At 71.7% G+C, this 56,334-nt stretch carries 51 protein-coding genes and 1 tRNA gene (1 of these 52 cut by a window edge); 27 read left to right on the top strand and 25 right to left on the bottom strand.

What is annotated here, in order from left to right; all coding sequences use genetic code 11:
• On the top strand, window positions 1-1,125 hold the 3' portion of the coding sequence (locus IEY93_RS05300) for a CYTH and CHAD domain-containing protein (RefSeq protein WP_189161793.1). It extends 372 nt beyond the left edge of the window; 1,125 of the gene's 1,497 nt are visible here — the last part of the coding sequence; the start codon falls outside the window, past its left edge; its stop codon occupies window positions 1,123-1,125.
• Between the two features lie 75 nt (window positions 1,126-1,200).
• Here IEY93_RS05300 and IEY93_RS05295 read toward each other — a convergent pair whose 3' ends face one another.
• The 4 genes from IEY93_RS05295 to IEY93_RS05280 form a co-directional block, all read right to left on the bottom strand.
• Window positions 1,201-2,094 carry an NUDIX hydrolase gene (locus IEY93_RS05295; protein ID WP_189161792.1) on the bottom strand — a complete coding sequence of 298 codons (894 nt, stop codon included), beginning with the start codon at window positions 2,092-2,094 and terminating at the stop codon, window positions 1,201-1,203.
• On the bottom strand, window positions 2,087-4,180 hold the full coding sequence (locus tag IEY93_RS05290; RefSeq protein WP_189161791.1) for an RNA degradosome polyphosphate kinase: 2,094 nt from the start codon (window positions 4,178-4,180) through the stop codon (window positions 2,087-2,089). Before IEY93_RS05290 ends, IEY93_RS05295 begins: the two co-directional genes overlap by 8 nt.
• 73 nt (window positions 4,181-4,253) lie before the next feature.
• Entirely contained in the window at window positions 4,254-5,369 is a 1,116-nt protein-coding gene (locus tag IEY93_RS05285; protein ID WP_229690880.1) for a TetR/AcrR family transcriptional regulator, read from the bottom strand.
• Between the two features lie 157 nt (window positions 5,370-5,526).
• Entirely contained in the window at window positions 5,527-6,468 is a 942-nt protein-coding gene (locus tag IEY93_RS05280; protein ID WP_189161790.1) for an acyl-CoA desaturase, read from the bottom strand.
• A 433-nt stretch (window positions 6,469-6,901) separates the two neighbouring features.
• Between IEY93_RS05280 and IEY93_RS05275 the strand changes: the two genes are divergently transcribed.
• The 10 genes from IEY93_RS05275 to cysN all read left to right on the top strand — a co-directional run bounded on the left by IEY93_RS05275 (window position 6,902) and on the right by cysN (window position 17,926).
• Window positions 6,902-6,974, top strand: a tRNA-Gln gene (locus IEY93_RS05275).
• Between the two features lie 215 nt (window positions 6,975-7,189).
• Window positions 7,190-8,716: a bifunctional UDP-N-acetylglucosamine diphosphorylase/glucosamine-1-phosphate N-acetyltransferase GlmU gene (gene glmU, locus IEY93_RS05270; RefSeq protein ID WP_189161789.1), complete on the top strand. Its 1,527-nt coding sequence runs from the start codon at window positions 7,190-7,192 to the stop codon at window positions 8,714-8,716.
• An 80-nt stretch (window positions 8,717-8,796) separates the two neighbouring features.
• Window positions 8,797-9,774 (top strand): ribose-phosphate diphosphokinase, encoded by a 978-nt coding sequence (locus tag IEY93_RS05265; RefSeq protein ID WP_189161835.1) that lies wholly within the window; start codon window positions 8,797-8,799, stop codon window positions 9,772-9,774.
• A 335-nt stretch (window positions 9,775-10,109) separates the two neighbouring features.
• A complete protein-coding gene (locus IEY93_RS05260; RefSeq protein ID WP_189161788.1) occupies window positions 10,110-11,369 on the top strand; it encodes a glycosyltransferase in 1,260 nt (419 codons plus the stop codon).
• A 93-nt stretch (window positions 11,370-11,462) separates the two neighbouring features.
• Complete coding sequence (locus IEY93_RS05255; protein WP_189161787.1) at window positions 11,463-12,062, top strand: 50S ribosomal protein L25/general stress protein Ctc; 600 nt, start codon at window positions 11,463-11,465, stop codon at window positions 12,060-12,062.
• Window positions 12,063-12,267: 205 nt separating this feature from the next.
• Window positions 12,268-12,864: an aminoacyl-tRNA hydrolase gene (gene pth, locus IEY93_RS05250; RefSeq protein WP_189161786.1), complete on the top strand. Its 597-nt coding sequence runs from the start codon at window positions 12,268-12,270 to the stop codon at window positions 12,862-12,864.
• A 481-nt stretch (window positions 12,865-13,345) separates the two neighbouring features.
• On the top strand, window positions 13,346-14,698 hold the full coding sequence (locus IEY93_RS05245) for a sugar transferase (protein WP_372444423.1): 1,353 nt from the start codon (window positions 13,346-13,348) through the stop codon (window positions 14,696-14,698).
• 39 nt (window positions 14,699-14,737) lie between these two features.
• The gene (locus tag IEY93_RS05240) at window positions 14,738-15,613 is read left to right on the top strand and encodes an inositol monophosphatase family protein (protein WP_189161834.1); all 876 of its coding nucleotides are present in this window, start codon (window positions 14,738-14,740) and stop codon (window positions 15,611-15,613) included.
• 23 nt (window positions 15,614-15,636) lie between these two features.
• Window positions 15,637-16,551, top strand: coding sequence for a sulfate adenylyltransferase subunit CysD (gene cysD, locus IEY93_RS05235; RefSeq protein WP_189161784.1), 915 nt, complete (start codon window positions 15,637-15,639; stop codon window positions 16,549-16,551).
• Between the two features lie 112 nt (window positions 16,552-16,663).
• The gene (gene cysN, locus IEY93_RS05230; protein ID WP_189161783.1) at window positions 16,664-17,926 is read left to right on the top strand and encodes a sulfate adenylyltransferase subunit CysN; all 1,263 of its coding nucleotides are present in this window, start codon (window positions 16,664-16,666) and stop codon (window positions 17,924-17,926) included.
• Between the two features lie 60 nt (window positions 17,927-17,986).
• On the opposite strand, the gene IEY93_RS05225 is transcribed toward cysN, so the two are convergent.
• A complete protein-coding gene (locus IEY93_RS05225) occupies window positions 17,987-18,229 on the bottom strand; it encodes a ribbon-helix-helix protein, CopG family (RefSeq protein WP_203968011.1) in 243 nt (80 codons plus the stop codon).
• A gap of 176 nt (window positions 18,230-18,405) precedes the next feature.
• On the opposite strand from IEY93_RS05225, the gene IEY93_RS05220 reads away from it, so the two are divergent.
• Window positions 18,406-18,828 carry an SRPBCC family protein gene (locus IEY93_RS05220; protein WP_189161781.1) on the top strand — a complete coding sequence of 141 codons (423 nt, stop codon included), beginning with the start codon at window positions 18,406-18,408 and terminating at the stop codon, window positions 18,826-18,828.
• Between the two features lie 316 nt (window positions 18,829-19,144).
• Here IEY93_RS05220 and IEY93_RS05215 read toward each other — a convergent pair whose 3' ends face one another.
• From IEY93_RS05215 to IEY93_RS05200, 4 genes are all read right to left on the bottom strand, one after another.
• On the bottom strand, window positions 19,145-20,053 hold the full coding sequence (locus IEY93_RS05215; protein WP_189161780.1) for a hypothetical protein: 909 nt from the start codon (window positions 20,051-20,053) through the stop codon (window positions 19,145-19,147).
• Between the two features lie 231 nt (window positions 20,054-20,284).
• A complete protein-coding gene (locus tag IEY93_RS05210; protein WP_189161833.1) occupies window positions 20,285-21,430 on the bottom strand; it encodes an RNA polymerase sigma factor in 1,146 nt (381 codons plus the stop codon).
• Between the two features lie 8 nt (window positions 21,431-21,438).
• A complete protein-coding gene (locus IEY93_RS05205; protein ID WP_189161779.1) occupies window positions 21,439-21,846 on the bottom strand; it encodes a YciI family protein in 408 nt (135 codons plus the stop codon).
• A 193-nt stretch (window positions 21,847-22,039) separates the two neighbouring features.
• Complete coding sequence (locus IEY93_RS05200) at window positions 22,040-22,537, bottom strand: ATP-binding protein (protein WP_189161778.1); 498 nt, start codon at window positions 22,535-22,537, stop codon at window positions 22,040-22,042.
• A 236-nt stretch (window positions 22,538-22,773) separates the two neighbouring features.
• On the opposite strand from IEY93_RS05200, the gene IEY93_RS05195 reads away from it, so the two are divergent.
• Genes IEY93_RS05195 through IEY93_RS05185 form a run of 3 tightly spaced genes read left to right on the top strand, consistent with a single transcriptional unit; the run spans window position 22,774 to window position 24,014 of the window.
• Complete coding sequence (locus IEY93_RS05195) at window positions 22,774-23,610, top strand: helix-turn-helix domain-containing protein (RefSeq protein WP_189161777.1); 837 nt, start codon at window positions 22,774-22,776, stop codon at window positions 23,608-23,610.
• Window positions 23,598-23,801, top strand: a complete 204-nt coding sequence (locus tag IEY93_RS05190) for a DUF397 domain-containing protein (protein WP_189161776.1) — start codon at window positions 23,598-23,600, stop codon at window positions 23,799-23,801. Before IEY93_RS05195 ends, IEY93_RS05190 begins: the two co-directional genes overlap by 13 nt.
• A gap of 9 nt (window positions 23,802-23,810) precedes the next feature.
• Complete coding sequence (locus tag IEY93_RS05185) at window positions 23,811-24,014, top strand: DUF397 domain-containing protein (protein WP_189161775.1); 204 nt, start codon at window positions 23,811-23,813, stop codon at window positions 24,012-24,014.
• A 34-nt stretch (window positions 24,015-24,048) separates the two neighbouring features.
• Here IEY93_RS05185 and cynS read toward each other — a convergent pair whose 3' ends face one another.
• The gene (gene cynS / locus IEY93_RS05180) at window positions 24,049-24,519 is read right to left on the bottom strand and encodes a cyanase (protein WP_189161774.1); all 471 of its coding nucleotides are present in this window, start codon (window positions 24,517-24,519) and stop codon (window positions 24,049-24,051) included.
• 119 nt (window positions 24,520-24,638) lie between these two features.
• Entirely contained in the window at window positions 24,639-25,238 is a 600-nt protein-coding gene (locus IEY93_RS05175; RefSeq protein WP_189161773.1) for a carbonic anhydrase, read from the bottom strand.
• Between the two features lie 186 nt (window positions 25,239-25,424).
• Between IEY93_RS05175 and cynR the strand changes: the two genes are divergently transcribed.
• Window positions 25,425-26,363, top strand: coding sequence for a transcriptional regulator CynR (cynR, locus tag IEY93_RS05170; protein ID WP_189161772.1), 939 nt, complete (start codon window positions 25,425-25,427; stop codon window positions 26,361-26,363).
• Window positions 26,364-26,378: 15 nt separating this feature from the next.
• On the opposite strand, the gene IEY93_RS05165 is transcribed toward cynR, so the two are convergent.
• Entirely contained in the window at window positions 26,379-27,062 is a 684-nt protein-coding gene (locus IEY93_RS05165; protein ID WP_189161771.1) for an alpha/beta hydrolase, read from the bottom strand.
• A gap of 36 nt (window positions 27,063-27,098) precedes the next feature.
• On the bottom strand, window positions 27,099-28,223 hold the full coding sequence (locus tag IEY93_RS05160; protein ID WP_189161770.1) for a DNA alkylation repair protein: 1,125 nt from the start codon (window positions 28,221-28,223) through the stop codon (window positions 27,099-27,101).
• 56 nt (window positions 28,224-28,279) lie between these two features.
• On the opposite strand from IEY93_RS05160, the gene IEY93_RS05155 reads away from it, so the two are divergent.
• The 4 genes from IEY93_RS05155 to IEY93_RS05140 all read left to right on the top strand — a co-directional run bounded on the left by IEY93_RS05155 (window position 28,280) and on the right by IEY93_RS05140 (window position 31,939).
• Entirely contained in the window at window positions 28,280-29,143 is an 864-nt protein-coding gene (locus tag IEY93_RS05155) for a helix-turn-helix transcriptional regulator (protein WP_189161769.1), read from the top strand.
• 349 nt (window positions 29,144-29,492) lie between these two features.
• Window positions 29,493-30,242 (top strand): SDR family oxidoreductase, encoded by a 750-nt coding sequence (locus tag IEY93_RS05150; protein WP_189161768.1) that lies wholly within the window; start codon window positions 29,493-29,495, stop codon window positions 30,240-30,242.
• A 16-nt stretch (window positions 30,243-30,258) separates the two neighbouring features.
• Window positions 30,259-30,561 (top strand): hypothetical protein, encoded by a 303-nt coding sequence (locus tag IEY93_RS05145; RefSeq protein ID WP_189161767.1) that lies wholly within the window; start codon window positions 30,259-30,261, stop codon window positions 30,559-30,561.
• Between the two features lie 526 nt (window positions 30,562-31,087).
• Window positions 31,088-31,939 (top strand): GNAT family N-acetyltransferase, encoded by an 852-nt coding sequence (locus IEY93_RS05140; RefSeq protein ID WP_189161766.1) that lies wholly within the window; start codon window positions 31,088-31,090, stop codon window positions 31,937-31,939.
• A 145-nt stretch (window positions 31,940-32,084) separates the two neighbouring features.
• Here the strand turns inward: IEY93_RS05140 and IEY93_RS05135 are convergent, their stop codons facing one another.
• On the bottom strand, window positions 32,085-32,513 hold the full coding sequence (locus tag IEY93_RS05135) for a nucleoside deaminase (RefSeq protein ID WP_189161765.1): 429 nt from the start codon (window positions 32,511-32,513) through the stop codon (window positions 32,085-32,087).
• Window positions 32,514-32,515: 2 nt separating this feature from the next.
• Entirely contained in the window at window positions 32,516-33,376 is an 861-nt protein-coding gene (locus tag IEY93_RS05130) for an LLM class flavin-dependent oxidoreductase (RefSeq protein ID WP_189161764.1), read from the bottom strand.
• 93 nt (window positions 33,377-33,469) lie between these two features.
• Between IEY93_RS05130 and IEY93_RS05125 the strand changes: the two genes are divergently transcribed.
• Window positions 33,470-33,922, top strand: coding sequence for an Lrp/AsnC family transcriptional regulator (locus IEY93_RS05125; protein WP_189161763.1), 453 nt, complete (start codon window positions 33,470-33,472; stop codon window positions 33,920-33,922).
• A 283-nt stretch (window positions 33,923-34,205) separates the two neighbouring features.
• On the opposite strand, the gene IEY93_RS05120 is transcribed toward IEY93_RS05125, so the two are convergent.
• Window positions 34,206-35,117 carry a nitroreductase/quinone reductase family protein gene (locus tag IEY93_RS05120; protein ID WP_189161762.1) on the bottom strand — a complete coding sequence of 304 codons (912 nt, stop codon included), beginning with the start codon at window positions 35,115-35,117 and terminating at the stop codon, window positions 34,206-34,208.
• A gap of 820 nt (window positions 35,118-35,937) precedes the next feature.
• A complete protein-coding gene (locus tag IEY93_RS05115; protein ID WP_189161761.1) occupies window positions 35,938-37,194 on the bottom strand; it encodes an MFS transporter in 1,257 nt (418 codons plus the stop codon).
• 129 nt (window positions 37,195-37,323) lie between these two features.
• Here IEY93_RS05115 and IEY93_RS05110 point away from each other — a divergent pair, with 129 nt between their 5' ends.
• From IEY93_RS05110 to IEY93_RS05095, 4 genes are all read left to right on the top strand, one after another.
• On the top strand, window positions 37,324-38,259 hold the full coding sequence (locus tag IEY93_RS05110; RefSeq protein WP_189161760.1) for a LysR family transcriptional regulator: 936 nt from the start codon (window positions 37,324-37,326) through the stop codon (window positions 38,257-38,259).
• Between the two features lie 505 nt (window positions 38,260-38,764).
• The gene (locus IEY93_RS05105; RefSeq protein WP_189161759.1) at window positions 38,765-39,748 is read left to right on the top strand and encodes a sulfotransferase; all 984 of its coding nucleotides are present in this window, start codon (window positions 38,765-38,767) and stop codon (window positions 39,746-39,748) included.
• Window positions 39,745-40,728 carry a glycosyltransferase family 2 protein gene (locus tag IEY93_RS05100; RefSeq protein WP_189161758.1) on the top strand — a complete coding sequence of 328 codons (984 nt, stop codon included), beginning with the start codon at window positions 39,745-39,747 and terminating at the stop codon, window positions 40,726-40,728. The genes IEY93_RS05105 and IEY93_RS05100 overlap by 4 nt, the downstream gene beginning before the upstream one ends.
• Window positions 40,729-40,742: 14 nt before the next feature.
• On the top strand, window positions 40,743-41,987 hold the full coding sequence (locus IEY93_RS05095) for a WecB/TagA/CpsF family glycosyltransferase (RefSeq protein ID WP_229690879.1): 1,245 nt from the start codon (window positions 40,743-40,745) through the stop codon (window positions 41,985-41,987).
• Between the two features lie 88 nt (window positions 41,988-42,075).
• Here IEY93_RS05095 and IEY93_RS05090 read toward each other — a convergent pair whose 3' ends face one another.
• The 6 genes from IEY93_RS05090 to IEY93_RS05065 all read right to left on the bottom strand — a co-directional run bounded on the left by IEY93_RS05090 (window position 42,076) and on the right by IEY93_RS05065 (window position 50,043).
• Window positions 42,076-43,182 carry a sulfotransferase gene (locus IEY93_RS05090; RefSeq protein ID WP_229690878.1) on the bottom strand — a complete coding sequence of 369 codons (1,107 nt, stop codon included), beginning with the start codon at window positions 43,180-43,182 and terminating at the stop codon, window positions 42,076-42,078.
• Window positions 43,179-44,645: a lipopolysaccharide biosynthesis protein gene (locus tag IEY93_RS37855; RefSeq protein ID WP_229690877.1), complete on the bottom strand. Its 1,467-nt coding sequence runs from the start codon at window positions 44,643-44,645 to the stop codon at window positions 43,179-43,181. The genes IEY93_RS05090 and IEY93_RS37855 overlap by 4 nt, the downstream gene beginning before the upstream one ends.
• Window positions 44,646-45,058: 413 nt before the next feature.
• Complete coding sequence (locus tag IEY93_RS05080) at window positions 45,059-45,904, bottom strand: sulfotransferase (protein ID WP_307837550.1); 846 nt, start codon at window positions 45,902-45,904, stop codon at window positions 45,059-45,061.
• A gap of 52 nt (window positions 45,905-45,956) precedes the next feature.
• Window positions 45,957-47,249: a hypothetical protein gene (locus IEY93_RS05075; protein ID WP_189161756.1), complete on the bottom strand. Its 1,293-nt coding sequence runs from the start codon at window positions 47,247-47,249 to the stop codon at window positions 45,957-45,959.
• A complete protein-coding gene (locus tag IEY93_RS05070; protein ID WP_189161755.1) occupies window positions 47,246-48,784 on the bottom strand; it encodes an O-antigen ligase family protein in 1,539 nt (512 codons plus the stop codon). Before IEY93_RS05070 ends, IEY93_RS05075 begins: the two co-directional genes overlap by 4 nt.
• The gene (locus IEY93_RS05065) at window positions 48,781-50,043 is read right to left on the bottom strand and encodes a Wzz/FepE/Etk N-terminal domain-containing protein (RefSeq protein WP_189161754.1); all 1,263 of its coding nucleotides are present in this window, start codon (window positions 50,041-50,043) and stop codon (window positions 48,781-48,783) included. Before IEY93_RS05065 ends, IEY93_RS05070 begins: the two co-directional genes overlap by 4 nt.
• Before the next feature lie 330 nt (window positions 50,044-50,373).
• On the opposite strand from IEY93_RS05065, the gene IEY93_RS05060 reads away from it, so the two are divergent.
• Complete coding sequence (locus IEY93_RS05060) at window positions 50,374-51,444, top strand: glycoside hydrolase family 26 protein (RefSeq protein WP_229690876.1); 1,071 nt, start codon at window positions 50,374-50,376, stop codon at window positions 51,442-51,444.
• Window positions 51,445-51,463: 19 nt separating this feature from the next.
• Here IEY93_RS05060 and cysC read toward each other — a convergent pair whose 3' ends face one another.
• Window positions 51,464-52,723, bottom strand: coding sequence for an adenylyl-sulfate kinase (cysC, locus tag IEY93_RS05055; protein WP_372444421.1), 1,260 nt, complete (start codon window positions 52,721-52,723; stop codon window positions 51,464-51,466).
• Window positions 52,724-52,755: 32 nt separating this feature from the next.
• The gene (locus IEY93_RS05050; RefSeq protein ID WP_189161753.1) at window positions 52,756-53,487 is read right to left on the bottom strand and encodes a class I SAM-dependent methyltransferase; all 732 of its coding nucleotides are present in this window, start codon (window positions 53,485-53,487) and stop codon (window positions 52,756-52,758) included.
• Window positions 53,488-53,840: 353 nt separating this feature from the next.
• Here IEY93_RS05050 and IEY93_RS05045 point away from each other — a divergent pair.
• The coding region (locus IEY93_RS05045; protein WP_229690885.1) for a transcription-repair coupling factor at window positions 53,841-56,334 on the top strand (2,494 nt) is incomplete at its 3' end.

The following is a 56,334-nucleotide window of genomic DNA, read 5'->3' as shown; positions in this document are numbered from 1 at the left end:
CGGGACGCCGACGGCCGGCAGTTGCTGGAGGTCGTCGACGACAACGTGAAGGGGACGGTGTTCACCACGGCCTTCGGCGAGGACCGTCACGTCGAACGCTGGCGCGAGGTCGAGGCCGAGCTGACCGGCGGCGACGAGAGCCTGCTCAAGCGGGCGGGCAAGGTGCTGCGCAAGGCCGGCGCCGCCCCGGCCGGCACGCAGAGCAAACTCGCCCGCCTCCTCGGCGACCGCATCCCCGTCCCGGTGCTCACCGAGCTCGAGGAGGGCACCGCCGGCGCGGTCGTGGTCGGCTATCTGCGATCGCAGCTCACCGCCCTGCTCGCCCAGGACCCGCGGGTGCGGCAGGTGGAGGAGGACGCCGTCCACCAGATGCGGGTCGCGAGCCGCCGCATGCGCAGCGCGCTCCAGTCGTTCTCCGACGTGGTGACCGAGACCGAGGGCGTGCAGGAGGAGCTGAAATGGATCGCCGGCGTGCTCGGCGAGGTCCGCGACCTGGAGGTGATCCGCGACCGGTTCGCCCGGCTGCTGGACGGACTGGACCCCGAGCTGGTCGTCGGCCCGGTGCGGGCCCGGCTCGGCGAGGATCTGGAGCGCCGTGAGGGCGAGGCGCTGGCCCGTGCCTTCGAGGCGATGAAGGGCGAGCGGTACTTCGCCCTGCTCGACCGGCTGGACACCATGGTCGCCAAACCGCCGCTCACTCCGCTCGCCGGGAAGAAGGCCGACACGACGCTCGCCAAGGTGGCCGGCAAGTCCTGGCGGCGGGTGCTGAAGAAGTACGACGAGGCCCAGGCCATCGAGGACGCCGAGCAGCGCGAGGTGGCCATGCACGACATCCGCAAGGCGGCCAAGCGGGCGAGGTACACCGCGGACGCGCTCAAGCCGCTCCTCGGCGATACGGCGTCCGACCTGGCCAAGCGAGCCAAGAGCGTCCAGGAGACGCTCGGGATCTACCTGGACGGCGTCGTGGCCCAGCACATCCTGCTGGAGGAGACCCGGCAGGCGCGCGAGGCCGGCGAGGACACCTTCACCTACGGAGTGCTGCTCGGCGTCGAGCGTGCCGCGGCCGAACGCTCCCGCGACGCCTTCCCGCAGGTCTGGGCGCAGGCCACGGGTGGCAGCACATAGCCCGCCCGGCGTTCCCCGGCTCGCCGCGGGCGGCCCCCGGCTTCCCGAGGGGCCTAATACGTCAGGGGGAGCGCGTCAGGTGGTGTAGCGGTCGACGGCCACCACGCGGCCGGCGGTGTGGTGCAGCACCGCCAGGGCGCCCTTGCGCAGGCGAGGATCCTGCGGCCCGGTGTCCGAGCGGCGCTCGAACAGCGCGCCGAGCAGATCGGGCAGCACCTTGCCGTGGCTGCACAGTGCCGTGGGCGTGCCCTCGTCCAGCAGTGACATGGTGACCTTCAGGGACAGTGACCGGTCGAAGCCGCTCTCGCTGAGCACGTTCTCGGTACGGATGGGCACCGCCTGCCGGGCGGCGTACGGCAGGAGCGTCTGCACGCACCGCCTGCTCGGCGAGCTGATCAGCGCGGCCGGCCGGTAGCCGTACAGGATCTCGCAGATGGCCCTGGCCTGGGCCTCGCCCTCGCCGTCCAGCGGCCGCAGGTCGTCGTCACCCTCCCAGGCCTGGCGCGAGCCCGCGTAGGCGTGCCTGACCATGACCAGCGGAGTGGTGTCCGGTGGCGTCGCGGTGAGGGCGGTGAGCAGCCCGGCGTCCCACTCGTAGGTGAGCAGGCCGCGGGCGCGGTCCACCGGCAGCCACTCCAGCCGGTCCACCTCGTCGGTGGGGTCGCGGGCGATCTCGGCGACCACCTTGGCCGCCCAGTAGTCGACGCGCTTGAGCCGCCCGTCCTTCAGGTAGTGGACGGAGGGGAGCCGGCGGCCCAGCCGGACGCTCGTGCCGACCTCCTCGGCGACCTCGCGCAGCGCCGCGGTGACCGCGTGCTCCCCCTGCTTGAGCTTGCCCTTGGGCAGCGACCAGTCGTCGTACTTGGGCCGGTGGATCACCGCGATCTCGGGCGCGTCGGGGTCGCCGCGCCACACGACGGCCCCGGCCGCCCTGATGAGGTCCCCGGCGTGGGCACGGGCCTCAGTCATCGATGGTCCTCCACCTCCGGGTGCCCACCAGGTGCGACTGCAGGTCCAGGAGCGTTTCGCCGGTCTCGCCGCGGTGGTGACGCTCCCACGTGCCGTCCTTGGTCAGCCACCAGCTGCTGGTGGTGTCGGCCATGGAGATGTCCAGCAGCTCCGACAGGTACGCCCGGTGCTGGGCGCTGCTGACCTTCACCAGCGCCTCGACGCGGCGTTCGATGTTGCGGCGCATCAGGTCGGCGCTGCCGATCCAGATCTCCGGCCGCCGCCCCTGGCCGAACTCGTAGATCCGCGAGTGCTCCAGGAAGCGGCCGAGGATGCTCCTGACCCTGATGTTGTCCGACAGGCCGGGAACGCCGGGCCGCAGCGTGCAGATGCCGCGTACGACCAGGTCGACCGGGACGCCCGCCCGGGACGCGCGGTACAGCGCGTCGATCACCGGCTCGTCCACCAGGGAGTTGCACTTGATGCGGACGCGCGCCGGACGGCCGGCCTGGTGGTGGGCGATCTCGCGCTCGATACGGGCCAGCAGCCCCGCCCGCAGCGAGTGCGGCGCGACCAGCAGCCGCCGGTAGGCCGAGTGGTAGGAGTAGCCGGTCAGGTGGATGAACAGGTCGGTGAGGTCCTCGCCGACCATCGGGTCCGCGGTGAGCAGGCCGAAGTCCTCGTACGTCCGGGCGGTCTTGGGGTTGTAGTTGCCGGTCCCGATGTGGCAGTACTGGCGCAGCTCGCCGGAGGGCTCCTGGCGGACGACGAGGGCCAGCTTGGCGTGCGTCTTCAGCCCGAGCACCCCGTACACGACGTGGCAGCCGGCCTTCTCCAGCTTGCGCGCCCAGGTGATGTTGGCGTGCTCGTCGAACCTCGCCTTGATCTCCACCACGACGACGACCTGTTTGCCCGCCTCGGCCGCGTCGATCAGCGCGTCCACGATCGGGGAGTCGCCGCTGGTGCGGTAGAGCGTCTGCTTGATGGCGAGCACATTCGGGTCGGCCGCCGCCTGCTCGATGAACCGCTGCACGCTCGTGGAGAACGAGTCGTAGGGGTGGTGGACCAGGATGTCCCGCTCACGCAGCAGCGAGAAGATGTCGTCCTCGGCGTGAACGGCCTCGGCGGGCACGAACGGCGGGTAGCTCAGCTCGCCGCGGTCCAGGTCGGCGATCGCGTGCAGGCCGGTCAGGTCGAGCGGGCCGGGCAGCCGGTAGATCTCGTGGTCGGCCACGTCAAGCTCGTCCACCAGCAGGTCCAGCACCGCCGGGCTGATGGTGTCCTCCACCTCCAGCCGCACCGGCGGGCCGAAGCGCCGCATCAGCAGTTCCTTCTCCAGGGCCTGCATGAGGTTCTCGGTGACGTCCTCGTCCACATCGAGGTCCTCGTTGCGGGTCACCCGGAACACGTGGTGCTCCAGGATCTCCATGCCCTTGAAGAGCTGGCCGAGGTGGGCGGCGATGACGTCTTCGAGCGGGACGAAGCGGCTGGGCGAGGCGGCGACGAAGCGCGGGAGCTGGGAGGGGACCTTGACCCGGGCGAACACCGTCTGCCCGGTGCCCGGGTTGCGCACCGTGACGGCGAGGTTGAGCGACAGGCCCGAGATGTAGGGGAACGGGTGGGCCGGGTCGACGGCGAGCGGGGTGAGCACCGGGCGCACCCGCTCGCGGAACAGCTTGCGCATCGCCGTGCGCTCGTCCCGGTCGAGGTCGTCCCAGCGCACGATCTCGATGCCCACTTCGGCGAGCTGCGGGCAGACCTGCTTGTGGTACGCGGCGGCGTGCCGCTGGGCGAGGTCGTCCGCGATCGCCCCGATGCGCGCGAGCTCCTCACGCGGCTTGAGGCCGCTCTTGGTGCGCAGCAGCAGGCCGGTCGCCATCCGCCGTTTCAGGCCGGCCACGCGCACCCGGAAGAACTCGTCCAGATTGCTGGCGAAGATGGCGAGGAAGCGCACCCGTTCGAGCAACGGGACCGCCGGGTCCTCGGCCATCTCCAGCACGCGCTGGTTGAAGTGGAGCCAGCTCTCCTCCCGGTTCAGGAAACGATCGTGAGGGAGCTGGGGCTCGTCGTGTCCTTCAGGGGTCGGCTGCACGATCTCGGCGGACATATGTCCAAAATGCCCTACTCGCTTGAACGGAACGTTAACTTTTCCGCAACGACGGTTTTTACTTGGCCCGCCGCTAGGAGTCGTCACCAGGCGAATGCTCGGTGACGTGGACATCTTGCCCCTGCAGCAGCTCGATATGCGCGGCGGGCTCGGACAATGGCACCCGTTCGACCGACTCGATGCGCTCGACCCGCTCGACCCGGCCGGCGGCACGCTGTGCGCGCTCGGCCCGTTCGGCGGCGAGCTTGGCCCGGCGCGCGGCCTCCCGCTGAGCCTGCCTGGCCCGTTCCTCGGCCAGTTTGGCCTCCTGGGCGCGCAGCTTCTCCCGCTCCCGCTGCTCGCGGGCCAGGAGCTTCTCCTCCTCGCGGCGCAGCTTCTCCTGCTCGCGCTGGTCACGGGCGCGGGCCTTCTCCTGCTCGCGCGCCTCGCGGATCCTGATCTTCTCCTGCTCCTTGAGCTCCTTCTCCCGGAGCTTCTCCAGGTCGCGCAGCTCCTTCTCGGTCGGCCGGGCGGGGCCGCGCAGCTCGGCCACCGCGGGGAGGCCGGGACCTGCGGCGATGCCGCGGACGGAGGCGGCGGTGAGCGTGGGACGCGACTCCAGGCCGGTGAGGCCGTTCCAGGCGAGGTTGACCAGGTGGGCGGCCACCTCCTCGCGGTCGGGCTTGCGCGCGTCCAGCCACCACTGGCCGGTGAGGGCGACCATGCCGACCAGCATCTGGGCGTACATCGGGGCGAGAGTGGGCGCGTACCCCCGATCGGCGAACTGGTCGGCCAGGACGTCCTCGACCTGGCTGGCGATGTCGCTGATCAGGCTGGCGAACGTTCCCGTACCGGAGGCCGCGTGCGAGTCGCGCACCAGGATGCGGAAGCCCTCGCTGGACTCCTCGACGTACTGCAGCAGAGCGAGCGCGGCGCGTTCGAGGCGCACCCGCGGGTGGCCGGCGTTGAGCGCCACGGCCACCAGGCTGAGCAGCCGCTGCATCTCGCGGTCGACGACGACGGCGTAGATGCCCTCCTTACCGCCGAAGTGCTCGTAGACGACCGGCTTGGAGACCCTGGCGCTGGCCGCGATCTCTTCGATGGACGTGCCGTCGAACCCCTTCTCCGCGAACAGGGTGCGGCTGACCCGGATCAGCTGCTCCCTGCGCTCCTTGCCGGACATGCGCACGCGCGAGCGGGGTTCGGTCATGGGTTCCATGATGGCCGGTCGAGCCGGGGCGACCGCAACCGATGCCCGCCTCCTGGAGGGGGCGGAAGGGGTGGCGGTCACGGACGCGGGGGGTGCCGGGGCCGGGGCCGGGATGAGGGATCGGGCCGCCGCCGGGCGGCCCGACACGGGGGCTGGGTCAGCCAAGCCGCTTCGCCGCCAGGCGCTCGGGGGTCGGCCACCGGACGTCGGTCGCCCAGCCGGCCTGCTCGAACCAGCGGATGACGCGGGCGCTCGGGTCGACCTGCCCCTTGAGCGCGCCGTGACGGGCCGCCGTCGGGTCGGAGTGGTGCAGGTTGTGCCAGGACTCACCGAAGGACGGGATGGCGAGCCACCACACGTTGCGGGACTTGTCGCGCACCTCGAAGGTCTCATCGCCGAAGACGTGGCAGACCGAGTTGATCGACCAGGTGACGTGGTGGAGCAGGGCGATGCGCACCAGGCTCCCCCAGAAGAACGCGGTCAGCGCGCCGGTGATCGACCAGGTCACCAGGCCGCCGATGACCGCCGGCAGCGCCAGCGAGGCGAAGACCAGCCACGGGAACAGCTGGTGGATGCGGTAGACGTCCTTGTCGTTCATCAGGTCCTTGGCGAAGCGCTCCCGGTTGGTGCGCTCGCTGGAGAACATCCAGCCGATGTGGGCGAACAGCAGGCCCTTGGTCAGCGCCTTCCAGTCGTTGCCGAAGCGCCACGGCGAGTGCGGGTCGCCCTCCTTGTCGGAGTACTTGTGGTGCCGGCGGTGGGTGGCCACCCAGTCGATGACGCCCATCTCCAGCGACATGCTGCCGGCGATGGCCAGCACGATCTTGAGGGGCCGGTTCGCCTTGAAGGAGCCGTGCGTGAAGTACCGGTGCAGGCCGACCGTCACGCCGAGCCCGGTGAACACGTAGAAGACGGCGGTGATCGCGACGTCGCTCCAGTTCAGGAAGCTGCCCCAGGCCATCGGGACGGCGGCGACCAGCGCGAGGAACGGAAGGGTCACGAAGACGACGAGCAGGACGCGCTCGAAGTTGCTCTTGGGCTCTGGTTCGAGGTCCGGCCGCGGGGACGGCGGAGTCGTACGGTCGGAGACGACTGTCATGGGCTACCTCACGGTGTTCGAGCGAGTGTGGCTGTAGCTACGTAACCGTAACCTACGCCATCGTAAGTTAGGAATCCCTAAGCCGGAATGTGGGGATCGTGACGCTTCGGCCGTGATCCGGTGGCAGGTCCACGCCTTGCGCGTACATGCCCCCGTCTGCTAGGTGGATGCGTCCGCCGGGCAAAAGAGATGGTCAGCGACCGTTCGGGCCCTGCTGTGACGGGGCAACCGGCGCCCGGCCCCTGCCCGAGGCGGCGGAGAAGGCGTCCTGGCCGGCAGATCGGGCGGCGATGCGGGAAACCGAGGTGGGCCGGGAAGTGGAGCGGGCCGGGAGGTGTTGGCAAACCAGAGAGAGACGAGGCCGAATTGCGTTGAGCGGGACGGGGGCCTCGTGGGTATCCTTGTCCCGCAGTCGGGGAACGTGGTTCAACGGTCCGGCGTAGGGTAATTGGCAGCCCACCTGCCTTTGGAGCAGGGTTGTCCTGGTTCGAGTCCAGGCGCCGGAACTTTCCCCAGCCATCGCCCCCGCGGGGGTCGCTCCCGGTTCTCCGCACAGCCCTCTGCCAGGCGATGTGCGACTTCTCCGAGGGGGCTGGATCGCTCCCGGGGGACGGCGGGTATTCTCACGATGTCGGGTGGGTGGCCGGGTGGTGCCTGAACGGTGCCGCCGAGCGGCCCGCCCGCCGAAGTCTCAGCCGCGACGCCGAGGGAGCCTCAGTCCGTGAGTGTGCCGCGCCCGGCAGCCGTCATCGTCCTCGCCGCCGGCGAGGGCACCCGGATGAAGTCCACCACCCCCAAAGTCCTCCATGAGCTGTGCGGCCGCGCGCTGGTCGACCACATGCTCACGGCCGCCCGCGGCCTGTTCCCCGAACGCCTGATCGTCGTGGTGGGCCACGCCCGCGAGCAGGTCCAGGCCCATCTCGCCGCGACCGGCCCGGACGCCCGCGCGGTCGTCCAGGCCGAGCAGAACGGCACCGGCCACGCCGTGCGCACCGTCCTGGAAGAGGTCGGGACGATCAACGGCACGGTCCTGGTGACCTACGGCGACACGCCGCTGCTGCGCACCGAGACGCTGGCCGAACTGCTCGCCACCCACGCGGCCGAGGCCAACGCGGTCACCGTGCTCACCGCCGAGGTCCCCGACCCCACCGGGTACGGCCGCATCGTCCGCGGCGACGACGGGGCGGTCCTCGCCATCGTCGAGCACAAGGACGCCACGCCCGAGCAGCGGAAGATCGCCGAGATGAACTCCGGGGTCTACGCCTTCGACGGGCTGCTGCTCGCCGACGCGGTCAAGCGGGTCTCCACCGCCAACGCCCAGGGCGAGGAGTACCTCACCGACGTGCTGTCGATCCTGCGTGAGGACGGTCACCGGGTGGGCGCGTACATCGCGGCCGACCACGTCGAGGTGGAAGGCGTCAACGACCGCGTGCAGCTCGCCTTCGCCCGCGGCGTGCTCAACACCCGCATCCTGAACGACCACATGCGCGCCGGGGTCACCATCATCGACCCGGCGACCACCTGGATCGACGTGCGCGTCACCATAGAACCGGACGCCGTCGTCCACCCCGGCACCCAGCTCCACGGCGCCACGGTCATCGCCTCCGGCACGCAGGTCGGGCCGGGCAGCACCCTCACCGACACGGTCGTCGGCGCCGGAGCCGTCGTGCGCAACGCGGTCTGCGAGGGCGCCGAGATCGGGCCGGGCGCCTCCGTCGGCCCCTACACCTACCTGCGGCCCGGCACCGTCCTCGGGCCCAAGGCCAAGGCCGGCAGCTACGTCGAGATGAAGAACGCGCGGGTCGGCGCCGGCTCCAAGGTGCCCCACCTGTCCTACGTCGGCGACGCCACCATCGGCGAGGGCAGCAACATCGGCGCCGCCACGGTCTTCCTCAACTACGACGGCGTCAACAAGCACCACACGACGGTCGGCGACCACGTCCGGGTCGGCGGCGACAACATGCTGGTCGCCCCGATCACCATCGGCGACGGCGCCTACACCGCGGCCGGTTCGGTCATCACCTCGGACGTTCCGCCGGGGGCCATGGCCGTGGGCCGGGCACGCCAGCGCAACATCGAAGGATGGGTCGCGCGCCGCCGGCCGGGCACCGCCGCCGAGCGCGCGGCGCAGGCGGCGCAGCGTGCGGCGGCGGACGGACATGACGGACAGGCCGCATCCCCCCAGCGGGCCGGACAAGCGAGCGGGCCGGACAACCCGGCGAACGACAGCGGGGAGCTTTCGAAATGAACCAGCGCGGCGAGCGAGCCGAACGGCCCGACGAGGCGGTCACGCCTCCGCTCGGTCAGCAGCCGGCCGAAGAGAGCAACATGACCGGGCGCAAGACCACCGGCGAGAAGCACCTGATGTTCTTCTCCGGCCGGGCCTACCCCGAGCTGGCCGAAGAGGTCGCGCAGCACCTCGGCATCGAGATCACCCCCACGCGGCTCCACGACTTCGCCAACGGCGAGATCTACGCGCGCTACCTGGAGTCGGTGCGCGGCAGCGACGCGTTCGTCATCCAGAGCCACACCGAGCCCATCAACACGTGGATCATGGAGCACCTGATCATGGTGGACGCCCTGAAACGGGCGTCGGCCAAGCGCATCACGGTCGTCATGCCCTTCTTCGGCTACTCGCGGCAGGACAAGAAGGGCCGCGGCCGCGAGCCGATCACCGCCCGGCTGATCGCCGACCTGTTCAGGACCGCGGGCGCCGACCGCCTGATGTCGGTGGACCTGCACACTCCGCAGATCCAGGGCTTCTTCGACGGGCCCGTCGACCACCTGTTCGCCCTGCCCGTGCTCCTGCGCTACCTCAGCGGCAAGCTCGACCCGGCCGTGACGACCATCGTCTCGCCCGACACCGGCCGGGTCCGCCTGGCCGAACGCTGGGCCGACCAGCTCGGCACCCCGGTCGCGTTCATCCACAAGCGGCGCGACCTCGACGTGGCCAACCAGGTGAAGGTCCACGAGGTCGTCGGCCAGGTACGCGGACGCACCTGTGTGCTGATCGACGACATGATCGACACCGGCGGCTCGATCACCAAGGCCGCGGACGCGCTCTACGAGCAGGGTGCGACCAACGTCATCGTGGCGGCCACCCACGCGATCTTCTCCGACCCCGCGGTGGACCGGCTGAAGAACTCCCGCATCTCCGAGGTCGTCGTCACCAACACGCTGCCGATCGCGGAGGAGAAGCGGTTCGACAAGCTCACCGTGCTGTCGATCGCCCCGCTGATCGCCCGCGCCATCAGCGAGGTCTTCAGCGACGGCTCGGTCACCAGCCTCTTCGAGGGCGACGCCTGAGCGATCCCGACGCCCCGCCGCGTCTTCGCATCGAGAGCTCCGGACGCCCGGTCATCCCGGCGCCGGAGCTCTCGGCGTTCTCCACTCTGGATCGCCTCTGGTCTGAGCCCGCGTGACTTCGAACTCAGGTCACGGGGAGAGCGGTACGGTGCGCGGCGCAGGAGTGGCCGAGAAGGGCCGAACGAGGAGTCGCGCCGTCGCGCGATAGAGCGCAGAAGGACTACTCGGCGCCATTTTCACGGTATAGCAGACCCCCGGTCTTGCCACAAGACCCAGGTGTGGGTTCAGAATCTCTCCCCGTGCGCCGCGAAGGCGGCACGAAAGGGGAGCGGAACATGCGGGTACTGGTGTCCACGATCGGGTCGCGGGGAGAGGCACAGCCGGCCCTGGCGCTGGCGACACAGCTGCGGGAGCTGGGACAGGAGGCCGTGGTGTGCGCGCCCCCCGACTTCCGCGAGTGGGCCGAGTCGCTCGGCGTCGAATACCTCCCCGTCGGGCCGCGGGTGCACGGGACGGCGAAGCAGAAGGCGGGAGCGTCGATCACGGCCGAGCAGCGCCGGGCGATGATCGAGGGCACGGTGGCCGACCAGTTCGCGGCCGTCGGCGCCGCCGCCGAGGGCTGCGACGTCATCGTGGGCGGGGGAGCGCTGGCCATCGCCGCGCGCTCGGTGGCCGAACATCGCGGCATCGGCTACGTCTACGCCGCGTTCGCCCCGGTCACGCTGCCGTCGCCGCACCACGCACCACCGGTGTACGGCATGCCGGGGCGGACACCGGCGGACGGGACGACCGGCAACGGCGAGCTGTGGGCGCAGGACGCCCAGCGCTGGTATCTCCTGTGGAGCGCGCCGCTCAACGCCCAGCGGGAGGCCCTCGGGCTCACGCCGGTCACCGACGTGAGCGGCCACATCTACTCCGGCGCTCCGTGGCTGGCCGCCGACCCGACGCTGGCTCCCTGGCCGGAGCCGTCCGAGCTGAAGGTGTTGCAGACCGGCGCGTGGATCCTGCCCGACCACCGGCCGCTGCCGCCGGAGCTGGAGACGTTCCTCGATGCCGGCGAACCGCCCGTCTACTTCGGATTCGGGAGCGTCCGCGCCCCCGAGGGCATCGCACGAGCCATGATCGAGGCCGTCCGCTCGCTCGGTCGCCGCGCGATCCTCGCCCGCGGGTGGGCGGAACTCGAACCGATCGACGACGGGCCCGACGTCCTGGCGATCGGCGAGGTGAACCAGCAGGCGTTGTTCCCCAGGGTCGCCGTGGTGGCGCACCACGGGGGAGCGGGCACCACGACCGCGGCCGCGGCGGCCGGAGCGGCACAGCTCGTCGTCCCGCAGATGTACGACCAGTTCTCCTTCGCCGGACGCGTCGAGCGGCTCGGCATCGGCACCGCCCACCCGGCCGACGAACCGACGGCCGGCTCGCTCACCGCCGCCCTCGGCCGTGCCCTCGCCCCCGAGGTCGCCGAGACGGCCCGTACCGTGGCCGGGAAGATCCGCCAGGACGGCGCCCTGACCGCCGCCCGCCACCTGATCGAAACGCGCCGGCCGGGCTCCCCGGCGCGCCGCGGGGAGGGCGGGGGGTCGGGTAGGCTCTGAGGGTTCCGTACAGGTCTGCGCTCGTAACGCCTTCCGCTAGGGCGGGTGAGGGTGAGCGCCTTCCATTCGATTCGTTTCCCTAGGAGACATGCCGTGTCCGAAGTACGCATCGCCGCCGAACCGCGCTCTGAGTTCGGCAAGGGTGCCGCGCGCAAGATCCGCCGCACCGACAAGGTACCCGCCGTCCTGTACGGCCACGGCACTGAGACCAAGCACCTCATCCTGCCGGGTCACGAGCTGCTGCTCGCACTGCGCACGCCGAACGTCCTCATCCGCCTGCAGGGTGACGGCGTCGACGAGCTGGCGCTGCCCAAGGGCGTCCAGCGCGACCCGATCAAGGGCTTCCTCGAGCACGTCGACCTGCTGCTGGTGAAGCGCGGCGAGAAGGTCACCGTCGAAATCCCGGTCACCACGGTCGGCGACATCGCCCCCGGCGGCCTGTTCGACCAGCAGCTCGTCTCCGTCTCCGTCGAGACCGAGGCCACCCACATCCCCGAGGGCGTCGAGGTCGACATCGAGGGCCTCGAGGTGGGCGCGGTCGTCACCGCCGCCGACCTGAAGCTCCCGAAGGGCACCACCCTGGCCGCCGAGCCCGAGACGGTCGTCCTGCAGGTCATCGCGGTCCCGACCGCGGCCGGCGCCGAGGGCGCTGAGGAGGCCGAGGGCGGCGAGGGCGCGACCGCCGCCGAGTAGCACCCAGATCGCCGGGTGACACCGCGATCATCGTCGGTCCCGTATCGTCGGCAGGGCAGTCAGGCAGCCGTACCACCGGCCGCCCGGCTGCCCTGTCCGGCGTGCGGGGCCTGACGCCGGCCGCCGGGACGGAAGGCGGCCGCGCGCCGGGAAGCGTACGAGCACCCGGCGGACGCAGACGGAGCAGGAGACGGAAGAGGTCGTCGTGGACCGCTGGTTGATCGTCGGGCTGGGCAACCCCGGGCCCGAGTACGCCGGTAACCGGCACAACGCCGGTTTCATGGTGCTGGACGAGCTCGCCGTGCGGGTCGGCGGCCGGTTCAAGGCGCACAAGTCGCGCGCCGAGATCGTCGAGGGCCGCCTCGCGGGCGCCCCCGTCGTGCTGGCCAAGCCGCGGTCGTACATGAACCTCTCCGGCGGGCCGGTCAAGGCGCTCGCCGACTTCTACAAGGTCCTCCCGGCGAACGTCGTCGTCGTGCACGACGAGCTGGACATTCCGTACGGCGCGCTGCGCGTCAAGATCGGCGGCGGCGACAACGGCCACAACGGGCTGCGTTCGATCACCAAATCGCTCGCCACCAAGGAGTATCTCCGGGTGCGCTTCGGCGTGGGCCGCCCCCCGGGCCGCATGGACCCCGCCGACTTCGTGCTGCGCGACTTCGCCACGGCCGAGCGCAAGGACCTTCCGCTGCTGGTGGACCGCGCCGCCGACGTCGCCGAGTCGCTGATCACGAGCGGCCTGGAGGCGACCCAGAACACCTTCCACGCCTCCGACCTCAAGCCGATCAAGCCGCCCCGCTGACCGAAGCGTCGGCACCGCCTCGAGCCCATGGGCGCGCGGACGGTCAGAAGATCACTGAGGTCCCGGCCACCGGCGTAATGCCCACCCGTGGTGGAGATCATCACCTACCCCGGCGTGCCATCGGTCCGGTGGCCGCCGTCGCAGATCTGCCTGATGCCTCCCGCGCCGGGCGATCCACCCAATCTACTGAGCGTCTGGGGCCCTGGGCAGGAGCCGGCACGTCAAGGGGTTTGAAGTCGAGCGTCGCCCCCATGGCCGGGTAAACCAACTCTCTCGATCTCGCCAAGACTGTCACTCGCGACCGCTAGCATCCTCACGGAAAGTGTCCGAGCGATCACGGGGAGGATGCGTGCGTGAGACGACGGGCTCAGCGGGGGCCGCCGCGGCGGGCGGGCATGCGGCGGTCTCCACCCCTGCCGGGTCCGCCGGTGACGGGAGACCCCGGCCGCCGGGCTGGGTCCGGTGCTATCGCCGGTGCGCGGTGGCGACCGATTTCGGATGCGGGCTGGCCGCGGGCGCGCTGGCGATCGTGGTGCGATTCGGGGAGGTCACCCCCTATGTCACGCCTTATCTGGTGCTCAGCCTGGTGCTCCCCGTGGTGTGGGTGGCCGCCGTCGCGCTCAACCGCGCCTACGAAGCGCGGCTGATCGGCGGGGGGTCGGAGGAGTTCCGGCGCATCACGCGGTGCGGCTTCTTCCTGACCGCCGGGGTGGCGATCGTCGCGTACGTCACCAAGACCGACCTCGCCCGGGGGTACGTCGTCCTCGACCTTCCGCTCATGACCGCGCTCGCCCTCTTCTGCCGGTACGCCTTACGGGTCCGGCTGCACGCGATGCGGGCCAGAGGGCGGTGCATGCGCCGGGTCGTCGCGGCCGGTCACCGGGCCTCCACCGCCGACCTGGTCCGCCGGTTCCGCCGCGAGCCGTACCACGGCATGCAGGTCGTCGGCGTGTGCCTGCCGCAGGGCGAGGCCGCGGGCGCCGTCGAGGGCGTCCCGGTGCTCGGTGATCTCTCGGACGTCCCGCTGGTCGTCGGCCAGGTCGCGGCCGACACCGTGGCCGTGCTCGCCTGCCCCGAGCTCGACGGCACCGCCCTGCGCCGCCTGGCCTGGCGGCTGGAGAAGACCCGCACCGACCTCGTCGTCGCTCCCGCGCTCATGGAGGTCGCCGGGCCGCGCACCACCATCAGGCCGGTGGCCGGGCTGCCGCTGCTGCACGTCGAGCACCCCGAGCTGTCCGGGATGCGCCAGCTCGTCAAGAACCTCTTCGACCGCGTCGTCGCGGGCCTGGCCCTCGCCGTCCTGTCCCCGCTGCTGGCCGTGCTCGCGGTGGCCGTGCGCGCGACGAGCCCCGGCCCGGCGCTGTTCCGGCAGACCAGGGTCGGCCGGGACGGCGCCGAGTTCACCATCCTCAAGCTGCGCACGATGGACGCAGGCGCCGAACTCCGCAAGATCGACCTGGTCGGCGACGGTGACGGCGTGCTGTTCAAGATTCGGGCCGACCCGCGCGTCACCCCTCTCGGCGCCTGGTTACGGCGTTACTCTCTGGACGAGCTGCCCCAGTTGTTCAACGTGCTCGCCGGCGACATGTCCCTCGTGGGGCCGCGGCCGCCCCTGCCCGAGGAGGTCGCCGCGTACGGGCACGACGTCCGGCGGCGGCTGGTCGTCCGTCCGGGCATGACCGGGCTCTGGCAAGTCAACGGCAGATCTGACCTTTCCTGGGAGGAATCGGTACGGTTGGACCTGCGTTATGTCGAGAACTGGTCTCTCACCTTGGATCTGCAGATCCTGTGGAAGACCTGGTCGGCCGTGGCACGTGGCTCGGGCGCCTACTAGCCCGAGGTGAGGCATTACCGAGTGCGCACCAGAAAGGGCATCGTGACGATACGCGACGACCACGCGCTCGCGAGAGATCTCGCCGCCGAGGCCGGTGAGAGGCTGCTCGCCCTCCGATCCCGCGACGGACACGACGACCCCGCGGCGTTGCGGCACGCGGGCGACAACGAGTCGCACGCCTTCCTGATCGAGTCGCTGTCCCGGCTGCGGCCGGACGACGTCATCCTGTCGGAGGAGGGGACGCGCGAGGAGCGCCTCGACCCGCGCCGCCAGGTCGCCGAGCGCGTCTGGATCATCGACCCGCTGGACGGCACCCGCGAGTTCGGTGAGCAGGGCCGCGCCGACTGGGCCGTCCACGTGGCCCTGTGGCATCGCACCCCCGTCCAGCCGGCCGACGGCCCGGCCGCCGTCGGACCGTCGGCTGAGGCCACCGGGGCGGCATCGGCCGGCTCCGGCTCGGTCATCAGCCCGCCGCGCGGCTCGGGCACGCTCATCGCCGGCGCCGTGGCGCTGCCCGCCCAGGGCATCACCCTGTCCACCGCCGCGCCCCCGGCACTGCCCGCCCGGCGCGAGGGCCCCATCCGCATCGCGGTCAGCCGCACCCGCCCCCCCGAGTTCGTCCAGAAGCTCGCCGGCCTGGTCGGGGCCGAGCTGGTCCCGATGGGCTCGGCGGGCGCGAAGATCGCCGCGGTGGTCACCGGCGAGGTCGAGGCGTACGTCCACGGCGGCGGGCAGTACGAATGGGACTCCGCCGCACCCGTAGCCGTGGCGCTGGCCGCAGGGGCGTTCGCGAGCCGCATCGACGGCTCCCCGCTGACCTACAACCAGGAGAACCCCTCGCTGCCCGATATCCTGGTCTCCCTACCGGATCTGGCGCCAACGTTGCTCGCCGGCATCCGCGACGTGCACCGTTAGGGCCCACCCCGGAGGAAGAGCAGATGCTCCAGAGCGATTACACGACATCGCAGCTCGATGTGCTGGAAGCCGAGGCCATTCACATCATGCGTGAGGTCGCGGCCGAGTTCGAGCGTCCGTGCCTGCTGTTCTCCGGCGGCAAAGACTCCATCGTCATGCTGCGCATCGCCGAGAAGGCGTTCTGGCCCGCGCCGATCCCCTTCCCGCTGATGCACGTCGACACCGGGCACAACTTCCCCGAGGTCATCGAGTTCCGCGACCGGCGGGTGGCCGAGCTGAACGCCCGCCTCGTCGTCGCGTCCGTGCAGGCGTCGATCGACGCCGGCCGGGTGGCCGAGGAGACCGGCCGCCGGGCCAGCCGCAACCGCCTGCAGACCACGACGCTGCTCGACGCCATCGAGGAGCACGAGTTCGACGCCGTGTTCGGCGGCGCCCGCCGCGACGAAGAGAAGGCCCGCGCAAAGGAGCGCGTGTTCTCCTTCCGTGACGACTTCGGCCAGTGGGACCCGAAGAACCAGCGCCCCGAGCTGTGGAACCTCTACAACGCCCGCATCCGCAAGGGCGAGCACATCCGGGTCTTCCCCCTGTCCAACTGGACAGAGCTCGACATCTGGGACTACATCCGTCGCGAGGGCATCGAGATCCCGTCGATCTACTACGCGCACACCCGCAGCGTGTTCGAACGCGACGGCATGCTGCTCGCCGACGCCGAGGTGGTCAACCGCGGCGACGACGAGCCGGTCTACGAGACCGTCGTCCGTTACCGCACCGTCGGCGACATGACCTGCACCGGCGCCGTGGAGTCCACCGCCGCCACCGTCGAAGAGATCATCGCCGAGATCGCCGCCACCCGCATCACCGAGCGGGGCGCGACGCGCGCCGACGACCGCACCTCCGAGGCCGCCATGGAGGACCGCAAGAAGGAGGGCTACTTCTGATGACCAAGTCGCTCCTTCCCGCCCCCGCCGCAGTTCCTCCCCTGTCCTCGTGGTCCGCGCGCCCTTCCGCCCGGCGCCACGTCGGCCGCACTACCGATGGAGAGCAGTTCTGATGGACATCCTGCGTTTCGCCACGGCTGGTTCGGTGGACGACGGCAAGTCCACCCTGATCGGGCGCCTGCTCTTCGACTCCAAGGCCATCTTCGAGGACCAACTCGAGGCCGTCGAGCGCACCAGCCGCGACCGCGGCACCGAGTACACCGACCTGTCGCTGCTCACCGACGGCCTGCGCGCCGAACGCGAGCAGGGCATCACCATCGACGTGGCCTACCGCTACTTCGCCACGCCCAAGCGCAAGTTCATCATCGCCGACACCCCCGGGCACATCCAGTACACCCGGAACATGGTGACCGGCGCCTCCACCGCCGACCTGGCCATCGTGCTGATCGACGCGCGCAAGGGCGTCGTCGAGCAGTCACGACGCCACGCCTTCCTGACCTCGCTGCTGCGAGTGCCGCACCTGGTGCTGGCGGTCAACAAGATGGACCTCGTCGACTACGACAAGGAACGCTTTGACGAGATCCGCGAGGAGTTCACGTCCTTCGCGGCCAAGCTGAACATCGCCGACCTCACGTTCATCCCGATCTCCGCGCTGCACGGCGACAACGTCGTGACCCGCTCGGAGAACATGCCGTGGTACCAGGGCACATCGCTGCTGCACCACCTGGAGCACCTGCACATCGCCTCCGACCGCAACCTGGTCGACGTGCGCTTCCCCGTGCAGTACGTCATCCGTCCCCAGCGCGCCACCGACCCGGCCTTCCACGACTACCGCGGGTACGCGGGCCAGGTCGCGGGCGGCATCCTCAAGCCCGGCGACGAGGTGCTGCACCTGCCCTCGGGCCTCACCACCCGCATCGCGGCGATCGACACCTTCGACGGCCCGGTCGAGCAGGCGTTCCCGCCCATGTCCGTCACCCTCCGCCTGGAGGACGACATCGACATCTCGCGCGGTGACCTGATCTGCCGGCCGAACAACCAGCCGCAGGTCGCCCAGGAGCTCGAGGCGATGGTCTGCTGGATGACCGACGGCGTCAAGCTCGGCCCGCGGTCCAAGCTGGTCATCAAGCACACCACCCGCACGGCCCGCGCCCTCGTCCGTGACCTGCACTACCGGCTGGACGTCAACACCCTGCACCGCGACGAGTCCGCCGGGTCGCTCGGCCTGAACGAGATCGGCCGGGTGTCGCTGCGGGTCACCCAGCCGCTGTTCGTGGACGACTATGCCCGGAACCGCATGACCGGCGGCTTCATCCTCATCGACGAGGCCACCAACGGCACCGTAGGCGCCGGCATGATCGTCGACGCCCGCTGACACCCCTTGGGCCCGCCCCAGGACGGCGGGCCCAACCGGGGCACCGAGCATCCAGAGCGTTCACGGTGCCTTCTGGCTTCGATCGGACCACTCCCGACCGAGCATGTCGTGGATCCGCGCCGCAACAGCATCTTCGCCGCTTTGGCCGGCTCCGATAGTGAGGCACCGCCGACGCCCCTGGTCGGAGAGATGGGCTTCGATGGCCTCACGGGTCCACGCGGAAACCGTCATTCCCCGGCGCTCCGCCTCGTGGCGTACCCGGGCATCGAGATCGTCGGAGAGTTCGACGGTCGTACGCTTCATGTCCGGCAGCATGCCCGATGCTTGTGACGTCGAGGGCCGAATGCCATGGTCACTCCTCTGTTCGTCTTCGGCGGCATCCCGGGCTTACGCCTCCCGCGCTGGACGGCGTGGGTGTCCTGGTGATACCTGGTGTACTGCGTTGGCGGGCGGTGGGCAGGGATGGAGGCGGGTGACTCGTGTTCTATGCGACCTCGGTCATCATCCGGGCGGACGTGGAGAAGGTCTGGTCGATACTCACGGACGTCGAACGCTGGCCGGAGTGGACGCCCTCGGTGACCTCCGTCCGCCGCCTGGACGAAGGCCCGTTCGCCCTCGGCAGCCAGGCCCGGGTCGAGCAGCCGAAGCTGCGCCCGGCCGTCTGGACGGTGACCGAGATCGAGCCGGGAGTCTCGTTCGACTGGGCCGCCCGCAATCCTGGGGTCACCACCATCGGCGGGCATCGCCTCACCGCACGCCCGAACGGCACGGTCGAGTGCCTGCTCACCATCGGCCATCGGGGCCCGCTCGCCCCGTTGATCGGCCTGCTCACCGGCTCGCTGACCCGCCGCTACCTGGAAATGGAGGCCACCGGCCTCAAACACCGTGCCGAGACCACCTGACCGCGCCACGAGAGGGCCGGTCTCCGGCACCCGGTGGACGGTGGTCACTTCCGGGACTGAGCCAGGCCGGTCGGCGTACGCCCTGCGTATCGCCACTGCTCCGCGAGCGATCTGGGCGAACTTTTCAGCTCTGCGTCTGCGATGTAAGCCGACGCCACCTACGGCCGGCGACTCTGGTGAGCACCCGCGGCCCGGCACCGGCGAGGCGGTCCGTAGCGGGTGGTGAGGCTGGAGTCCGGCCGAGGTCGCGGCGCCGCAGTTCACGGGTCCGTCGTCGGGCCGTGGTCTGACGCAGGCGCGTTCATCGCCGGGGAATCTATTTCTTCCGTTCCGTCCAGGGCTCGTAGGTGCCGTCTCCCGGGAGGACCCAGATCTTGGCGTCGGGCCTGGTGATCGTCCGAAGTGTGGTCACCGCGCCGGTCGTCTTCGAGACCCGGTAGATCGCCACACCGGTCTTGGTCTTCGAGCGGACGATCAGGTGCCCCGCCTGGTCGAAGTGGAGGTCGTCGATGTATCGGCCACCCGGCAACCTCACCGTCACCGTGCCGCCGACGCGGCCGGTACGCAGGTTCAGCAAGCGCAGCTTGCGGTACTTGGGCCACGTGCCGACGAGCACCGCCGCCGTGACGTGGTCGTTCGCCAGCGCCGTCGGCGACTGCCGCGTCTTCAGCCGGAGCCGGGCGCGTAACCCTCGATCGAACACGACCACCTGTTCCCCGCCCAGCAGCAGGCGTTGGCTGTCTGGACTGAATCCCATGAAGCCCCACGCGTCCGTCCGCTCGGGAGGCGGCAGCACCTTGCCCTTCCGCAGGTCGACGAAGATCCCTACGCCCGGAGCCGAGGTCTCGGAGACCACGTAGCTGCCGTCGTCCGACACGTACGGCCACTCCTCGTCGAGCGAGAACACGGTGAGCCTCGGCACCACCTTCTCCTTGCCGTTCAGCGTCCGTCCGACGAACCGCCCGTCCGATTTCCGGAAATAGAAGAAATGCCGCCCGTCCCCGCTGACCAGTAACGGTGCCCGCGAACCGGCGTTCACCGCGTCCTTGGGGGCCACGGCGAGCGCGTTCGGCACCTCCACCACGTCCCCGTTGGTCAGCACCAGTTCCCAGGTCTGCGTCCGTTGCGCGTACGCGATCGTGACCGGCGTGGCGGCCGCCGCCGGTTGCCCGGTCAGTGTCGCGGCGGACAGGAGAAGCGCCACGAGAGCCGTACGAAGTCTCATGATCCATGAGATGGCAGAACCCCGCGAAATGTTCGCCGAATTGGATCGACCTGGCGCCGCCTCAACCCTGGCCGGCAGGCGCTTCTGGAGGGAAGGGAAGCAACTGCGTCGAGGTGGCTTGTCTGACGGACGGGCGTCGGTGACAGTAAGGACCATGATCTACTCGTGCGGAGATGGAGCGGGCCAGGGCCGGGTCTGACAGCGATTCTTGCGGCTGTGCCGGCAACCCCGCTACGGACGGGCCCGGGCGTTGAGGCCGGCGGCCTGGCGCGTCAGATAGTCGCGTTCGGCGAGGTTGGGCGCCTTGTGCGCCGCCTCGGCGTACAGCCGCGCCGCCGTCGCCAGGTCGCCGTCGCGCTCGTGCAGGTACGCCGCCACCGCGGTGTGGCGGGGCAGTGAGTCGTCCACCGCCGCGAGCGCCGCGAGCCCGGCTCGCGGCCCGTCCGCCTCGCCGACCGCGACCGCGCGGTTGAGCCGGACGACCGGGCTGCCGGTCAGGCGCACGAGTTCGTCGTACCACTCGACGATCTGCACCCAGTCGGTCTCCTCGGCGGTGCGCGCGTCAGCGTGGAGCGCCGCGATGGCGGCCTGGGCCTGGAACTCGCCCAGCCGGTCGCGGGCGAGGGCGGCCTGCAGGATCGCGACGCCCTCGGCGATCGACTCGGTGTCCCACCGGCCGCGGTCCTGCGCGGCGAGCGGCACCAGGCTGCCGTCGGGCGCGGTCCGGGTGGCCCGCCGGGCGTGGTGGAGCAGCATGAGGGCGAGTAGTCCCGCCACCTCGGGGTGGTCGATCGCGGCCGCGAGCTGCCGGGTGAGCCGGATGGCCTCGGAGGCGAGGTCCACGTCGCCGGAGTAGCCCTCGTTGAAGATGAGGTAGAGGACGCGCTGCACGGTCGCGATGTCGCCCGGCCGGTCGAGCCGCACGCCGGAGACCGTGCGCTTGGCTCGGCTGATCCGCTGCGCCATGGTCGCCTCGGGCACCAGGTAGGCCTGGGCGATCTGGCGGGTGGTCAGCCCGCCGACGGCGCGCAGCGTGAGCGCGACCGCGGACGACGGCGTCAGCGATGGGTGGGCGCACAGGAAGTAGAGCTGGAGCGTGTCGTCCACCGCGGACGCGGGCCCGGGCGCCGGCTCCTCGTCGAGGAGGTCCTCACGCCGGCGGCGGGCGGCGTCCGCCCGGGTCGCGTCGAGGAACCGGTGCCAGGCCACGGTGACCAGCCAGCCCTTCGGGTCACGCGGCGGGTCGGCGGGCCAGACGCTGATCGCCTTGACCAGCGCGTCCTGCACCGCGTCCTCGGCCGCCGCGAAGTCGGCTCCGCGGCGGACGAGGATCCCGAGCACGCTCGGCGTGAGGCTTCTGAGCAGGGCCTCGTTCATCTGAGAAGTCACTCCGTGATGGTGGGCGGCTCGGTCAGGAACGGGCGCACTTCGAGCCACTCGTGGATCGGGTCCCCGCCCGCCCCGGGGGCGGCCGACAGTTCCCCGGCCAGTTCGACGGCGCGCTCGTAGGTGTCGACGTCGATCACCATCCAGCCGGCGATGAGATCCTTGGTCTCGGCGAACGGGCCGTCGGTCACCGGCGGGCGCCCCTCGCCGTCGTGCCGGACGAACGTCCCCTCGGGGGCGAGCGCCTGAGCGTCGACGAACTCGCCGGTCTCCTCCAGCCGGGCCGCGAAGTCGCGCATGTACTGCACGTGTGCCGAGATCTCCTCCGGCGTCCACTTGTCCATGGGCACGTCGTTGACCGCCGCCGGAGCGCCGCGGTAGTGCTTCAGCAGCAAGTACTTGGCCATCGTGCTTCTCCTAGGTGCTGAGGTGACCCATTCTGGTCACGTTCACCTCGGGGACGGGGCCGGTCGCGGGTTCTCGACATCGCCGTCCGGCCGGTTCGCAGATTTTTTCGCGGACGCCGGTCATAACCGAACCCGCCGACGTCCGGGCGAGCGCCGAATGGATCATTCACTGACGGCGCCCTCGCGCCGGCGTTCACGACGCGGACGCCGGCCCGGTGGTTATCTCACACCAGACAGTGCGGCCTGGGCCTTCGGGGTTGGGATGAAAGCCCCAGTTCCCCTTCGAGAGCATGTCGACGATGGCCAGGCCACGGCCGCCTTCGCCGAGAAGGAACGACGGCTCCACCTGGACGCGCTCGGCCAGGATCAACGCCTGCTCCGGCCTGATCCGGGGACGCGTGGTGGACGGGCCTGTGTCCGTCACCTCGACCCGGAGCCGATCCTCGTCGACCGCCAGCCGAAGGACCAGGGGCCGGAGGCGGTCGCCGTGGCCGTTCTGGGAGTCCTCGTGGCTTCGGTGCGGGCCGGCGGCGTGGCGGACGGCGTTCGTGACCAGTTCGGAGACGGCCAGGCGCACCGGCTCGTAGGCCGGATGATCCGCACCGAGCCAGTCGCGGACGGCGGCGCGGGCGCGCGAGGCGGATTCTGGACTGCTCGGCAGACGAAGCTCTTTCAGTACGTCCGGCGTCATTGGCGGGCCTTTCACCGGTGGGTTCCGACGGAATTCCTGTTTCATCCGGCCGTATCGGCCGGGTCGCCGGCTTGACGTTGTCGCGGCCCTCACACGGTGGCAAACAATCGGAAGCGGTAATGGCGATTCGTGGTTCGCATTGAGTTCACAATCAGGTGAACCCGCTGGCTATGGCGTGCGAACCCGCAGCATGATGGCCGGGACGCATCGGCATGCGGCCGGAAAGGAGACCGGTGATGACCATCCCCCTGGAACCGGATCCGTCCATATCTGCACGTATCCAGTTCGGTACGGAACTACGCAAATTCCGACTTTCCGCTGGGTTCACCCAGCGTCGGCTCTGCGATGCCGTCCATCTCTCGATCAGCCAGCTCAGCATGATCGAGAACGGCCACCGATCGCCCACGATGGACCTGGCGCAGCGGGTGGACGAGGTGCTCGGCCTCGGCAGCACGCTCACCGGGTTCCTCGACCGCCTCAACCGCGCCGCCGCCCAGCTCCCCCACTGGTTCCGCCCCTGGCTCGACTACGAACGCGAAGCCGAGGCCCTGCGGATGTGGGAACCCCTCATGATCCCCGGCCTCCTCCAGACCGAGGACTACGCCCGAGCCGTCCTCAGTCGCATGCCAGGCATCACCAGTGAGGAGGCAGAGGAGCAAGTGCAAGCCCGAATGGACCGACAGGCCATTCTCGAACGTTCGCTTCCGCCGATGTTGTGGATCATCATCGACGAGGGCATTCTCTATCGATCCGTCGCTGCCGATCACATCATGCGTGATCAGTTCGATCACCTCGTTCAGATGGGAGTAAACCGTCATATATCCCTGCAGGTGCTTCCCCATAGCTCTCGCAGCGTGGTTGGCTTGCTGGGCGGCTTTGTTGTGGCGGACATGCCCAAAGGCGCGCCACCCGCGGCCTACATCGATTCTCAGAGCAAAGAAGATCGAGTATGCGACCGATCGGAGGAAGTGCGAGACCTGATGTTCTTGTACGACATAATCCGGGCAGATGCCTTGCCCCGGCTCGAATCGCTCGCAACTATCAAGAAGGCGGTAACGAGATGGACGACCTGATCGAGGATCTTGCCAATGCCCGTTGGCGTAAGTCGAGCTTCTCGGGACACGACGGAAGTAACTGTGTCGAGGTGGCTCGTTTCTCAGGTGGTCGGCACGGGGTCCGCGATAGCAAAGATCTTGGTCGGGAGGCGCTGGTTGTCGGTCCGACTGAGTGGGCTGTGTTCCTCAACCAGGTGAAGGCACAGTAGGGGCCACACATGGAGAAAGACGACGCGGAGCGCGCTAGTGGGCAGTGGCGCAAGTCCTCCTTCTCAGGGAGTGACGGAAGCAACTGTGTCGAGGTTGCTCGTCTTGCTCGTGGGCGGTACGGGGTGCGGGACAGCAAGGATGCTGCTCGGGCGGTGGTGGTCGTCGGGGCGGCGGAGTGGGTCGCTTTTCTGGACCACGTGAAGGCGTGCTGACCGCCTGACCCCGGGCGGGTGATCGGGACGGGAGTCAGAAGGGCTTGGTCGGCAGGTACTTGCCGTCCAGGGTGATGACGGCGCGCTCGCCGCCTTCGGGGTCGGCGACCTTCTTCACGTCCAACTTGAAGTTGATGGCGCTGATGATGCCGTCGCCGAACTGCTCGTGGATCAGGGCCTTGAGCGTGGTGCCGTAGACCTGGATCATCTCGTAGAAGCGGTAGATCGTGGGGTCGGTCGGGATGCCGCCGGGGATCGAGCCGCGGATCGGGATGGTCTGCAGCAGCGTCGCCGCGTCCTCGTCCAGGCCCAGCAGCGCGGCGACGGCCCTGGCGGACTCCTCGGGCAGAGGGTGCTGGCCGAGGACGGCGGCGGTGGTGTAGGCGACCGACAGGCCGGAGGCGTCGGCGATCTGCTGCCAGGTGAGGTTTCTGCGGGTCTTGGCCTCAACGGCCGCCGCGGCCAGCGCTTCACGGCCGGCGGGGGTGAACTGGGCGTGCACCATGATCGGTACGTCCTTTCGTTGCTCTTGGCACTGGTACGTGGGAGTTCGGGGCCGATGGTTCTGTGGTGATCCCGGACGCGGGCCGGGAAACCGGAGCCGGGTCAAATGAATGGTCTGGATCAGGGGGTCCCGAGCACGGTTCCGGATCCGGCCGGGTCGAGTTCTTCGACGCGCCCGGTGCCGATGTCGAAGACCCAGCCACGCAGGGTGATGGTGTTCTCCGAGAGAGCACGGGCGACCGACGGGTGCGTGGCCAGGTTCGCCAGTTGGGTGAGCACGTTCTGGCGGACCAGCGCCGCGACGTCCCCGGTGGGGGTGGTGAGCCGGTCCGGTGAGGTGTCCGCGTGCCGGAGCCAGTCGGCGACCAGCGGAGTGGCGCTGAGGTCGTGGCCTTGGGCCAGGGCGGTCATCGCGCCGCACGCGGAGTGCCCGCAGACGATGATCTCGGACACGCCCAGCGCGGCGACGGCGTACTCGATGCTGGCCGCCACTCCATCGGCGCCTGACCCGGGTGCGGGGACGAGGTTGCCGGCCGTGCGGATGACGAACAGTTCTCCCGGCTCGGAGCCGGTGAGCAGCTCGGGTACGACCCGGGCGTCGGAGCAGCCGATGAACAGCGTGTGCGGCGTGTGGTGCGTGGCCAGGCGGGCGAACAGGTCCGCCTTGGCGGGGAAGACGTCTCGCTGGAAACGCGTGACGCCCTCGGCGAGATCATGCATGGGTCACTCCTCGGGTTCGCGGTCGGCCGCCACAGGGTCGTCGCGCCGGTGAGGATCGCGGCGATGGCGTGCCCGCCCGGGTGTCGATCCCTCTGAGCGGGTGCAGTCCACTATGGCTGACCTGCTCCTATAGTGTCCAAGAGTTGCTCGGCATGAGATCCATTGTCACCATCTATAGTTCTGTGCATGTCCCTGGAACTGCGTCACGTGCGCTACCTGCTCGCCGTCGCCGAGCACGGCAGCTTCACCCGGGCCGCGGACGACCTGCACATCTCCCAGCCGACCCTGTCCCAGCAGATCAAGCAGCTCGAACGCGCGCTCGGCGTGCGGTTGCTGGACCGCACGGGGCGCGCCGTACGGCTCACCGACGCCGGGGAGGCCTATCTCGGCCACGCCCGGCGCGCGTTACGCGAACTGGCCGCCGCCGAACGCGCCGTTCACGACGTCCAGGACCTGTCCCGCGGTCACCTGCGGCTGGGCGTCACTCCCACGTTCATCGCCTATCTCGTCGGCCCGCTCACCGCGCGGTTCCACACCGGTCATCCCGGCGTCACCCTGACCGTGGTGGAGACGACCCAGGACCGCATCGAGTCGGCCCTGCTCGCCGACGACCTGGACGTCGGCATCGCCTTCGACGGCTCCCACCTGCCCGGCATCACCGCGACGCCGCTGTTCACCGAGACGCTCAGCCTGGTCGCCGGGTCCCGCCACGCCGGATCTCCCGGCCCCGCCGCCGATGCCGGCCGCCCCGGAACGGCGCGCGACGTTCCCGTACCGGTCCGGGCGCTGGACGAACGACGGCTCGCCCTGCTCAGCAGCGACTTCGCCACCCGGCTGCACATCGATGCCTACTTCACCCGCCATCGGGTCCATCCGCGCATCGCGGTCGAGGCCAACTCGATCCATGCCATCACCGAGATCGTCCAGCGCACATCCTTGGCCACCGTGCTGCCCGACCCGATCGCCCGCGACCACCCGCACCTCAGCCTCATTCCCCTCGACCCGCCGTTGCCCGCCCGCGGCGTCGTCCTCCTGCGACGGGAGGGCGCTTACCAGGGCGCGGCCACCCGGGTGTTCGTCCAGGTCATTCATGAGCTCGTCGCGAGGGAGTGGTCTGGAGGGTGAAGCCGGTCCGGCGGCTCAGGCGAGGTGACCTTGGCCGGACAGGGTCTGTTCGGCGGCGTAGGCGGCGAGGCGTTCGGCCAGTTCGGCGGGGCGGCTGAGGGCGGGAGTGTGCCCGCCGTCGATCTCGTCGGGGGTGATGCCCAGGCGCTGCTCGGCGACGCGGCGCAGGTAGGCCGGGGGGAACAGGCGGTCGTCCCGGCAGAGCAGGACCTTGGTGGGTACGGCGGGCCAGGTCGTCAGCGGCGACGGTTCCGCCAGCCGGGTCTCGGACTGGTCCCGTCCCCGCTTCAGTGCTTCGGCGGTCAGCTCGGGCGGGACGTCGTGGTAGAAGAGGTCGATCGTGTCGTCGTACTGCTCTCGTGGCTCGTCGCCGTACCCCGTGTTGGCCCAGTAGTCCGCGGGTGCCTCGCCGGGGGCGGGGATCATGGGCGCGACGAGCGCGAGCAGGTGGACGGTCAGCCGGTCGCAGACCAGGGGTGCGACGAACCCGCCGAACGACTGGGCGACGACGATCAGGTCGGTCCGGCCGTCGAACGCGTCGACCAGGGTGTCCGCGTACTCGGTGAGCCCGGCCGAGTCGTCGTCACAGGGCAGGTCAGGAGCCATGCTGTCGTGGCCCCGCCGAGCCAGTTCCGCCTGCACGAGGTGCCAGTACCAGCCGACGTCGCCGGCGCCGTGGATCAGGCCGAATGTGGCCATGTGGACTCCTTTCCCATGTCCTGCCAGTGAGCTCTGTCATGCCCGTGCCGGTGGCTCGGATGCGCGGAGGGTGAAGTCGGCTCGGCCGGAGGGGGCGCCGTTGATCTGGAGTTCGACGGCGTGCGCGCCGGGGTGGTAGCGGCGGGTGGTGATCTCGCGGAACGAGTGCTCGCGGGCGAGTTGCAGCTTCTCGCCGGGGGCGAGCGTCGCGGTGGTCAGCTTGAAGGTCTTGCCGCGTTGCGTGCCGTTCGCCTTCATGTGATGGACGATGTAGTCGATCGCGAGGGAGGCCGCTTCGGCGCCCGTGTTGGTGATCGTGGCGGTGAACCCGATCGTTCCGCCGAACGCGATCTCGGTCGCGGTCAGCAGCGGACCGGTGACGTCGATGGACGCCGTGGTGGTGAAGCCGAGGAGGCCGAGCGCGCCCGGATGGCCCTTCTTGACCAGCGTGCGCAGGGCGTGCCTGACCAGCCGCGGGGTGTTCTCGTCCGGGTCGGCGAGCCAGGCGGTGGCGGTTTCGAGCACGATGTCCGGGTGCTGCCTGCTCAGGTCGTTCAGGTGGTTGGCGACGGATCGCCGGACGTACTCGCTCTCGTCCCGGTAGAGGGCGTTGATGATGGGGAGGGTCGCCCGGGGCGCGGCCAGGATGCCGGGCACCCGTCTGGCCCAGGGCAGGAACGGCCGGGTGCCTTCGGAGGCCAGGCGGCGGACGTCCTCGTCCGGCGAGGCGGTCCAGGTCAGGGCGGCGGCCAGGGCGCGGTCGAGGTCGTGGTCGAGCAGGGTGCGGATCGCGAACTCGGCGGTGAGGCGGGAGGTGAGGTCCGCCAGGGTCGCCATCGCGTCGTCGAAGGCGGCGACGCCGCCGTCCGCGACGGCCTTGGTGGCGATCGCGCTGGTCACCGGCCAGATCAGCCATCCGGTGAACGGCGGCCGCCCGTCCCGTGCCGCCCGGATGTGGGCGGCGAAGGCGGTGTAGTCGCCGGGCAGGTCGTGCAGGAGGGCGTCTCTGAGCAGGTCGCTGCGTTCGCGCAGGGACAGGCCGTTCAGGCCGTGGACCGCGGCGCTGAGCGCGGTGAGCGGGGCTCCGGGAGCGGCGGCGGCGATCGCGTGGAGCAGCGCCTTGGCGGTGTGCTCGCCGATGAGTTCGTCGGCGAAGGGCATGGGGTCTCCCGATGTGTCGAGCCGGCCGCTGGGCCGGCGAAGGTAGTCTGCACGACATGTCCGACAAATCCGGCAACCCGCTCGGTCGGTTCCTTCGCGCCCACCGCGCTCGGCTGGATCCGGCCGAGGTCGGGCTGCGCGGCGGAGGCGACCGCAGGGTGGCCGGACTACGGCGTGAAGAGGTCGCGGTGCTGGCAGGGGTGAGCGCCGACTACTACGCCCGGCTGGAGCAGGGCCGGGAACGCAACCCGTCCCCGCGGCTGCTGGACGCGATCGGCCAGGCGCTCCGCCTCGACGCCGACGCGCGCGGCCACCTCTTCCGGCTCGCCGGGCTGAACCCCAGGCTGGCACCGGGAAGCTCGCGGGACCTGGTCCACCCCACGCTCCTGCACCTGCTGGACTCGTTCCCGGCGGCGGCGGCGTACGTCCTGAGCCCGTCGTTCGACGTCCTGGCCGCGAACGCCGTCGCGGAGGCGCTGCTGTCGCCGTTCGGCCGGATGCGGAACATGGTCCGGGTGCTGTTCCAGCACCCCGAGGCGAAGACGGTGTTCGCCGAGTGGCCCACTCTGGTGGAGACCACCGTCCACGCCCTCCGCCTCAACGCGACCGCCTATCCGAACGATCCGGAGATCCGGGCGCTGGTGGCGGAGTTCACCACGACCGTGCCCGAGTTCCGCACGTTGTGGGAGGACCAGCAGGTGAGCGGGCTCAACCGCCTGTTCAAGGTCTTCGTGCACCCGGAGGCCGGACGCATCGAGCTGACCTACCAGACGTTCGACGTCCGCGACGCCCCCGGCCAGCAGTTGCTCGTCGGCACGCCGGAGCCCGGCAGCCGCAGTGCCGAGGCCCTCGCGTACCTGGCGTCCGTGCACGGCGCCCCGCACCACCTGCCGTACGGTACGTCGCAGCGCCCTTCGTAGGACTTGACGCACGGGACGAGGCGCCGTACGCCCTGAAGGGCAGGGCACGTCCATGATCGCCACCTCTCGTGAGTCCGCGGCACCTCCGGGAAACCGGAACGCCACTGGTGAAACCGGAAGGTCTCCCGTGCGTCCGGCACACCTGCCGCGTGTTAGGAAGCGCGGTTGTGCTCTGTGCTGATCCTGCACGCCGCCCGACGGCGGGCGGAAGGACGGATCTTCGCCGTCGCGTCTTCCTAGGTGTGGCGCACCCAGGAAGAGCCGCCCTTCTCCATCTCGTGCCGGCGATGCAGGCTGGACTCCGCGGTGTTCCGCCGCCCACATCCACGCCTTCCAGGAGTCGATTCTCATGAGCAGTACGACCGTGCCCGCGTCCAGCGGCAAGATCGTTCTCATCACCGGCGCGAGCAGCGGCATCGGTGCGGCCACCGCCCGCCGTCTGGCCGCGGACGGCCACCACGTGGTGCTCGGCGCGCGTCGCGTCGACCGCCTCAAGACGCTCGCCGACGAGATCCACGCCGCGGGCGGCAGCGCCGACCACCAGGAGCTCGACGTGACGAGCCTGGAGAGCGTGCGCGCCTTCGTCGAGGCCGCCCACCAGCGGCACGACCGCATCGACGTCATGGTCAACAACGCGGGTGTCATGCTGCTCTCGCTGATGGAGAAGACGCTCGTCGACGAGTGGAACCAGATGATCGACGTGAACCTGCGCGGCACGCTGCACGGCATCGCGGCCGTCCTGCCGATCATGCGTGCCCAGGGTGCCGGTCACATCGTCAACATCTCCTCCACGGCCGGCGTGCGCGCCGAGCCGACGGCCGCCGTCTACTGCGCCACCAAGTTCGCCGTCCGGGCGCTCGCGGAGTCGTTGCGGCAGGAGGTCGGCGACGTCCGCGTGACCACCGTGAGCCCCGGCTTCACCGAGTCCGAGCTCACCCAGCACGGCGCCGACGAGGAGATGCGCGCTGCCGCGCACGCGGCCGCTCAGCAGCTCGGCATCCCGGCCTCCGCCATCGCCGCGGCCATCTCCTACGCGATCGCCCAGCAGGACGAGGTCGACGTCAGCGAGATCGTCGTCCGGCCCACCGCCCAGCGCTGATCCGAAAGGAACCGACATGACAGAGGTGCTCGAGGTCACGACGTTCAAGCTCGTCGCCGGACTCACCGGTGCCGACTTCGTCGCGGCCAACAAGGACATCGAGGAGTACCTGAAGCGCCGGCCCGGCTTCCGCTGGCGGCGGATCACCGAGGACGACGATGGCACGATCATGGACATCGTCGCCTGGGACGGCGAAGCCGACGCGCGGGCGAGCGCGAGCGGGATCATGACCGAGATGGGCGACTCGCCGGTCCACGCGACCATCGACCACGGCACCGTGGACTTCCGGATCATCCCGGTGGTGCACCACACGAGGTGATCGGAGACCACAGGCGCACGGCCGCTCCGGCCCGTCGCAAGGTACGCACCGATCGTCCCCATCGGGGTGTCCTGCACACGGCGTCTCATCGCCGGCCGTGCATGAGGGGTGCCCGAGCAGGTCACTGCGTTCGCGCGGCCCCGAGCGTGAGGTCCCGTCCCTGACGCCGGTAATCCTGTTGCGTGGCCCGAGCGTTCGGTGGGAGAGTCTGAGCCGCGTCGCACCACGCGCGCACCTACACGGCGAAGGAATGAAGTCCATGGTCTCGGCGTCCCGCAGCGGCCGCCGTCGGCACTGACAGGTCCGCCGGCCGAAGCCCACCGGCTTCCGGCGTCACCCAGTGCTCCGTCTCCACACGGCGGCCCCACGTGCGGTGCCTGACGCACCGCGTCCATCTCCCTGCCCGGAGATGAGCCCGGCTCGGCGATGACGCCGAGCCCGGGAACAGTCCGCGCGGTTCCACCGTGCGCCTTCGCGCATACGGCCGGCCGCGACCGACCATGCAAAACGTGAGGTCACCACCATCATGGGCACCGACGTCCAGAGCTTCGCCGTCGCCAACCTCCGCCGCCGCCCCGCCGCTGTCGAGATCGGCGGGTTCGTCGCGGGGTTCGACCCCGACACCACCAGCCCGTACATCAACTACGCCACGCCGCTCCCCGGCGCCCGCCCAACGGGGCGGGACGTCGCCGCGCTTGTCGGGGCGTTCCGCGAGCGCGGTCTCAAGGCGCGTCTCGAATTCGCGCCGGACGCCGCGCCGGCCGTGGAGGCCGCGCTGCGCGAGGCGGGGTTCACCGTGGAGGCGGTCCACGAGTACCTGGTCTGCACCCCGGCCACGCTGACGATGCCGCCGACATCCGGTGAGCTCGCGCTCGCATCCCCTTCCGCGTCCGCATCCGTGGCCACGTCGACCGGCGCGCACTACGGAGGGTTCCGCGTGGAGAGTCCCGCCACGGACGCGGACTACGAGGCGATCGACGCGGCGTTGGCCGAGGCGTTCGGCGGGATGTTCGCGTCCTCTCCGGAGGGGGCGGCCCGGCTGCGTCGTACCGAGGACGACGGTGGGGCGGTGCGGTTCGTCCGGGCGGCCGAGGGCGGCTGCGCCGGCGCGGCCATGTGCTCCACGCCGGCCGAGGGGACCGCCGAGCTGGCGGGGGTGGGGACCCGCCCCGCCTTCCGCGGCCGGGGCATCGCGGCCGCGGTCACCGCCACGCTGGCCGAGACCATGTTCGCCCGCGGGGCGCGGTCGGTGTGGCTGGAGTACTCCGGCGACGGATCGCGCCGCGTCTACGAACGCGTCGGCTTCCGGCCTGAGGGCACCCGCCTTTACATGTCGCGTGAGGTGACGGAGGAGGCCGGCCGCCCGGCCGATGGGTGAGGGGTCGGCCGGGCGGAACGCTCGGCCGGCATGAACCTCGCGCGACGGAAGCGGCGGGGCCGCCCGGCCGGCGGGTGATCGCTCGCCGGCCGACCCGCGGCTGATGGAGCGTCTGGCCGGTTCCCGGCCGCTGTGAGCGTCGGTGTCAGAGGTAGTACCCCTCCACGGGGACGCGGGCCTCGTCGAAGAGGGCGGGGCCTTCGGCGGGGGCGTCGGTGAAGGCGCTGCCGGGCGGCTTGAGCGTGTCGAGCTGCTCGCCGGACAGGGCGTAGACGACCCGGCCCAGGCCCGAACGGGCGATCGCGCCGGCGCACATGCCGCAGGGCTGGCAGCTGGTGTACATCGTGGTGGCCGCCGCGGTGGCCGGGTCGAGCTCGCGGGCGGCCCAGCGGGCGAGCTTCAACTCCGGGTGGGCGGTGATGTCCCGGTCGGTGATGGAAGTGTTGTGCTCCTCGGCCAGGATGGCGCCGTCCGGCCCGGCCAGCAGCGATCCGAACGGCGGGTTGCCGCCGGCCCGCGCCCTGGCGGCCAGCTCGATGGCCCGGCGCAGCAGCTCTTCGTCCTGGTGTGTCATGGTCAGTCCTCCACGGTCTGTTCGGTCGTGGTCCACCGGCTCGCCACGGTCGCGAGGGCCCGCCAGGCCGGCTCGGGGCGCAGGGTCTCGTCCGGGTCACCGTCGAACGGGTCCAGGACGACGGTGCTGGCGCCCAGTTCGCGCAGTTCGCGCAGGTCCTCGTCGATCTGGTCGGCCGTCCCGACGCCGGCGAGGCGGTCGGGGCCGGTGACGGGCGTGTCGGTGAGCCGCAGGGCGATGCGCGGCACCAGGCCGGGCACGGCACGTCGCTGCTCGCGGGCGAAGTCCGCGATGCGCTCCAGCGCTCCGTGCAGCCAGGGCATGGTGAAGCGCAGCGGATGCCAGGGCTCGCCGAAGCGGACGGCCCGGCGCATGCCGGCGTCGCTGTTACCGCCCACCCAGATGGGGATGCCCGCCGCCTGGTAGTCCTTCTCGTTCTCCCAGGCGGCGCGGATGGCGCGCAGGTGCTCGTCGGTCAGCGCGCCGCGCCGCTCGTAGGGCACCCCGAGGGCCTCGAACTCCTGCCGGGCCCAGCCGACGCCCACCCCGAGGACGAGCCGGCCGCCGCTGAGCTGGTTGAGGTTGGCGGCCATGCGGGCGGTCAGCAGGGGATGACGGTAGGGGAGCAGCAGCACGGTCGTCCCCAGCCGGATCCGGTGGGTGATGCCGGCCAGCCACGCCAGCGTGGTGAACGGCTCGTAGAACGGCGGCGGGTACTGCTCGGCGACGTCCGGCGTCACCACGAGGTGGTCGGAGACCATGAGCAGGTCGAAGCCGAGTCCTTCCACCGTCTGCGCCCACTGCCGTAGCTTTCCGGGGTTGGTGCCGGGTCCGAAATTGGGGACGTTCACGCCTATTCGCACAGGTAAAGGCTAGCCAGCGGCCATGATCACGAGAAGGGATTGTTCCCGGTATCGGCGGCCCTCGGCCGGAATATGTGCCGGTATATTCGGCGAATGGCCGTGAATCTCGATGCGACCGACTGGTCCATCCTGGCCGAGCTCCAGCGCGACGGCCGCGTGCCGCTCACCGAGTTGGGGCGCCGGGTGAGTCTGAGCTCCTCGGCCGTGACCGAGCGGGTGCGGCGGCTGGAGGCCGAGGGCGTCATCACCGGATACCGGGCCGACATCGACCTGCCGAAGGTCGGCCTCGCCGTGCTGGCCGTGGTGCGCCTGAAATACCCCGGCAGCCGGCACGAGCCACTGCACCGGTTGCTGGCGGAACGGCCGGAGATCCTGGAGTGCCTGCGCACCACCGGCGAGGACTGCTACACGCTGAAGGTCGCGGCCACCTCCATGGTCCACCTGGAGAAGGTCGTCGACGAGTTGGCCGGCTTCGGCAGCACCACGACGAACATCGTCTACAGCCAGACCCTCCCGTACCGAGGCCCGCGGACGCCCGGCGCCTAGTTGTATCGCCCACGAACGCCGTACCACGCCCCGCCGCCCCGGCTCCGATCACATCAAGCACATGGCCGGAGCGAGGAGCCGCTCCCGGTGAACGTACGTGGCCACCGCGCGAGGTCCGTCTCGCGAAGCCTGCGGACCCTGCTGACCCCGACCGCCTGGCACGAGTCCGGCCGGGCCCCGCCGCGTGGCCTCCTCCCCCGGCGGTGACTCCGGTCCCGCACGGCCGCCTGTTCGCCCGGCTCGGAGGGCCTGGACGAACAGGCGGCCCGGCACGTGGACCGGCCTACACGGGGTTCAGGGCGGGGAGGATGTGCTCCTCTTCGTAGTCCAGGTGGGCCTCGAGTTCGACGGTCAGCCGTTCGACCTCGGCGAGCACGAACGCCGGGTCAGGGCCCGGCTGCGGCTGGCGCTGGAGCCGGTCGGACGCCGGACCGGGCGTGGGCTCGGAGCCGGAGGTGGATTCCTGGTGCGGGCTTGCCGTGCCGCCGGAGATCAGCGCCTGCAACTCGTCCAGCAGGAGCTTGATCGTCCGGTGCTGCTCGTCCAGCCGGGCCAGCACCGGGGCCAGCTCGGGGTGGCGTTCGCCCAGCGTGGGGAACAGGTTGGCGTCCTCCATCGTGTGGTGGTAGTGCAGGCCCTGGCACAGGGTCAGGCAGTTGATCCGTAGCTGCGCGCCCAGGCTGGAGCCGGAGGCGGCGACCTCCTTGCGGATCAGTTCCAGCTCGCGCCGGAAGGCGCCGTGCACCGCCGTGAGGAAGCCCGCCGGTCCGCCCTGCGCCGACGGGGGGCCCACCTGGTGGAGGGCGATGACCGGGAGGACCCGGGCCGATTTTTCCTGGTAGTCCGCCCAGCCCGGGTTCGCCTCCGCCGCGCGGGCGAAGACGCGGTCGCGTTCCTCGCCCCGCAGGACGGTCGCGTCCGCCTGGTAGGTGAAGCTCCCGTTCTCCACGGTCACCCGGGGGTGGGCGAGCAGGTTGTGGTACCAGTCGGGGTGGGACGGCGCACCACCTGCGGAGGCGATGATCAGGATGCGTTCGCCGTCCGGCAGGTAGGCGACGGGGGTGGTGTGCCGGGCGCCGGTCCTGGCCCCGGTGGTGGTGAGCAGGATGAGGCGCCCGTCCTGGAACGGGCCGCCCACCTTCCCGTGGTTGGCGCGGAACTCGTCGATGATCTGCTGGTTGAAGTTCTCTGGCATGCTCGGTGCGGCTCCTGGCTGCTGGCTGCGGCGTCTTGCGCGCTATGGATCAAGGGCATGGGGGCACGCCGCGGCCGGGTCGTCGGCTGACCGCGGGGTGACGGGGGCCACGGCGCCCGCATGCGGCGGCGCTGGGGCATGGACGGGTACACCGTGCTCGATGGGATCCGCTGGTGACCGTGGCAGCGCCGCGCGAGCCCGGCCATCCCCGTCCGGTGTACGGCACGAGGCGGCGATGCCGAGGTGCCGGTGAGGACGAGTGCGAACCGGACACCGTTCGGCCAGGGCGAAGATCAGCTCAGGGACGAGGACGGTGTTCGGCCCAGGCGGAGACCGGGGCGACGCGCGGGACGGTCGTGATGGTCAGGCGAGGCCTGTGGAGTGTGCACTCACAACATCATCCCCAATCGGTCGGGTGTCGCGCGCCCACCGCCCGCCAGGACGGCCTCGCCACGACACAGGGAGCATTACAGGCCGTCCGGCCAAGCCCTGTCAAGCTTGCGGTCATCCATCCTGCTCGGCGGGTTCTGCCCGCCTTGAGCGGCTCCAGCCGGACACGGGCCTGACCTGGGCGCGCCCGCCCAGCATCGGCACGCGGTCAGGCACCGCCCGGCGATCGGCACGCCGTCACTCGCGGCCCGGTCCCGGCATACCGCTGGACCGGACCGGCTCGGGCATGCCGTCAGGCGCGGGGCCGGCCTCCGCACGCGGTCAGACGCCGCCCGGCGGGACACTCCGTCACGCGCGGCCCGGCCTTGCATGGCGTCAGGCGGGGCCGGCTCTGGCATGCCTTAGAACGAGGCCCGGTCTTGGCGTGCCGTCAGGCGTGGCCTGCTATCCGTGCCGGCTCCGGTTCCGGTTCGGGGAGCGGGGCGGCCGGGCGGCGGGGGAGCAGCAGCGGGGTCGCCAGCAGGAGCACGCCGGCCAGGCCGATGGCCGTACGCGGGCCTAGCAGGCCGCCCAGCACGCCCCAGACGGCCGTCAGGAGCGCCGTCGAGGCCTTGGTCGTCACCGCCCAGGCGGACAGGACGCGGGCGACCCGGTCGGTCGTGGTGTGTTCGAGGCGGTAGGTGGCGCAGACGGGGTTGAAGACGCCGCAGCAGAAGATGAGCCCGAACTCGACGCCGATGACCAGCAGCAACCCTCCGGTGCCCGGCCCCAGGAAGGCCAGGCCGACGGGCCACAGCGCGCGCAGCGCCCCGGCCACCACCATGACCTGGTGCCGCCCGAACCGGGTGACGAGCGGCCGGGCCAGCCGTGAGCCGAGCAGCCCGCCGATCGAGGGCGCGGCGAAGGCGAGGCCGTACTGCCATGGTGCGAACCCGAGTTGGCCGAGCATCAGGACGGCCATCAGCGGTCCGGTGGCCATCACCAGGCCGTTGAACAACGTGGTGTTGTACAACAGCCGGCGTAGCGTCGCGTCGGCGACGATGTACCGCCAGCCGTCCAGCAGATCCCCGGGCCGCATGCGCGTGGCGTCCCGGCGCCGGGGCGGCGGCTCGTGGCCGCCCATCGCGCCGATGCCCAGGGCCGAGAGCAGATAGCTGACCGCGTCGGCCACCACCGTGGCCACCGGCCCGAGAAGCCCGATCGCCACGCCGCCGAGCGGTGGCCCGATGATCGTCGTGGTCCAGGCCGTGGACTCGAACCGGGCATTGGCCACCAGCAGCTCCTCAGGCCGCAGCAGCGTCTTCAGGTACGCGCCGGAGGCGGCGCGGAAGGTGATGTCCGCCGTCGCGACGACGACCGAGACCAGCAGGAGCTGCAGGAAGGTGAGCATGCCGAGCGCGAACGCGACGGGGATCGTCAGCAGTGCCGCGAACCGCACCAGGTCCATCGCGATCAGTACCGGCCGCTTGCGGCGCAGGTCCACCCACGGGCCGAGCGGCACCGCCACGGCCGCGCCCACCAGAGCCCCCGCGCAGGAGAGCGCGGCGACCTCGGCCGGCCCGGCGTGCAACACCTGGACGGCGATCAGCGGGAACGCGCCGAAGGCCAGCCACGTCCCGAGCGCGCTGGTCCCGTACGCGCCCCAGAGCCACCCGAACCGCCGCCCCAGCCGGTGCCCGCTCCGCATGCCCGACGCCCCCTGCCCACCCGCACGGCCGATCCGCCAACGGAAGCATCAAAGTGCGTGCCACGCCGTGGATCAAACAACTGCGAAGCCGACGGCCACAACGAACGGTTGTATCAATAGGGTGCCGCCATGGACCTCGACACCGTTCGCACCTTCGTGTCCGCCGCCGACGCGGGGCAGTTCCAGGAGGCCGCCGCCGAGCTGGCGGTCACCCAGCAGGCCGTCTCCAAGCGCATCGCCGCCCTGGAGCGCGACCTTGGCGTGCGGCTGTTCACCCGCACCGCGCGCGGCGCCGAGCTCACCATCGACGGGCAGGCGTTCCTGCCCCACGCGCGCGAGCTGCTGCGCGTCGCCGAGCGTGCCGTCGCCTCCGTGCGCGCCGGCAGCCGTCCGCTGCGCGTCGACGTGATCGCCTCGCGCACCGCGGCGTCAGGGCTGATGCGCGGCTTCCACAGCGCGCACCCCGAGGTCGAGCTCGACGTGGTGACGCTGTTCGACGTCGAGACGGCCGTCGCCGCCATCCGGTCCGGCACGATCGACGCGTCCTTCCGCGCCGTCGCCGTGCCCGGCCGGCCCCTCCCGCCGGACATCGCGTCCATCCGGGTGCTCGACGAGGCGCTCCAGCTCCTCACCGGGCCCGCCCACGCGCTCGCGGGCGCCCGGTCGGTGACCATCGCCCAGCTCGCCGGGCACCGCATCTGGATGCCGGGGATCGTCCCCGGCACCGAGTGGGCCGCCTACTACGACGACCTCGTCGCGGAGTTCGGCCTCACCATCGAGGCGACCGGCCCCAACTTCGGCTCCGACGCGCTCCTCGACACCATCGCCGACACCCCGGCCCTGGCCACTTTCATGGGCGAGCGGACCCGCCTGGTCTGGCCGGCGGGCCATGGTCTGCGCCGCATCCCGGTGACCGGCCCGACGCCCGTCTACCCGCACTCGCTGCTGTGGCACCGCGACAACCCCCACCCCGCGCTGGCCACGCTGCGTGCCCACCTCGCCGCCACGACCGCCGGCCACGACGCCGCCGGCACCTGGACGCCGGGCTGGGTGATCGCCCACTGAACGCGCCCGCGACCGGTCCCGGATCCGCCGGCGGTTACTGTGCGTAGCCGGTCGCCCTCCTGCGTACGCTCACGCCCTGGCGCTGATCGAAGCCATGGCCGCTGATCGGTCGCGACGGCCGCGGATGAACGGCGAACCTCCGAGCCGCCACCCTCCGGTCGGGCCCCGGCGAGGGGATCACCTCGTCCGGGCAGGCGGTGTCCAGCATGCCGTGGCCGGCGATTCCCACGTGCAGCGACACATGGCAGAAGGCCCCCGCCGGACATCGGCCCGACCTTGCCGGACGCCCGGCGATGACCACCGGTACGCGATCTTGTGGGTGGGGTCGGCCCGAAGATCCGGGCGGGCCTCGGCCGGCCACGACTCGCGCGTGCGGCCGGTAACGGCTTCACCAACGGGCGGCGGATTCGCGGGTAGATCCTTTTACTCTCGGCGCACCCTCCGATTACCCTCCGTGCTAGGGTCTGCACGTTGCGTATCGAACGTCCCTCGGGGGTCCTTGCCAATGGCTGTTCGTGTGGTCTTCATAGGCGGTCTGGGGCGCAGCGGCACCACGCTGCTCGAGCGGCTGCTCGGTGAGGTGCCCGGCGTCGTGCCCCTCGGCGAGGTCGTCCACCTGTGGGAACGCGGGGTCTGCGCGCAGGAGCCCTGCGGGTGCGGTGAGCCGTTCTCCTCGTGCCACTTCTGGCGGCGGGTCGGCCTGCGCGCGTTCGGAGGATGGTCGCCGGGGCTGGCCGACCGCGTGCTCACCCTCCGGCGCAAACTCGACCGCACCCGGCACATCCCCGCGCTGGCCCGCAGCCACCGCCGGCCGGGCCTCAGCGGATACACCCGCGCCTACTCCCGCGTGTACGAGGCCGCCGTGCAGGTCGCCGCCGGCACGGTCGTGCTCGACTCCAGCAAACACGCCTCGCTCGCGTTCTGCCTCAGCACCTCCCCGGTCGTCGACCTCACCGTGGTCCACGTCGTCCGCGACCCGCGCGCGGTCGCCCACTCCTGGTACCGCCGGGTCGCCCGGCCGGAGAACGGCGCCCGCATGACCCGCTGGCGGCCATGGCGCACCTGCGTCCACTGGATCGTGCAGAACTTCGCCTTCGAGCTGCTCGCCCGCCGGGGCGGCGCGGTCGTCCGGGTCAGGTACGAAGACCTGCTGGCCGATCCTCGCGGCGCGCTGGGCATGCTGCTCACCCGGCTGGGGTTCGACGGCGCCGCCGACCTGCCGTTCCTGCGTTCCGGCCACCTCGCGGAGCTCTCGACCGCACACACCTGCGCCGGCAACCCGATGCGCTTCACCACCGGGCCGTTGCCACTGACCCGGGACGACTCCTGGCGCGCCGAGATGGCCCGCCGGCACCGGTGGCTGGTCGCCGCGCTCACCTGGCCGCTCATGCTGCAGTACGGCTACTCCGTGCGCGAACGGCAGGCCGTCGAGTCCGCGGCGGCTCCCTGGCTCGCCGCCGGAGGCGTTGCCGCGCAGGAGTGCCGGTGAGCCCGTCGGTGGGCGTGGTCATCCCCACGCGCGGCGACCGGCCGCACCTGCTGCGCGCGGCGGTGGCCGCCGTCCTGGCCCAGGAGAGCCCGGCCGTCGCCGAGGTGGTCGTGGTCGTCGACGGCGGTCTGCGGCGCTCGTGCGACTCCGCGCAGGTGCGTGCTTCGCAGGAGAGGCCGGCGGTGGCCTCCGTGGTGGAGCAACTGTCCGGCCCTGGTTCGTTCACCTCGCCAGACCCGCCCGGGCAGCGCGTGCCGGTGCGCGTCATGGCGAACCGGCTGACCCCGGGGCTGCCCGGCGCCCGCAACACGGGCATCGCCGCCCTGGACACCGACCTGGTCGCGTTCTGCGATGACGACGACCTGTGGCTGCCGGGCAAGCTGACCGCGCAACTGGCGGCGCTCCGGGCCGACCCGGCGGCCGAGTTCGCCGGCTGCGCCATCGAGGTGGAGTACGACGCGCGGCGGGTCGTCCGTCTCGCCGGCACCGAACGCGTGACCAGGCACGACCTCATCCGCTCGCGCATGATGATGGTCCACTCCTCGACGTTCCTGTTCCGGCGCGGGTCGATCTGGCCGGACGAGAGCGCCCCGGGCGGCCAGAACGAAGACTGGGACCTCGCCCTCCGTGCCGCGGCCCGCCACCCGATCGCCTATGTCGACCGGCCGCTGGTGCGGGTGCGCTGGGGCGGATCGGCGTACGTCACCCGCTGGGCCGACCGCATCGCCGGGCTGGAGTGGATGCTCGCCCGGCACCCCGGTCTCACCACCGACCCGCGCGGCGCGGCCCGCGTGTACGGGCAACTCGCCTTCCACCACGCCGCGCTCGGGCGGCGTGCGGAGGCGTGGCGCTGGGCCCGCCGCGCGTTCACCGCCCGCCGTGGCGAGCCCCGGGTTCCCCTGGCCCTGGCGGTCGCGCTGCGCCTGATCCCGGCGCACACCATGCTCGGCCTGCTGCACAGCCGCGGGCACGGCATCTGATGGCGCGGAGTCTGATGGCGCGGCCCCTGATGTCACGGCCGCTGACGGCCTGCCGCGCGTTTCTCGGCAGGTCACGCCCCACCGTCCCCCGGCCCCCGGACGACGAGGGCCGTTCCGCCGTCTCTTCGGCACCGGGCGACGCCGAGCCCTCCGCCGGTCCTGATGCTCCCGTGCAGCCGGGCGACGCGGGTGTCACCTTCCCCGTACCGCCGGGCGATGCCGGACCGTCCGCTGCTGTCAGCGTCCCCGTGCCGCTGGGAGATGCCAGGTCCTCCGCCCGTCGCGCTGAGCCGCTGCCGCCCGGCGATGCCGGAGCGCCGGCCGTCCTGTCCGGCGCCCTGCCGCCGAGCGACGACCTGGAGCAGCCGGGCCTTCCTCCGGCAGGGCTGCCGTCGAGCGACGAACGGCCGGAGCACCAGGCCACCGCCACGGACACCATGCCTGCGCCGCGGGTCGGCACGCGGCCAGAGAGGGTCACGATCGGCGGGGTGACCGTGCACCGGCTCACCGAGGCGCAGGTGGTCGAGCACGTGGTGACCGCGGCGCGGCGCGGGCGAGGCGGTCACGTGGTGACTCCGAACATCGACATCTGCCGTGCCTGCGCCCGCGACCCGGAGGTGCGGGCGCTCGTCGCGGGCGCCGACCTCGCCGTGCCCGACGGCATGCCGCTGCTCTGGGCGTCCCGGCTGCTCGGCACGCCCGTGCCCGAGCGGGTCACCGGAGCCGATCTGATCTGGTCGTTGTCACGGGCCGCGGCTTCGGCGGGTCTGTCGGTCTACCTCATCGGCGGGCCGCCGGGCGTCGCCGTACGAGCCGCCGAGGCGCTGATCAACCGCTGTCCGGGGCTGCGCGTCGCGGGCGTGGTGTCGCCGCCGTTCGGGTTCGAGACGACCCCGGACGGGCTGGCCGCCGTGCGTGAGGCGTTGCTGTGGGCACGGCCCGACCTGGTGTTCGTCGGCCTCGGGTTCCCCAAGCAGGACCGGCTCATCGGCGTGCTCCGTGCCGACCTGCCCGGTGCCTGGTTCGTCGGGTGCGGGTCGGCCATCGCGTTCGCGGCCGGCTCGGTGCGCCGGGCACCGATGTGGATGCGGCGGTCCGGGCTGGAGTGGCTGTATCGCCTGTCCGCCGAGCCCGGTCGTCTCGCCCGCCGCTACCTGGTCGACGACCTCCCCTTCGCCGTCGGCCTCCTCACCGCCTGCCTCTGCCGCCGTGCCCTACGCAAGATCACCCGCCGCTTCCGCCGCCCGGGCTCCTGCTGACCTCGGCCGAGCCCGGTGCGTCTGACTCGACGAACCCCCTGCCGGGCCGGCGGCAGCACCTCCCCCTCCCACGCGGCAGGCCACCGCTCTAGGACCGGCGCCCGGTCAGTCGGTCGAGGGAGGGCGGGGGGGCGTCGCGCGGTCGGGCACCCGTACGGATGCGGCCGGGCAGGGTGATCTCCTGGACGAGGCGGATCTGCTCCGGGGTGAGGCCGGTGGGCGGACGGGTGGCCGCGGTGCGCGCGTCCATGGGACGGTAGGCCGTCCGAGAGAGCCCGGTCCAGGTGAAACCCGCACCCCCGAACCGTGGGAAACCGCGCCGAGCCGGCGGGGCGGTGCAGGCCCGCGCGATGCGCTGCTCGGCCGTGGCGGTCCAGGGCAGACCGCACCACGCGTACAGGTCGCGGTAGCCGGCGAGCGGGTCGGCGGCCAGCTCCTCGTACGCGACCAGCCGGACACCAGGGTGGCGTCCGGCGAGCGCCTCGGACACCTCGCGCGCCAGTGCGTACAAGGTCGCGATCTTCACGACGGGCTCGTGCGTGCCGGCGAGCGGACGCACCCGCTCGACCGCCGGCTGATCACGGACCAGGAGCGGCTGGTCGAGCAGCTCACCGAAGTGCACCGTCCAGCCGAGCCGGCGCCAGCTCGCCACCAGGGCCACCGGGTCACGGACCAGCAGCACCACGCGGCAGCCGAGCCGCTCGGCGAACCAGCCGGCCGAGAACAGCGCGAACGGGTCGTCCAGCAGCGCCCTGCGCCGGCGCAGCCGGCCGAGCGTGAACATCGACGCGTTCCGCACCAGGCGCGCCAGGTCGCCGGGGGATCGGTTGCGCCGCAACTCGGCGGCGTAGCGGTACCGCAGCGCCACGGTGTCGGCGAACGCGCGCAGCCACGGGCCCTCATTGTCCGGGCAGATGTACTGAAATCGGTGCTCGACCGCGGCGTTCAGCACACCGGGCGACCGCCCCGGCGGGCGCTGCGGATTGAGCGGCTCGTTGACGTACACCGCGCCTCCACCGGCGGTGAGCATCTTGCCCGCCCAGCTCGTCCCGCTGCGCGGCAGCCCCGTGACCAGGATGGGCGCCCCAGCAGGCAACGGGACCGGCACCGTGTCCCGGGGCGGTCGTGCCTGGGAGCCTGAAGTGGCCGGCTCGGCGGGGATGGGCGTGGCGCGCGGCACGGGAAGGTCGGTCACGTCGTCTCCTCGGGACGCCAGACGCGGAGCGCGGGAAGGCTGTGCGCGCCGAAGGGACGCAGCCCGTACCGGCGGTGGATCAGAGACAGGGGGAGGAGGTTCTTCACGAGCATCCCCCCGGACCAGCCGAGGACGGCGCCGAGCGCGCCGTAGCGCGGCACCAGCACGACGTCGAGCGCGACCGTGACACCGATCGCGGCCAGGACATTGACCATGCTGGCGGCGGTGCGGCCGGCGGCGATCAGTACGACGTCGGCCATGCCGCACGCCGTCGCCAGCATCATGGTGGCCGCCAGGACCACCGCGACGGCCGCCCCGCCGGAGTAGCCGTCCCCGAACACCCCCAGCACCCACGGTGCGAGCAGGGCGTACCCGAGCCACACCGGCCAGGTGAGCAGGACCAGCCACATCGTGGTCGTCTGGTACAGCCTGCGGCTGAGGGCCAGGTCGCCTTCGGCCAGGGCACGCACCAGTCGCGGCTGCACGGCCTGGGTGAAGCCCTGGTTGACCAGTTGCCCGGCCACCTTGAACCGGGTGGCCGCGGCGTACAGGGCCGCCTGCTCGGGCCCGGAGAGCATGGCCACCAGCACGATGTCCAGCCGCTGGAACACCGCCTGCGCGGCGCCACCGACCGAACGCGGGCCGGTGTACCGCCAGAACTCCCGTGCCAGTTGAGCGCGGGACCGGTTCGGAGCGGTCTTTCGGGCCGAGAACTCCTGCGCCATCCGATCTGGGTACGCGGTGTCGGCCGTGGGCGTCGCGGGTCGCTCGGATGGCACGCCGCCTGCCCGCGTCGCCGCACGGGGCACGTGGCGTTCGGCCCGAGGAGGCGTGCGGCGGCGTAGCCAGCGAGCGGTCAGCAGCAGTACGGGCAGGGCGGGAGCGGCCCAGGCCACGGCGAGCGCCGTGCCGGTGTCCGCACCCGGGGGAAGCGGCCGGTGTGCCACGCCGGTCAGCACGACGGCGGCCACGAGGAGCAGTTGACCCGCCGGTTGCAGCACTCCGCTCAGCAGAGCGGTCGGCCGCATGCTGCCGAAGCCCCGCGTCCCGGCCACCAGGACGTCCGCGAGGACGATCCACGGCAGCGCGGGGGCGAGAACCCGAACGGCCCCGGCCGGCACGGACGCTGCCGGGGCGGAGAAGAGGGTGGCGGCCAGCACGTCGGCGTAACCGGCGGCCAGCGCCGCCGTGCCAAGGGACAGCACGAGCACCGGTACCAGAGCGACTTGGAAATACCTGGACATGTCACGGTCGGACGACCGCCGGGTGCGGGCGATGAAGTAGATCAGGCCGTTCCCGGAGTCCAGCCGGAGCACTCCGGCCGCCATCAGGCACAGCGCCGTCGCCGTGAAGAAACGGCCGGCCGTACCCGCGTCGGAGCCTCGGGTCACGACCACCACGATCAGGAACTGGGACGCCGCGCTGACCGCCGCCCCCACCAGCCCGGCCGCGCCTCCCCTCACCAGCGAGCGGGATCCACCGCGAGACTCGGCCAGGACGTCGGTCCCTGGCAATGGTTGACGTGCGCAAGCAGGGCCGGGCACTGGAGGCGGGTGTCGCTCAGGGGAGGGGTCGGGTTCTTGAGAAAGGACGGGTACGGCGGAGGTGCCGGCCCGCACCGCCGGGTGAGAGGCGGAAGAGGGAGCGGGAGGAACGAGCGGCGTGGCATGGGAGATGGGGACGAGAGGAAGGTGCGGCCTGGCCGGGGGATCGAGGGCCGGGGGATCGCAGGGCGTGGAGGAGGAGGCGGTGATGCGGGGGGCGGCGGGAGCCGACGGCTCTGGACGGGATCCGCGTGGGAGGGGCGGCGAGGACTGGGGGTCTGGGGGCGAGGACATCGAGGAAGGGTCGGGGGGAGAGGAGGGCATCAGGGCCGTCAGCAGCGCCAGGAGGGAGGGTCGCCGAGCCAGGGGGCCAACTGGGTGTCCCAGGGGGCGAAGTGCGCCGAGAGTCTCCGCCGCACACGCGCCGGCATGTCGGTCGCCCGCGGCCGGGCGTTGTGCCGCTCGAACACCGGGTCGCCCAGGCGGGGCAGCCCGAGGAACTCCAGCATCCGGTCGTACACCACCTCCGGTGTGCCGAAGAAACGCCCGCTGTCGATGACGTGGAGCCGGTCGCGGCCGACCAGGGACTCGACCCGCGCGAGCTGTTCGGCGTACTGCCCGCGGGCGACGTACGCGTGATGGCGATGGGCGTGACTGCGCGCGAGCGGATCGGCGCACAGCCGCTCGGCCTCACCCGCCAGCCGGTAGGACTCCAGCTCGATCGCCCGCTCGAACGACGGCTCGGTCTCGAACCCGCGCGCCACCTCGTGCGCGTGCGCCGAGTAGGCGCGCTCCACCGGGTCGCGGACCAGCACGATGAGCCTCACCCCGGGCAGATCGGTGGCGATGCGGGCCGCGGCGAGCGGGTGGAACAGGTAGTACGGCGAGGACTCGAACGTCAGCGGGCGGATGCCGTACCGGCGCTCCAGCCGGTGGGCGGTGGCCTTCAGCGGGAAGTGCGCGCGGTACCAGGAGGAGCCCTTGCCGTAGGCCGTGTCGAAGTAGTGGATGCCCTTGTGGAACATCGGTTTCAGCACCAGCGGATGCTGGGCCAGGACGCGGTACAGCGAGGTGGTGCCACAGCGCTGTGCCCCGGCGATCAGAAACGACGGCAGTAGCCGCCCGCTCACGGTGAGCCGCCCGGCCGTGTGCGAGAAGGCGTGGGCGGATCTCTTCACCGTGCGCTTCATCTCGGAACCCGCGGCGGGTCGGCTCGCTTCACCATGTGCTTCACCTCAGGACCTCCAGGTGGTCGAGGACAGGGTTGAGCCATCCGGCGGGCGGGCCGAGTGGCTGGTGGCCGTCCCGTTCGTACCGGTCGGCCAGGCTGATCAGGTATTCGGCGGCGGTGTGCCGCGCCTCGTCCGCTGACGGGCCGAAGGGGGCGAGCAAGCGGGGAGAGCTCGCCAGGCAGGCTTCGGCTGCCCGCGCCGGAGGCATCCGGCGTACCGCGCGCTGGAAGAAGTGGTGGAGCGTGTCGAGCCCCAGGGGAACGCCGGTGGCGAAGCGCTCCCAGTCCCACACCGCGAGCCGGCCGCCGGGAGCGAGCGCGATGTTCCACGGCGAGAAGTCGCCATGCCAGGCATAGGCGTGACCGCCCAGGTCGCCCCCCTGAACATCCGACCGCCGGCCCGCCGGAGTGTCCCCCCGCGAATCCGCTGAGGTATCCACCCATGAAGCCGTCGAGGTGTCGGCCCGCCACCCCGCTGAGGTGTCCGCCCGCGGATCCGCTGGTGTGTCCGGCCGGGTACCTGCCGAGGCGTCCGGCCGCGTTGCCGCTGGTGTGTCCGGCCGCGTTGCCGCTGGTGTGTCCGGCCGCGCCTGCGCCGGCTCCTGGTGCCGGGGAATGGTGGCGATCTCGTGGACCGCCCGTTCGAGGAGGGCCGGGGAGACACGCCCGCGGCGGGTGGTCAGGGGCGAGAGGGCCAGCACGTCCAGGCCGTTCCAGGCGCCGTGGTGCAGGACGCGGGGGGCCGCCACGACGGTCATCGGCAGGTCGGCGAGCAGCGCGAGCGTGGCGCTCTCGTGCTGGACCAGCGCGCGCGTGCGGTCGGTGTCACCGACCTTGACGAACGCGAGCAGCGTGCCGGAGCCGTCGCGGATCTCCAGAACGGGCTTGCGGTTCGCCCGCCGGGCGGGCCGTACGTGGACGGTGGCCCGGACGTGCCGCCCGAACACCTCGCTCAGGTAGGACTCGATCGTGCCGGGCCCCTGGGGGAGCAGCCGCCGCCAGGGGAGCCGGCGCGAGCGCGGGACGAGCCGCCGCGGCAGGTATCTGCTCGGGACCAGGGCATAGACGGCCGTGGCGGAACCCCGCACCTCAGAGGGGGCGGCCGGGGACCGGTCGGCGGCCGCTGGTGGCAGGTCCGCCGGGACGGCTCGCGCCCGACGCGCGTCGGATGCGCTCGTGGCGGGCGTTGCGTCCACGACGGTGGAAGTCCCGCCGGCCTCGGGTGCGCCCGTGGCGTACAGCAGTGCGGTCACCTGGTCGAGGTAGCCCAGCCGGGCGCGATGGTCTCTCACCGGAACGCCTCCATCGGTGCGGGGGTCATCGTGCCGGAGGTCCGGATCGGACGGCCGGCCTCGGGGACGACTGCCCTCGACCGGTCGTGGTTCACCCCGGCGGTGGGCCACATCGGATCGATGTCGCGGTGATCGCCCCGTCCATCGCAAGGGTGCTCGGGAGCCGGGACGTCGAGGCGGTGCCTTCCGTCGGCGGGCGGCCTCCCGCGATGGGCCGTGGCGGTGGAGGGGGCGGCGGTCGAAGGGGGCAGGGAGGCGTGGCCGTTGCGCCAGAGGAGGGCGAAGGACACCAGGTACATGATCAGCGCGGTGACCAGCCCGTCGTACACGAACATGTAGAGCAGCACGAGGATCATGACGAGCGTCCCCGCCTGCCCGATCGGCGTGCGGTCGCGCCAGAAGCGGCGGATCGCCCCGGCGAAGAACGCGACGTACAGCGCCGCGCCGGTGAAGCCCTGGGTGATCAGCAACAGCCAGAGTTGGCCGTCGCTGCCGAGCGGCGGGTGCCCGCAGTCGGCGCACCAGCCGGTCTTGCCGGTGGTGATCGTCCGGTAGTTGCCCGAGGCGTTGCGGGTGTTGCCGTAGCCGATGAACGGCGAGTGGACGGCCGCCTCGATGGTGCTCTCGACGGTGAACGCCCTGATGCGGTTGCTGTGCGGGCTGTCGAGCCGCTGGGCGACCATGGCGCCGAGCGGCCCGGCGCAGAACGCGAGCACCGCCGCCGTGAGGGCCGCGCCGATCGCGAGGGCCGTGCGCGTGCGGACGCGCACCAGGACATAGGCGACGGAGACGGCGAGGCCGATCCACAGGCCGCGGTTGAGCGAGTAGACGATCGGGACGGCGGCCAGGCCCAGGACGATCACACAGATCACGCGGCGCGCCGGGCCGCCGTAGGTCCACCAGCCGACCACGAACCAGATCAGCAGCACCGAGAGGTTGCCGCCCCAGGCGTTGGCCCACTCGAACGGCGCCTCCGGGCGCGGTGCGGCGTGCCCGAGCACGTGCTGCACCTGGGCGGCCGTCGGGTGGATCAGGTTGCGGACGTAGGAGTTGCCGCTGATCCACTCGGGCAGCACCATCTCCAGCGGCGAGGTGAACTGCAGGCCCGGCGCCAGCACTCCGAGCAGCCCGCCGGCCACGGTGACCAGGCACAGCACGCCGAGCATGCGCACCAGGGCGCGCTGCGACAGCTCCTGCCGCGTGAGGTTGCCCAGGTAGAGCACCATGATCACCAGCGAGACGTAGACCGCGAGCCGCATGGCGTAGCCGGCGAGGCGGCCCGCGCCCATCTCGCCGTACGTGCCGGGGGGCGTCTCGCCGAGCATGAGCCCACTGGCCAGGTAGCCGGCGATGAGCAGCGCCCACAGGCCCATGCCCTTGGGCACGGCGATCGGCCGGCGGCGCCAGAGCACGACCGCCATCGGGCCGGCCAGGACGACGAGGGCGAGGCCGCCGAAGCCGAGCGCCCACCACACGGGATATCCGACGAGCAGCGCCGCGATCGGCAGGGCCGCCGGCGCCGGGCGCGAGGTCATGAGGGGTGGGGGGTGGGGTCGGAGGGGTGGCGATGGTGGCCGCGCGGCAGGGACGACTGGCCGCGGGGGAGCGCCGTGTGCGAGGAGGGCAGCAGGACCACGCCGAGCGGGGCGGTGTCGGTGCGCCTGAGCTGGCGGACGGCCTGGGCGAGCTGCTTGCTGCGGGCCGCGCGGCGCTCGACGACCAGCAGCGCGGCGTCGGCGCGGGCCGCCTGGTCGGTGCGCACCCAGATCGGGGCGAGGCCGGTGAGCGCCACGCGCAGGTCGTCGGCGATGGGCTCGGGGTCGGTGTCGGGTGAGATGCCGCGGACGAGTAACTCGCCGCCGTCCCGCAGGTGGCGTGCCACGGCCATGGCGAGCTCGCGCAGCTCCCGGGCGTTCTCGCCCTCGCACAGGACGGGTAGCCCGGTCAGCCGCTCGACGTCGGCGGCCGTCCTGAGCCGGGTGTCGAAGCGGTCGCGGACCATGGCCGCGCCCACTCCGGCGAGCAGGCCGAGGAACAGCCCGCTGCCGAGGTACAGCGGGGGGCTCGGCTGGGACGGCGACGCCGGCGGACGGGCGTCGCTGATGACGGAGCCGGGGGTGACGGCGATGGTCTTGAGCGTGTCGTACTTCATGGTGAGCGCGGAGATCTGCCTGCTCAGGATGTTCTGCCGCTGGCCGGCGATGACCCGCGCCGCGGAGCCGGGCGCGGCGCGCGGGAGACCGGCGACGGTGGCCGTGAGCTGCGACTCGACCTCGCGCAGTTTGCCGGAGAGGACCTTGAGCTGGGCGTCCAGGGCGCGGGTGGCCGTCGCCTCACGGTTGGCGAGGTAGGCACGGGCGAAGGCCTGGGCGCCCGCGGCGGCGCTGATGGGGTCGCCGCCGGTGTAGGAGATGGCGAGCACGGCGGAGTTGGGCGGGACGGCCACCCGCACCCGCTCCCTGAGCGGGTCGGGATCGCGCGCCCTGAGCGTGCGGGCGGCGCGGGAGGCGACCACGGCGGAGCGGGCGACCTGGGCCTCGGTGTCGAGGTTGAGCGGCTCGCGCTGCCGAGGCGTGGTCTGGTTGGTCTGCTCCTGCACCCCGGTGGCCGTCACGAGCACCTCGGCGGTCGCGGTGTAGGACGGCGGAGTGGTCGCGAGAACGACTCCGCCGCCGCACGCGCCGGCGAGCAGGAACACGGCCAGCGCGACACGCCGCCGCACCAGCATCGAGCCGAAGTCGGCGAGCTCGCGCCCGGTGGCCGGGCCGGAAACTGAGGACGCCGGGTGGCTCATGGAAACGCCAGGCCTCTCGATGCGGAGTTTTGATGCGTATCTGCCCCTTTCGCGGTGGCGAGCCGGCGGCCGTTCCGTGGAACGACTCCCAAGGGGCAGATCCAGAAAACTATAGGCACATCGCGGCACGGCGCGATCGCATACACGGATTTTCTGTGGATGAAGGATTCCCCCAGCTCACCGCTATAGCGCACTATTTCCGCAATTGTGGGTCGGAGGTGTCCACAGGAGGGTGCCGACTTACCGGCGACTCGCCGCCGATTAGTGGGAAGGTGAAGAGCAGCATGCTGGAGAAAATGGTCAGAAGGGGGTTTGAGTGCCTTGCGAAGAGTGACGGTAATATGGTTTTTTGGCACCGGGCTCGCCGTCGCCGGCGCTCTGCTGATCTACGCCGCGACCTCGGCGCCGAAGCCTCGTCAGCGGTCCGTGGCGCAGGACCGCACCCCCGGCGCCGTGGTGACGGCCACCGATGACGCCCCCGGCTGCGCCGCCACCGCCAAGCTCATCCCGAGCTGCGGCGCCTGGTGGGGGGTCGCCCCGGACGTCTTCGGCGGCCGGCCGCCCGCGCAGGCCGTCGCCGCCGCCGAGGAGCGCATGGGCCGCAAGGCGGACATCCTGCACGTCTACCACCGGGGCGCCGAGCCGTTCCCCACGCAGGAAGAACGGCGGCTGGCCAGGAAGCGCATCCTGCTGATCAACTGGAAGCCGTCGCTGCGCCACACCTGGGCCGAGATCGCCGACGGCGCCATCGACGACCGCATCGACCGCCTGGCCGCGAGGATCAGGCGCACTCTGCCGGAGCGCTTCTTCCTCACCGTCCACCACGAGCCCGAGAACGACGTGCGCGCGCACCCGGGCTCGGGCATGACCGCCGACGACTACGCCGCCATGTACCGCCACGTCGTGCTGCGCCTGCGCGATCACGGGGTCAGGAACGCCGTCACGGTGATGACCTACATGGGCGCGCCGAACTGGGCCGCCAAGCCGTGGTTCGAACGCCTCTACCCCGGTGACGACGTGGTCGACTGGATCGGCCTGGACCCCTACGCCGACCGCAGGGTCAGCGACTTCGCCGGGCTGGTGGACAAGACCCGCGCCGACCACGCCCGGTGGCCGGGCTTCTACCGCTGGACCCAGACGCGCTTCCCGGGAAAGCCGATCATGATGGCCGAGTGGGGGGCCTTCGAACGGCACGACGAGCCATCGTTCAAGGTGTTGTTCTTCAACTCGGTACGCCGGCAGATCAAGGGATATCCCCAGATCAAGGCACTTGTGTACTTCGACTCGCCGCGCGCGCCGCGCGGCGACACCCGGTTCGACTCGACGGTGGCGGCCGGGCGCGCGTTCACCGAACTGGCCCGGGCGCCCTACTTCAGCTCCACCCCCGTCCCCGACCACTGACCGCCTCGGGCGGCGGAGGTCAGCGGAGCCGGCCGCCCGAGATGAGCAGGTCGAGCACGCGCTCGACCCCGCGCTCCACCGAGATGCCGGTGGTGTCCAGGGTCAGGTCGGCGTCGTCCGGCTCCTCGTAGGGCGAGGAGATGCCGGTGAAGTCGGGGATGAGCCCGGCCCGCGCCTTGGCGTACAGGCCCTTGCGGTCGCGGCGTTCGCACTCGGCGAGCGGCGTGGCCACGTGGACCAGCAGGAAGTCGGCCCCCACGGCCTCCACCATGTGGCGCACCTCGTCGCGGGTGGCCGCGAACGGGGCGATGGGCGCGCAGATGGCCAGGCCCCCGTGCCGGGCGACCTCGGAGGCGACGTAGCCGATGCGGCGGATGTTCAGGTCGCGGTCCTCCCGGGAGAAGGTGAGGCCCGCCGAGAGCAGCCGGCGTACGACGTCGCCGTCCAGGTAGGTCACGGTGCGGGTGCCGCGTTCGAGGAGCGCGTCGTGCAGGCCGCGCGCGATGGTGGACTTGCCCGACCCGGACAGACCGGTGAAGAACACCACCAGGCCGCGCCGGTGCGGCGGCCCGGGCAGCGTGACCGGCTCCGGCCCGGCCAGGTGCTCGGTGGCGCCGTACGCGGCGGCGACGTGCTCGCGCAGCTCCAGGTCGATCTCGGGCTCGCGCGGGGCCAGCGGGACCACCGCGACGGTGGTGCCGGACGGCAGGCTCTCGCGGGCCTTCAGCGCCGCGCGGACGACGGCGGGGCCGCCCTCGCCGAAGGCGAGCGGGAGCAGCAGGATCGCCGCGTCCAGCTCGCGCGCGGTGGCGGTGATCTCGTCCAGGTCGTCCAGCGGCCCGCGCATGGTCACGGCGAGCACGGGACGTTCGCGAAGCTCTGCCCGCACCTGCGTGGGGGAGAGCCGCAGCCGGGCGAACGGGCCGTGCTCGGGGGCGCCCAGGGACTTCACCGGACCGGCCACCAGGCCGTCGGCGGTGCGCTCGGTGACGCTCATGACCGCGACCGCGGCGCCCTCCGGGTCGCGGAGGGTGAGCTCCTGCCCCGCGGAGACGGGGTGGTCGTGCGGCAGCGTCAGGGTGACCGGGTCGGGCCAGGGCGTGCCGTCGTGCAGGCGGCCGTTCTCGATGACCGAGGCGACGTCGGCCGAGCCGAGGAACCCCGTCAGCGGGGTGAAGGCCCCCGAGAGCAGGAGTTCCAGGTCGGCCAGCTCACGCGCGTCGGGCACCCATTCGGGTGTCGGGTCAGGGTGCGCCGTGTTCTGCTCCACGTTTCCCACCGGCAAAGGATATTCGTCCCCGGCGGTATGGGTCAGATCAGGCGGGCGAAGTGGTTCTGCGGCTTGCGGATGACCAGGATGATCTCGTCGCGTGCGGTGGGCAGGCGCTCGCCGGAGAGCTTCTCCACCGCCCGGAGCGCCGCGCCGACGAGTTTGGGATGCCGGCCGCGCAGCGCCGGGCCGGAGCGGCCGGAGTAGTCCTCGGCGATCATCAGGCCGCGCAGCAGGCAGTACGAGTGGATGCCCTCGCGCGAGGCCACCTGCTCGTACACCGCCGGCAGCGGCCCGACCGCGTCCGGCGGGGCCAGGCGCGACCACAGCAGGCGGCGCAACCACCACGGCGTCACCCGGTCGCAGAAGCCGTACGCGGTCGCGCGGTCGCGCATGCGGACCAGCAGCAGCCCGCCGGGCCGCAGGGCGTTGACCATGCGGTCGAGCACGAGCTCGGCGTTGCGCAGGCGTTCGAGCAGGAAGGCGGCGTGGACGACGTCGAAGGTGCGCGGCAGCAGGGGCGCGTCGCGCAGGTCGCCGAGGAAGCGCGCGTCGAGGTCGGTGCGGCCTTCGATCGAGGCGCGCAGCACCGGGATGTCCTCATCGACGCCGGTCACTCTGCTGTCGACGCGCCCGACGCCGAACGGCTCACCGCTCCCGCAGCCGGCGATGAGGATGTCGAGCCGCCGGCCGAGCTGCTCGGTCCACAGCTCGCGGATGCGGTGCCCGAACACGTCGCCCTGGGTCTCCGGCCACCATCGAACCTCTGACATGTGACTCAGAGTAGCCACACGCGCCCTGTCTGTATGGGATTCGTCTCACGAAGGCCGCGGCCGGTCCTCTGCGGGGAGCCGCGGAGGGGGCGCATCGGATGGAGGGACGGTTCCCGGCGTGGAGGAGCCGAGGGGGAAGTAGCCTTGGGATGACCCCGACTCCGACGAGCCGGGGTCGCGCGTGCCGCCGCGGACGACCCAGCTCCCGGTGCGCCGACATTTCGTCATATATGACCATATGACTGTGCGGCCCGGTACGCGCTGCGCGGCGCGCCCGCGGGGACTCCTACAGCCGACCAGGCCGTCCCGGGGGCGCGGGAGAAGGCGGGGATGACCATGTGGGGGCATTGCTGATGAGTCTTTCCGGGCTGCTCGATCTCGTCGCCGCCGATCCGCGGCTCGCAGGCGCCCTGGACCGCCAGGGTGAGGACGTCAACCTCGTCGCGCCGCCCGCGCTGCGGCCGTTCGCGGTGGCCGCGCTCGCGCGCAGGCGTCCCGTTCTCGCCATCACCTCGACCGGCCGTGAGGCCGAGGACCTCGCCGCCGCGCTCACCGGCCTGGCCGGCGAGAACGCCGTCGCGGTCTTCCCGGCGTGGGAGACCCTCCCGCACGAGCGTCTGTCGCCGCGCAGCGACACCGTCGGCCAGCGCCTGGCCGTGCTGCGCCGGCTCGCCCACCCGATCGCCGGTGACCCCGCGGCCGGGCCGCTGGAGGTCGTGGTCGCTCCGGTGCGCGCGGTGCTGCAGCCGCTGGTGTCGGGCCTCGGCGACCTGGAGCCCGTGCGCCTGCACCCGGGCGATGACGCCGACCTGGAGCAGGTGGTCGAGCGCCTGGTGACCAATGGCTACCACCGGGTGGACATGGTGGAGAAGCGCGGCGAGGTCGCCGTGCGCGGCGGCCTGCTGGACGTCTTCCCGCCGACCGAGGAGCACCCGCTGCGCCTTGAGTTCTGGGGCGACACCGTCGAGGAGATCCGCTGGTTCAAGGTCGCCGACCAGCGCTCGCTGGAGGTCGCCGAGGGCGGGCTGTTCGCGGCGCCCTGCCGCGAGCTGCTGCTCACCGACGAGGTCCGGGCGCGCGCCGCCGAGCTGGGCGAGCGGCACCCGGCCCTGCGCGACATCCTCGACCAGCTCGCCGACGGCGCCCCGGTGGAGGGCATGGAGGCCTTCGCGCCCGTGCTGGTCGACGGCATGGACCTTCTGCTGGACCACCTGCCCGCCCGCGCATCGGTGTTCGTCTGCGACCCCGAGCGCATCCGCGGGCGCGCCGTCGAGCTGGTGCGCACCAGCCAGGAGTTCCTGGAAGCGTCCTGGATCAACGCCGCCGCAGGCGGCGAGGCGCCCATCGACCTCGGCGCCGCGGCCTTCCGCGATCTTTCCGAGGTGCGCCGGCACGCCCGCGAGCTGGGCCAGCCGTGGTGGACCATCGCGCCGTTCGCCGCCACCGACGGGCCGGCGTCCGGCCAGGACGCGACGGCGGACGGCGACCCGTACGGCGCGAGCGAGATCGTCGAGCTGTCCGCGCGCGAGGCCGAGAGCTACCGCGGGGACACCCAGCGCGCGCTCGCCGACATCAAGGGATGGCTCGGCGAGGGCCGCGCGGTCGTCCTGCTCAGCGAGGGCCACGGCCCGGCCGAGCGCATCGTGGAGCTGCTCAAGGGCGTGGACGTGCCCGCCCGGCTGGTGCCCGGCCTGGACACCGCCCCCGGCAAGGACGTCGTCAGTGTCACCACCGGCCGCATCGAGCACGGGTTCCTCGCCGACGGGGTCGCCGTGCTGACCCACCTCGACCTGGTCGGGCAGAAGGCCTCCACCAAGGACATGCGGCGCCTGCCCTCCCGGCGCAGGAACATGGTCGACCCGCTCCAGCTCAAGATCGGCGACCACGTGGTGCACGCCCAGCACGGCGTCGGCCGCTACGTCGAGATGGTGCAGCGGTCGGTGCAGGGCGCCACCCGCGAATACCTGGTGATCGAGTACGCCAAGGGCGACCGGCTGTACGTGCCGACCGACCAGCTCGACGAGGTCACGCGGTACGTCGGCGGGGAGTCGCCGACGCTGAACCGCATGGGCGGCGCCGACTGGGCCAAGGCCAAGTCCCGCGCCCGCAAGGCCGTCAAGGAGATCGCCGGCGAGCTGATCCGCCTGTACAGCGCCCGCATGGCCTCGCCCGGCCACTCCTTCGGCGCCGACACCCCCTGGCAGCGCGAGATGGAGGACGCCTTCCCCTACGCCGAGACCGGCGACCAGCTCGAGGCCATCGACGAGGTCAAGCGCGACATGGAGCGCGCGGTGCCGATGGACCGCCTGATCTGCGGCGACGTCGGCTACGGCAAGACCGAGATCGCGGTGCGGGCCGCGTTCAAGGCCGTCCAGGACGGCAAGCAGGTGGCCGTGCTCGTGCCCACCACGCTGCTGGTGCAGCAGCACCTGTCGACGTTCGGCGAGCGGTTCGCGAGCTTCCCGGTGTCGGTGCGGCCGGTGTCGCGGTTCCAGACCGAGAGCGAGGTCAAGGCCGCGCTCGACGGGCTGAAGGACGGCAGCGTCGACATCGTGATCGGCACCCACCGCCTGCTCAACCCCGACATCCGCTTCAAGGACCTCGGCCTGATCATCGTCGACGAGGAGCAGCGCTTCGGCGTCGAGCACAAGGAGGCCATGAAGCACATGCGCACCCAGGTGGACGTGCTCGCCATGTCGGCGACACCCATCCCGCGCACGCTGGAGATGGGCCTCACCGGCATCCGCGAGATGTCCACCATCCTCACCCCGCCCGAGGAGCGGCACCCGATCCTCACCTTCGTCGGCCCCTACGACGAGAAGCAGATCGCCGCGGCCGTCCGGCGCG

This window comes from Sphaerisporangium melleum (assembly GCF_014646695.1).
Lineage (GTDB): Bacteria > Actinomycetota > Actinomycetes > Streptosporangiales > Streptosporangiaceae > Sphaerisporangium > Sphaerisporangium melleum.
The sequence above is the reverse complement of the archived record's forward strand: the minus strand, read 5'-3'. Positions and strand labels throughout refer to the sequence as shown.

What these genes read in the sequence shown, in the direction of transcription:
- IEY93_RS05115 (WP_189161761.1), bottom strand. Translation starts at nt 37,194, where the DNA reads ATGCGGAGCGGGCACCGGCTGGGGCGGCGGTTCGGGTGGCTCTGGGGC.
- IEY93_RS05070 (WP_189161755.1), bottom strand. Translation starts at nt 48,784, where the DNA reads ATGACCTCGCGCCCGGCGCCGGCGGCCCTGCCGATCGCGGCGCTGCTC.
- IEY93_RS05160 (WP_189161770.1), bottom strand. Translation starts at nt 28,223, where the DNA reads ATGCCCTTCGCCGACGAACTCATCGGCGAGCACACCGCCAAGGCGCTG.
- IEY93_RS05120 (WP_189161762.1), bottom strand. Translation starts at nt 35,117, where the DNA reads ATGCCAGAGAACTTCAACCAGCAGATCATCGACGAGTTCCGCGCCAAC.
- cynS (WP_189161774.1), bottom strand. Translation starts at nt 24,519, where the DNA reads ATGGTGCACGCCCAGTTCACCCCCGCCGGCCGTGAAGCGCTGGCCGCG.
- IEY93_RS05155 (WP_189161769.1), top strand. Translation starts at nt 28,280, where the DNA reads ATGTCCGACAAATCCGGCAACCCGCTCGGTCGGTTCCTTCGCGCCCAC.
- IEY93_RS05050 (WP_189161753.1), bottom strand. Translation starts at nt 53,487, where the DNA reads ATGTCAGAGGTTCGATGGTGGCCGGAGACCCAGGGCGACGTGTTCGGG.
- IEY93_RS05095 (WP_229690879.1), top strand. Translation starts at nt 40,743, where the DNA reads ATGGCGCGGCCCCTGATGTCACGGCCGCTGACGGCCTGCCGCGCGTTT.
- IEY93_RS05295 (WP_189161792.1), bottom strand. Translation starts at nt 2,094, where the DNA reads ATGACTGAGGCCCGTGCCCACGCCGGGGACCTCATCAGGGCGGCCGGG.
- IEY93_RS05065 (WP_189161754.1), bottom strand. Translation starts at nt 50,043, where the DNA reads ATGAGCCACCCGGCGTCCTCAGTTTCCGGCCCGGCCACCGGGCGCGAG.
- cysD (WP_189161784.1), top strand. Translation starts at nt 15,637, where the DNA reads ATGCTCCAGAGCGATTACACGACATCGCAGCTCGATGTGCTGGAAGCC.
- IEY93_RS05175 (WP_189161773.1), bottom strand. Translation starts at nt 25,238, where the DNA reads ATGCATGATCTCGCCGAGGGCGTCACGCGTTTCCAGCGAGACGTCTTC.
- IEY93_RS05265 (WP_189161835.1), top strand. Translation starts at nt 8,797, where the DNA reads ATGACCGGGCGCAAGACCACCGGCGAGAAGCACCTGATGTTCTTCTCC.
- IEY93_RS05280 (WP_189161790.1), bottom strand. Translation starts at nt 6,468, where the DNA reads ATGACAGTCGTCTCCGACCGTACGACTCCGCCGTCCCCGCGGCCGGAC.
- IEY93_RS05200 (WP_189161778.1), bottom strand. Translation starts at nt 22,537, where the DNA reads ATGACGCCGGACGTACTGAAAGAGCTTCGTCTGCCGAGCAGTCCAGAA.
- IEY93_RS05125 (WP_189161763.1), top strand. Translation starts at nt 33,470, where the DNA reads ATGGCCGTGAATCTCGATGCGACCGACTGGTCCATCCTGGCCGAGCTC.
- IEY93_RS05225 (WP_203968011.1), bottom strand. Translation starts at nt 18,229, where the DNA reads ATGAAGCGTACGACCGTCGAACTCTCCGACGATCTCGATGCCCGGGTA.
- IEY93_RS05105 (WP_189161759.1), top strand. Translation starts at nt 38,765, where the DNA reads ATGGCTGTTCGTGTGGTCTTCATAGGCGGTCTGGGGCGCAGCGGCACC.
- cynR (WP_189161772.1), top strand. Translation starts at nt 25,425, where the DNA reads ATGTCCCTGGAACTGCGTCACGTGCGCTACCTGCTCGCCGTCGCCGAG.
- IEY93_RS05260 (WP_189161788.1), top strand. Translation starts at nt 10,110, where the DNA reads ATGCGGGTACTGGTGTCCACGATCGGGTCGCGGGGAGAGGCACAGCCG.
- IEY93_RS05290 (WP_189161791.1), bottom strand. Translation starts at nt 4,180, where the DNA reads ATGTCCGCCGAGATCGTGCAGCCGACCCCTGAAGGACACGACGAGCCC.
- IEY93_RS05210 (WP_189161833.1), bottom strand. Translation starts at nt 21,430, where the DNA reads ATGAACGAGGCCCTGCTCAGAAGCCTCACGCCGAGCGTGCTCGGGATC.
- IEY93_RS05285 (WP_229690880.1), bottom strand. Translation starts at nt 5,369, where the DNA reads ATGACCGAACCCCGCTCGCGCGTGCGCATGTCCGGCAAGGAGCGCAGG.
- IEY93_RS05190 (WP_189161776.1), top strand. Translation starts at nt 23,598, where the DNA reads ATGGACGACCTGATCGAGGATCTTGCCAATGCCCGTTGGCGTAAGTCG.
- IEY93_RS05150 (WP_189161768.1), top strand. Translation starts at nt 29,493, where the DNA reads ATGAGCAGTACGACCGTGCCCGCGTCCAGCGGCAAGATCGTTCTCATC.
- IEY93_RS05145 (WP_189161767.1), top strand. Translation starts at nt 30,259, where the DNA reads ATGACAGAGGTGCTCGAGGTCACGACGTTCAAGCTCGTCGCCGGACTC.
- IEY93_RS05205 (WP_189161779.1), bottom strand. Translation starts at nt 21,846, where the DNA reads ATGGCCAAGTACTTGCTGCTGAAGCACTACCGCGGCGCTCCGGCGGCG.
- IEY93_RS05195 (WP_189161777.1), top strand. Translation starts at nt 22,774, where the DNA reads ATGACCATCCCCCTGGAACCGGATCCGTCCATATCTGCACGTATCCAG.
- IEY93_RS05140 (WP_189161766.1), top strand. Translation starts at nt 31,088, where the DNA reads ATGGGCACCGACGTCCAGAGCTTCGCCGTCGCCAACCTCCGCCGCCGC.
- IEY93_RS05185 (WP_189161775.1), top strand. Translation starts at nt 23,811, where the DNA reads ATGGAGAAAGACGACGCGGAGCGCGCTAGTGGGCAGTGGCGCAAGTCC.
- cysN (WP_189161783.1), top strand. Translation starts at nt 16,664, where the DNA reads ATGGACATCCTGCGTTTCGCCACGGCTGGTTCGGTGGACGACGGCAAG.
- IEY93_RS05215 (WP_189161780.1), bottom strand. Translation starts at nt 20,053, where the DNA reads ATGAGACTTCGTACGGCTCTCGTGGCGCTTCTCCTGTCCGCCGCGACA.
- IEY93_RS05110 (WP_189161760.1), top strand. Translation starts at nt 37,324, where the DNA reads ATGGACCTCGACACCGTTCGCACCTTCGTGTCCGCCGCCGACGCGGGG.
- IEY93_RS05135 (WP_189161765.1), bottom strand. Translation starts at nt 32,513, where the DNA reads ATGACACACCAGGACGAAGAGCTGCTGCGCCGGGCCATCGAGCTGGCC.
- IEY93_RS05165 (WP_189161771.1), bottom strand. Translation starts at nt 27,062, where the DNA reads ATGGCCACATTCGGCCTGATCCACGGCGCCGGCGACGTCGGCTGGTAC.